General features: G+C 36.0%; 50 protein-coding genes (1 of these 50 running past the window's edge). 15 read left to right on the top strand and 35 right to left on the bottom strand.

All coding sequences use genetic code 11. The features are described from left to right. Window positions 1–422, bottom strand: the start of a protein-coding gene (gene glmM, locus H344_RS0110500) for a phosphoglucosamine mutase (protein ID WP_026810285.1). The gene continues 967 nt to the left of window position 1, outside the view; 422 of the gene's 1,389 nt are visible here — the first part of the coding sequence; it begins with the start codon at window positions 420–422; the stop codon falls past the left edge of the window. A gap of 96 nt (window positions 423–518) precedes the next feature. On the opposite strand from glmM, the gene H344_RS0110495 reads away from it, so the two are divergent. The 5 genes from H344_RS0110495 to H344_RS20050 all read left to right on the top strand — a co-directional run bounded on the left by H344_RS0110495 (window position 519) and on the right by H344_RS20050 (window position 5,673). Continuing rightward, window positions 519–1,112: an acyl carrier protein phosphodiesterase gene (locus H344_RS0110495; protein WP_026810284.1), complete on the top strand. Its 594-nt coding sequence runs from the start codon at window positions 519–521 to the stop codon at window positions 1,110–1,112. 34 nt (window positions 1,113–1,146) lie between these two features. Beyond that, window positions 1,147–2,835, top strand: a complete 1,689-nt coding sequence (ggt, locus tag H344_RS0110490; RefSeq protein WP_026810283.1) for a gamma-glutamyltransferase — start codon at window positions 1,147–1,149, stop codon at window positions 2,833–2,835. Window positions 2,836–2,844: 9 nt separating this feature from the next. Beyond that, window positions 2,845–3,564: a hypothetical protein gene (locus tag H344_RS0110485; RefSeq protein WP_026810282.1), complete on the top strand. Its 720-nt coding sequence runs from the start codon at window positions 2,845–2,847 to the stop codon at window positions 3,562–3,564. 98 nt (window positions 3,565–3,662) lie between these two features. Continuing rightward, complete coding sequence (locus H344_RS0110480; protein ID WP_026810281.1) at window positions 3,663–4,145, top strand: hypothetical protein; 483 nt, start codon at window positions 3,663–3,665, stop codon at window positions 4,143–4,145. Window positions 4,146–4,356: 211 nt separating this feature from the next. Further along, window positions 4,357–5,673 carry a serine hydrolase domain-containing protein gene (locus H344_RS20050; RefSeq protein WP_051254258.1) on the top strand — a complete coding sequence of 439 codons (1,317 nt, stop codon included), beginning with the start codon at window positions 4,357–4,359 and terminating at the stop codon, window positions 5,671–5,673. A 113-nt stretch (window positions 5,674–5,786) separates the two neighbouring features. Here H344_RS20050 and H344_RS0110470 read toward each other — a convergent pair whose 3' ends face one another. Further along, complete coding sequence (locus H344_RS0110470; RefSeq protein ID WP_026810280.1) at window positions 5,787–6,665, bottom strand: universal stress protein; 879 nt, start codon at window positions 6,663–6,665, stop codon at window positions 5,787–5,789. A 3-nt stretch (window positions 6,666–6,668) separates the two neighbouring features. Further along, window positions 6,669–8,339 (bottom strand): BCCT family transporter, encoded by a 1,671-nt coding sequence (locus H344_RS0110465; protein WP_026810279.1) that lies wholly within the window; start codon window positions 8,337–8,339, stop codon window positions 6,669–6,671. A 630-nt stretch (window positions 8,340–8,969) separates the two neighbouring features. Between H344_RS0110465 and H344_RS0110460 the strand changes: the two genes are divergently transcribed. The 3 genes from H344_RS0110460 (at window position 8,970) to H344_RS0110450 (ending at window position 11,725) form a co-directional block, all read left to right on the top strand. After that, window positions 8,970–10,097 (top strand): DmpA family aminopeptidase, encoded by a 1,128-nt coding sequence (locus tag H344_RS0110460; protein WP_026810278.1) that lies wholly within the window; start codon window positions 8,970–8,972, stop codon window positions 10,095–10,097. An 8-nt stretch (window positions 10,098–10,105) separates the two neighbouring features. Further along, window positions 10,106–10,954, top strand: a complete 849-nt coding sequence (gene rlmF, locus H344_RS0110455) for a 23S rRNA (adenine(1618)-N(6))-methyltransferase RlmF (protein WP_026810277.1) — start codon at window positions 10,106–10,108, stop codon at window positions 10,952–10,954. Between the two features lie 249 nt (window positions 10,955–11,203). Next, a complete protein-coding gene (locus H344_RS0110450) occupies window positions 11,204–11,725 on the top strand; it encodes a sigma-70 family RNA polymerase sigma factor (protein WP_026810276.1) in 522 nt (173 codons plus the stop codon). Between the two features lie 140 nt (window positions 11,726–11,865). On the opposite strand, the gene H344_RS0110445 is transcribed toward H344_RS0110450, so the two are convergent. The 3 genes from H344_RS0110445 to H344_RS0110435 all read right to left on the bottom strand — a co-directional run bounded on the left by H344_RS0110445 (window position 11,866) and on the right by H344_RS0110435 (window position 14,620). Next, complete coding sequence (locus tag H344_RS0110445) at window positions 11,866–12,378, bottom strand: nucleoside deaminase (protein WP_026810275.1); 513 nt, start codon at window positions 12,376–12,378, stop codon at window positions 11,866–11,868. Between the two features lie 86 nt (window positions 12,379–12,464). Further along, window positions 12,465–13,631: an MFS transporter gene (locus tag H344_RS0110440; RefSeq protein WP_026810274.1), complete on the bottom strand. Its 1,167-nt coding sequence runs from the start codon at window positions 13,629–13,631 to the stop codon at window positions 12,465–12,467. A 437-nt stretch (window positions 13,632–14,068) separates the two neighbouring features. After that, window positions 14,069–14,620, bottom strand: a complete 552-nt coding sequence (locus H344_RS0110435) for a DUF4494 domain-containing protein (RefSeq protein ID WP_026810273.1) — start codon at window positions 14,618–14,620, stop codon at window positions 14,069–14,071. A 428-nt stretch (window positions 14,621–15,048) separates the two neighbouring features. Here H344_RS0110435 and H344_RS0110430 point away from each other — a divergent pair, with 428 nt between their 5' ends. Beyond that, the gene (locus H344_RS0110430) at window positions 15,049–15,501 is read left to right on the top strand and encodes a response regulator (RefSeq protein WP_026810272.1); all 453 of its coding nucleotides are present in this window, start codon (window positions 15,049–15,051) and stop codon (window positions 15,499–15,501) included. 6 nt (window positions 15,502–15,507) lie between these two features. Beyond that, window positions 15,508–18,756: a PAS domain-containing sensor histidine kinase gene (locus H344_RS21040; protein ID WP_051254257.1), complete on the top strand. Its 3,249-nt coding sequence runs from the start codon at window positions 15,508–15,510 to the stop codon at window positions 18,754–18,756. 483 nt (window positions 18,757–19,239) lie between these two features. Here H344_RS21040 and H344_RS0110420 read toward each other — a convergent pair whose 3' ends face one another. Both H344_RS0110420 and H344_RS0110415 read right to left on the bottom strand, forming a co-directional pair. Continuing rightward, the gene (locus tag H344_RS0110420) at window positions 19,240–20,661 is read right to left on the bottom strand and encodes a nicotinate phosphoribosyltransferase (RefSeq protein WP_026810271.1); all 1,422 of its coding nucleotides are present in this window, start codon (window positions 20,659–20,661) and stop codon (window positions 19,240–19,242) included. Window positions 20,662–20,795: 134 nt separating this feature from the next. Further along, window positions 20,796–21,251: a copper resistance protein NlpE gene (locus H344_RS0110415; protein ID WP_026810270.1), complete on the bottom strand. Its 456-nt coding sequence runs from the start codon at window positions 21,249–21,251 to the stop codon at window positions 20,796–20,798. A gap of 135 nt (window positions 21,252–21,386) precedes the next feature. Here H344_RS0110415 and H344_RS0110410 point away from each other — a divergent pair, with 135 nt between their 5' ends. Further along, a complete protein-coding gene (locus H344_RS0110410; RefSeq protein ID WP_026810269.1) occupies window positions 21,387–22,298 on the top strand; it encodes an NAD(P)-dependent oxidoreductase in 912 nt (303 codons plus the stop codon). Here the strand turns inward: H344_RS0110410 and H344_RS0110405 are convergent. The 13 genes from H344_RS0110405 to H344_RS0110345 all read right to left on the bottom strand — a co-directional run bounded on the left by H344_RS0110405 (window position 22,285) and on the right by H344_RS0110345 (window position 33,390). Next, window positions 22,285–23,085, bottom strand: coding sequence for an aspartate dehydrogenase domain-containing protein (locus tag H344_RS0110405; protein WP_026810268.1), 801 nt, complete (start codon window positions 23,083–23,085; stop codon window positions 22,285–22,287). The two genes, H344_RS0110410 and H344_RS0110405, sit on opposite strands and share 14 nt — an antisense overlap. A gap of 135 nt (window positions 23,086–23,220) precedes the next feature. Then, a complete protein-coding gene (locus H344_RS0110400; protein WP_026810267.1) occupies window positions 23,221–23,832 on the bottom strand; it encodes an ABC transporter ATP-binding protein in 612 nt (203 codons plus the stop codon). After that, window positions 23,825–24,784, bottom strand: coding sequence for an oligopeptide/dipeptide ABC transporter ATP-binding protein (locus H344_RS0110395; protein WP_051254256.1), 960 nt, complete (start codon window positions 24,782–24,784; stop codon window positions 23,825–23,827). The genes H344_RS0110400 and H344_RS0110395 overlap by 8 nt, the downstream gene beginning before the upstream one ends. An 8-nt stretch (window positions 24,785–24,792) precedes the next feature. Beyond that, window positions 24,793–25,656: an ABC transporter permease gene (locus H344_RS0110390; RefSeq protein ID WP_026810265.1), complete on the bottom strand. Its 864-nt coding sequence runs from the start codon at window positions 25,654–25,656 to the stop codon at window positions 24,793–24,795. Further along, a complete protein-coding gene (locus H344_RS0110385; protein WP_026810264.1) occupies window positions 25,649–26,629 on the bottom strand; it encodes an ABC transporter permease in 981 nt (326 codons plus the stop codon). Before H344_RS0110385 ends, H344_RS0110390 begins: the two co-directional genes overlap by 8 nt. Beyond that, window positions 26,630–28,210, bottom strand: coding sequence for an ABC transporter substrate-binding protein (locus tag H344_RS0110380; protein ID WP_205667154.1), 1,581 nt, complete (start codon window positions 28,208–28,210; stop codon window positions 26,630–26,632). A 180-nt stretch (window positions 28,211–28,390) separates the two neighbouring features. Next, window positions 28,391–29,227, bottom strand: coding sequence for an urease accessory protein UreD (locus H344_RS0110375; RefSeq protein WP_026810262.1), 837 nt, complete (start codon window positions 29,225–29,227; stop codon window positions 28,391–28,393). After that, complete coding sequence (gene ureG / locus H344_RS0110370; protein ID WP_205667156.1) at window positions 29,214–29,843, bottom strand: urease accessory protein UreG; 630 nt, start codon at window positions 29,841–29,843, stop codon at window positions 29,214–29,216. Before ureG ends, H344_RS0110375 begins: the two co-directional genes overlap by 14 nt. Before the next feature lie 18 nt (window positions 29,844–29,861). Continuing rightward, on the bottom strand, window positions 29,862–30,548 hold the full coding sequence (locus H344_RS0110365; RefSeq protein WP_026810260.1) for an urease accessory protein UreF: 687 nt from the start codon (window positions 30,546–30,548) through the stop codon (window positions 29,862–29,864). Further along, the gene (gene ureE / locus H344_RS0110360) at window positions 30,541–31,002 is read right to left on the bottom strand and encodes an urease accessory protein UreE (RefSeq protein ID WP_026810259.1); all 462 of its coding nucleotides are present in this window, start codon (window positions 31,000–31,002) and stop codon (window positions 30,541–30,543) included. The genes H344_RS0110365 and ureE overlap by 8 nt, the downstream gene beginning before the upstream one ends. 23 nt (window positions 31,003–31,025) lie before the next feature. Then, complete coding sequence (gene ureC, locus H344_RS0110355) at window positions 31,026–32,744, bottom strand: urease subunit alpha (RefSeq protein WP_026810258.1); 1,719 nt, start codon at window positions 32,742–32,744, stop codon at window positions 31,026–31,028. A 5-nt stretch (window positions 32,745–32,749) separates the two neighbouring features. Further along, entirely contained in the window at window positions 32,750–33,064 is a 315-nt protein-coding gene (gene ureB / locus H344_RS0110350) for an urease subunit beta (RefSeq protein ID WP_026810257.1), read from the bottom strand. Window positions 33,065–33,087: 23 nt separating this feature from the next. Next, window positions 33,088–33,390, bottom strand: a complete 303-nt coding sequence (locus H344_RS0110345; RefSeq protein WP_026810256.1) for an urease subunit gamma — start codon at window positions 33,388–33,390, stop codon at window positions 33,088–33,090. Window positions 33,391–34,350: 960 nt separating this feature from the next. Between H344_RS0110345 and H344_RS0110340 the strand changes: the two genes are divergently transcribed. After that, window positions 34,351–35,841 carry an acyl-CoA dehydrogenase family protein gene (locus tag H344_RS0110340; RefSeq protein WP_026810255.1) on the top strand — a complete coding sequence of 497 codons (1,491 nt, stop codon included), beginning with the start codon at window positions 34,351–34,353 and terminating at the stop codon, window positions 35,839–35,841. Window positions 35,842–35,972: 131 nt separating this feature from the next. Here the strand turns inward: H344_RS0110340 and H344_RS0110335 are convergent, their stop codons facing one another. Then, the gene (locus H344_RS0110335; RefSeq protein ID WP_026810254.1) at window positions 35,973–36,386 is read right to left on the bottom strand and encodes a response regulator; all 414 of its coding nucleotides are present in this window, start codon (window positions 36,384–36,386) and stop codon (window positions 35,973–35,975) included. 410 nt (window positions 36,387–36,796) lie between these two features. On the opposite strand from H344_RS0110335, the gene H344_RS0110330 reads away from it, so the two are divergent. Both H344_RS0110330 and H344_RS20040 read left to right on the top strand, forming a co-directional pair. Continuing rightward, a complete protein-coding gene (locus tag H344_RS0110330) occupies window positions 36,797–39,103 on the top strand; it encodes a glycoside hydrolase family 65 protein (protein ID WP_026810253.1) in 2,307 nt (768 codons plus the stop codon). 91 nt (window positions 39,104–39,194) lie between these two features. Next, window positions 39,195–41,027: a glycoside hydrolase family 13 protein gene (locus tag H344_RS20040; protein ID WP_084148773.1), complete on the top strand. Its 1,833-nt coding sequence runs from the start codon at window positions 39,195–39,197 to the stop codon at window positions 41,025–41,027. 109 nt (window positions 41,028–41,136) lie between these two features. On the opposite strand, the gene H344_RS0110320 is transcribed toward H344_RS20040, so the two are convergent. From H344_RS0110320 to H344_RS0110265, 12 genes are all read right to left on the bottom strand, one after another. Then, a complete protein-coding gene (locus tag H344_RS0110320) occupies window positions 41,137–42,615 on the bottom strand; it encodes a potassium/proton antiporter (RefSeq protein ID WP_026810252.1) in 1,479 nt (492 codons plus the stop codon). Window positions 42,616–42,896: 281 nt separating this feature from the next. After that, the gene (locus tag H344_RS0110315) at window positions 42,897–44,171 is read right to left on the bottom strand and encodes a chloride channel protein (RefSeq protein WP_026810251.1); all 1,275 of its coding nucleotides are present in this window, start codon (window positions 44,169–44,171) and stop codon (window positions 42,897–42,899) included. A 48-nt stretch (window positions 44,172–44,219) separates the two neighbouring features. Next, window positions 44,220–45,314: a mechanosensitive ion channel family protein gene (locus tag H344_RS0110310; protein ID WP_026810250.1), complete on the bottom strand. Its 1,095-nt coding sequence runs from the start codon at window positions 45,312–45,314 to the stop codon at window positions 44,220–44,222. A gap of 42 nt (window positions 45,315–45,356) precedes the next feature. Beyond that, window positions 45,357–46,763, bottom strand: a complete 1,407-nt coding sequence (locus H344_RS0110305; protein ID WP_026810249.1) for an efflux transporter outer membrane subunit — start codon at window positions 46,761–46,763, stop codon at window positions 45,357–45,359. A 4-nt stretch (window positions 46,764–46,767) separates the two neighbouring features. Beyond that, window positions 46,768–49,911, bottom strand: coding sequence for an efflux RND transporter permease subunit (locus H344_RS0110300; protein WP_026810248.1), 3,144 nt, complete (start codon window positions 49,909–49,911; stop codon window positions 46,768–46,770). A 24-nt stretch (window positions 49,912–49,935) separates the two neighbouring features. Next, window positions 49,936–51,063, bottom strand: coding sequence for an efflux RND transporter periplasmic adaptor subunit (locus H344_RS0110295; protein WP_026810247.1), 1,128 nt, complete (start codon window positions 51,061–51,063; stop codon window positions 49,936–49,938). 88 nt (window positions 51,064–51,151) lie between these two features. Beyond that, complete coding sequence (locus tag H344_RS0110290; RefSeq protein ID WP_026810246.1) at window positions 51,152–51,640, bottom strand: GbsR/MarR family transcriptional regulator; 489 nt, start codon at window positions 51,638–51,640, stop codon at window positions 51,152–51,154. Between the two features lie 195 nt (window positions 51,641–51,835). After that, window positions 51,836–52,735, bottom strand: coding sequence for a DMT family transporter (locus tag H344_RS0110285; protein ID WP_026810245.1), 900 nt, complete (start codon window positions 52,733–52,735; stop codon window positions 51,836–51,838). Between the two features lie 114 nt (window positions 52,736–52,849). Beyond that, complete coding sequence (locus H344_RS0110280; protein WP_034256421.1) at window positions 52,850–53,677, bottom strand: META domain-containing protein; 828 nt, start codon at window positions 53,675–53,677, stop codon at window positions 52,850–52,852. Between the two features lie 343 nt (window positions 53,678–54,020). Continuing rightward, window positions 54,021–54,506 carry a GbsR/MarR family transcriptional regulator gene (locus H344_RS0110275; RefSeq protein WP_026810243.1) on the bottom strand — a complete coding sequence of 162 codons (486 nt, stop codon included), beginning with the start codon at window positions 54,504–54,506 and terminating at the stop codon, window positions 54,021–54,023. Between the two features lie 145 nt (window positions 54,507–54,651). Beyond that, window positions 54,652–55,152, bottom strand: coding sequence for a GreA/GreB family elongation factor (locus H344_RS0110270; RefSeq protein WP_026810242.1), 501 nt, complete (start codon window positions 55,150–55,152; stop codon window positions 54,652–54,654). Window positions 55,153–55,289: 137 nt separating this feature from the next. After that, entirely contained in the window at window positions 55,290–55,799 is a 510-nt protein-coding gene (locus H344_RS0110265; protein WP_026810241.1) for a YqhA family protein, read from the bottom strand. A gap of 377 nt (window positions 55,800–56,176) precedes the next feature. Here H344_RS0110265 and H344_RS0110260 point away from each other — a divergent pair, with 377 nt between their 5' ends. Next, on the top strand, window positions 56,177–56,395 hold the full coding sequence (locus tag H344_RS0110260; RefSeq protein WP_026810240.1) for a hypothetical protein: 219 nt from the start codon (window positions 56,177–56,179) through the stop codon (window positions 56,393–56,395). Window positions 56,396–56,482: 87 nt separating this feature from the next. Here the strand turns inward: H344_RS0110260 and H344_RS0110255 are convergent, their stop codons facing one another. Continuing rightward, on the bottom strand, window positions 56,483–57,322 hold the full coding sequence (locus tag H344_RS0110255; RefSeq protein WP_026810239.1) for a helix-turn-helix domain-containing protein: 840 nt from the start codon (window positions 57,320–57,322) through the stop codon (window positions 56,483–56,485). Window positions 57,323–57,671 lie beyond the last annotated feature (349 nt).

Below are 57,671 nucleotides of genomic sequence, written 5' to 3'. Positions count from 1 at the left end.
GCCTCTTCCTCAGCTATTTCTAATATCTTGGCACCTTGAGCAGCATCTAAAAACTCTCCTTTTTCATTTAAAAGTTTAAGAGCGTTCCATTGTTTAGGGTTATGGCTAGCAGTAAGAATAATTCCACCATCGGCATTTTCTAAGGGAACGGCAATCTCAACCGTAGGGGTAGTAGAGAGATCTAAATCTACTACGTCTATTCCTAGACCTACCAAGGTAGACACTACTAAATTTTGAATCATTTCACCAGATAGTCGGGCATCCCTTCCTATCACCACTTTTAGTTTTTCTTTTTTGGAATATTCTTTTAACCAAATTCCATAAGCGGCAGCAAATTTCACTGCATCTATAGGTGTTAAATTGTCTCCTGGTTTTCCTCCGATAGTTCCTCGGATTCCTGAAATGGATTTAATTAAAGTCATTTTTTAAATTATAAGTTTATACAAATATAACGGGTTAGGTTTAATTACTATGGCCTTAAGTTGTAAATTCGTCCTTAATATCCTTCTTTTGTCAGTATGAATTTTTTGGCACATATATTCCTTTCCGGCGATGATGATGAAATTACTATTGGGAATTTTATAGCAGACAGTATCAGGGGTAATAATTACACTCACCTGCCCGAAAAAGTACAGAAAGGAATTACACTTCACCGTGCCATTGATACTTTCACAGATGCTCACCCCACTTTTAGAAAGAGCACTAAGCGTCTACATCCCAATTATAGTCATTATAGTGGGGTTATAGTCGATGTTTATTACGATCACTTTCTAGCCAAAAACTGGTTAGATTATTCGGATACGCCCCTTAAAATATTTACAGAAAATTTCTATAGTCTTTTAGAAAAAAATTACGAAATACTTCCTCCAAGAACAAAAAGAATGATGCCGTTTATGATTAAAGACAACTGGTTATTTAATTATGCTAAATTAGAAGGTATTTCAGGAGTCCTTAGGGGTTTGAACCAACGTACGGGTAACAAATCTAAAATGAATTTAGCCATTGTAGATTTAAAGGAGCATTATACCGAATTTGAAAATGAGTTTTCAATTTTCTTTGAAGATCTTATGGTCCATACTCAGGAGAAGTTTATTGAATTAACTAAAGAATAAAACAAAATATTACAAACCTTAACAACTGTAAACTATGAAATTACAACAGTTTATTTTCGTTTTAGTGCTTATGGCATTTGTGTCTTGTAAGCAAACTGTTCCTGTCCCTACAGGTTTGGTAACAGAAAATGCTATGGTAGTATCTGCCCGCGAGGAAGCCTCCAAAATTGGATCGGATATCCTACAAAAGGGAGGAAACGCTTTTGATGCCATGGTAGCCACAGAGTTGGCACTTGCTGTAGCTTATCCCTTCGCAGGAAATGTTGGGGGTGGCGGATTTATGATCTATAGAAAGGCTGATGGTGATTTTGGTGGAATTGACTATCGTGAAAAAGCACCAATGGCTGCCCATAAAGATATGTATTTGGACTCCTTGGGGAATGTTATCCCGGGGATGAGTACTGTGGGTGCAACCGCTGTAGGAGTTCCTGGGACGGTAGCTGGTGTAATGGCAGTACACGAGAAATTTGGAACTATGCCATTAAAAGAATTGTTGGCTCCCGTAATTGCACTGGCAAAAAAGGGGGTGGTAGTTACCCAAAAACAGGAAGACAGATTAGCATCTTATAGGAGTCAATTTATTGAAGTTAATGGAGATAGCACGTTTTTTGCCCATCCTTACAAAAAAGGAGACACTATAAAATATAAGGCCTTAGCCAGAGTTATGAAAAAGATTGCCGAGGAAGGCAAAGACGGATTTTACAAGGGTGAAGTAGCCGAGAAATTAAGTGCGTTTATTCAGGAAATGGGGGGCTTTGTTTCTATTGAAGATTTGGCACAATACGAAGCGAAATGGCGTACCCCATTAAAATTCTCCTATAAAGATTTAGATATTATTTCTATGAGTCCGCCAAGTAGTGGTGGATTTACTATACAGCAAATTCTCAAGATGATAGAGCCCTACAAGGTATCTGAATTTGGACATAATTCGGCCAAGACCATTCAGTTATTTACAGAGGCAGCAAGAAGAGCCTATGCCGACCGTAATTATCATTTGGGCGACCCAGATTTTGTAGAAATTCCGATGAACGAATTGCTGAGCGATAGTTATATTCAAGATAGAATGGCCGATTTTAGTTTTGATAAGGCTACAAAGTCTAGCGCTGTTTCTCATGGTGATGTAACTATTGTAGAAAGTGATGAAACCACCCACTACTCTATTGTAGACAGTTATGGGAATGCCGTGTCTGCGACCACTACTATTAACGGTGGTTATGGATCAAAACTATTTTCAGAAGAATTAGGCTTTTTTCTAAACAATGAAATGGACGATTTTAGTGCCAAACCAGGTGTTCCTAATATGTTTGGGCTAATTGGTGCAGAGGCCAATAGTATTATGCCAGGAAAAAGAATGTTGAGTAGTATGACCCCTACTATTGTAGAAAGGAATGGAAAACTTTGGATGGTAGTGGGTACCCCTGGCGGATCTACTATCATTACAGCAGTGGCACAAACTATTTTGAATGGGTACGAATTTAACATGAGCATGCAAGAGGCCGTTAATGCACCACGTTTCCACCATCAATGGATGCCAGACAATGTGGTTTTTGAGCCTAATGGATTCTCTCCAGAATTAATGAATTCCTTAAAAGAAAAAGGATATATCATAAATGAGGAAAGAACTCCAATAATAGGAAAAGTGGATGCTATTATGGTATTACCCGATGGAAGATTGGAAGGTGGTGCAGACCACCGCGGAGATGATACAGCCGTAGGCTATTAATATTTTTATATGCTAAAGAAAATTGGGAAAATTCTAGTTGTTGCGGTATTACTACTATTAGGAATAGCAGGAATTCTATTTGCCATTATCCATGAATCGCGCCCAAAAAGCTCTCCAAGCAAGGAAGCAGATGCACTAGCAAACAAAATGCTAACTGCCCTTAATTATGAGGCCTATAAAAACACCCGATTCTTGGAATGGTCTTTTGCTAATAACCAGCATCATTATTTATGGGATAAAGAACAGCACCAAGTGGAAGTACGTTGGGATGCCTATACTGTTACCCTTAATTTAAATGACCATAGTAAAGGTAAAGCCTTAAAAAATGAAACCCTCCTGGAAGGAGAAGAAAAGAAAGAAATAATGCAAAAGGCCCGTACTCTTTTTAACAATGACTCTTTCTGGTTAGTAGCTCCTTATAAAGTATTCGATAAAGGAACTCAGCGGAGCTTGGTACCATATAATAACGGTTCTAATGGCCTTATGGTTACTTATACTAGCGGCGGAGACACCCCAGGAGATTCGTATTTATGGATTTTGGACGAGAAAGGAATTCCACAAAGTTTTAAAATGTGGGTGAAAATTATTCCCATTGGTGGCTTGGAGGCCAGCTGGGAAGGATGGCAGGTTATGAAAAGTGGAGCATTACTTCCTAATAGCCACCAATTGGGGCCTTTTAACTTTAGCATGGGAGATGTAAAGGGGTACAATACTGTTATAAAAAAATAAGCTAAAAGGCTACTTAAATTCTATTGGCAGTTATGAAAAACTTATTTTTTAGTTTAGTTTTGAGATTTTTCAGTAGAAAACGCTCATTTGAATAAAGCATGAACGAGAAAGTATCTAAATCTATTTTAAAGAGCCTAGTACTCCTTCCAATTGGACTTTCCTTATGGGTTTTAATTAATGGGGTTAATCTGGATTATTGGGGGATAACAATATTAGCAGGATTTGTAATATCGTTCGGAATCATATTTTGGAATATTTTCGATTATGAAAAGTTAGACAATATAGATATGAAAGACTTTCTGGAGTCTAGCCACAGTTTAACGTTGATAAATAAAGGTGATAATTGGGAGAGCATTAATGAGATGGTTAAAAATCAGTTCGTAAAGCTAGAAGTTCTAGAGAAATCGGAAAATCATATCAAGGTTCAAGTACACCAAAAAATTATAGATTCTATTCTCACTGTTAAAAAATCTGATCACGATATTGTAGTCGAAATCTATAAAAAACACATGAAATTTATGCCAGACAAAGCCCAAAACTATAAGATTCTGAAGAGGATTGAAAAGGGCCTATCGGTGTAATGCTATATAGAATAGAAAATAAAAAAATATCTTCAACTTATATTAAAATGCTTTATAAATCTGTGATGTACCAGCTAAAAAATAAGATATCTCTTCAATAATAAACAAATAACGATTGTCTACATAAGAAATGATGCATTTCATCCGTTAATAATGTAAAGCACCTAAATTTTAACCTAATCTATTTATATAAACCTACAAAATTATTCACATGCTGCGTAACAATATATTAGTAAGAACATCCATTTATATCCTTGTAATTATTGTTTTTACTTATATTGGTTTTTCAATAATTTCTTCTCAATCCGATACGGAGTCTAATAAGGCAGATTTCAGCTCTAACCTAGAGGAACCCTTAATTGACCCACTAGAAGTGGAACTCTATAAATTACAGCAACGCGACTTACAAATTGCGGTACAAGAATATTTTGAAAAGGCAATTGCAGCGGGAGATATTGTAGGAGCAGGAGTAAGTATTGTTAAAGGAGATTCCATAGTCATTTCTGATGGATTTGGTAAACGCGATATCAACCAAAACAATCCCATAGATGGAGAAACTGTATTTAGACTCGGCTCTCTATCTAAAGGATTCGCCGGTGTATTAGCGGCTAATTTAAAGAGTGAGGGTAAATTACATTGGGAAGATAAGGTAAGTGATTTTATTCCAACTTTTCGTTTAGGAGACAAGAATAATACTGAAAATATTACACTTGCTAATATCTTATCACATACTTCTGGCACCCCATACCATAGCTACACCAATCTTGTAGAGGCGGGATTACCACTTACCAAAATAGCTGAACGTTTTAAAGATGTAGTACCTATAAGCAAACCGGGAATGATGTACAGCTATCAAAACGCCATGTTTGCACTTTGCGAGGAGGTCATCTATAAGGCTACGGGGCAAAATATCAGTACCTCTTTAACCAATAGATTCTTTAAGCCATTGGGGATGAAAAACATCAATATGGATTATGAAGCTTTGGCTAGTGAAGATAATGTAGCATTGCCACATTCCCCCATTAAAAACGGCTGGAGAACTTTATCTCTGAATTCTAACTATTATAATGCTATTGCTGCAGGGGGTATAAATGCCAGTGCCTTAGATATGGCTAAATGGATGCGTTTCTTATTGGGCCACAACCCAGAGTTAATGAATAAAACTGCTTTATTAGAAACTTTTAATCCTTTTGTAGAGATAAAAGGGAGTAGCAAATACTACCAACGTTGGCCAGGACATTTAAAATCGCATTATGGTTTTGGATGGAGGATTCACACTTTTTTAGAAGACGAAAGCGATACGCCAAAAACCGTTTGGCATCATGGTGGAAGTGTTAATAATTATAGGAATGAAATAGCAGTATATCCAGACTCGGATTTAGGAATCTGTGTGCTATTAAACAGTAATTCAAAACTAGCAAGAACTGTAATACCAGACTTACACCAAATAATTAAAGAAGTATACAATACTCCTGCTCCTTCAACAGTTCACAACCATCTAAAGAATGCTGATAATCCTACTGGATAGTGAAAGGGAGTTTCAAATTACTTTTATAAAAGGGAGTTGATTTTTTCAAAAAAAAAATAAGCAACCTAAATCATATAAAAAGGGCTTTGCCAATTAGCAAAGCCCTTTCTTAATTATTTTACAACCAATAAAGGCATTGTTCGGTTCCTTAGCAATAGGTCGTTTGTAATACTACCTATAAAAAGTGAGGTAATATTATTTCCTCCCCTTGCAGACATTAAAATAATGTCGAATTCCCCTTTTTCTGCCTCTCGTTCTATTATGTCTACAACTGAATTTTCTTCGCGATCTATATGTAGAAACTTGATATCTGCTGACAGTCGATGTTTCTTTCGATACTGATCAAACCTTGCGTGTAGATGTGCTTTGGTCTTATCCTTTGCCTTTTGTGTATCTATATAGGGAAAATAGAAGGAAGGTATATTATACACGTGTAAGGCTTCTATTTCCTTATTATCATCACTACTTATACTATTTGCAACCGTAAAGGCTTTTGCAGAATTTGAACTAAAATCTACAGGAACCAACATTTTTCGCAAACTATGCCTTGCATCCTCGGGGACCAACAATAGATGTCTTTTCATCATACGAACGAGTTTCTGAGGCAATGCTCCTGTCCCTTGCAACTCGTCCTTTTTCCCCATTACCACGACATCAACATTGTATTCTTTAGCTAAATCTACAAGAATACTCTCGGTATAGTTATCCGAAGTAATTAAAACGGTATGCGAAGCTTTACCACTATAATTTTCTTTAATGCTACGCTCCAATTCGCGTTCTACTATATCTTCTATAGTAATGTCGTCCTTTAAAAAATCCTCATAGAGATTATAAAGTTTAGACTGCTTAATATTATGAGTGAAATAAAGGTGTTTTACCTTCCATACATCGCATAAATAACTAACATACTGCAGCAGAATAGGATCCATTCTTGTAAGGTCCAAGGCTACCATAAGAGTTAATTCGTTATCTAGACTTTTATTCTTTGTCATTTCCTATTTATTATCTGTTTCTGTTAATGTTGGTTCTTCTTTAGTTTCTTTTGCATTCTGACTTCTGGCCTGACGTTCTCTATCTACCAGTTGGAGGATATTTTTCCTATAGGATTCTCTTTCCAGTAGCTTCTGTTCTCGTTCCGCCTGTTCATAGTCTTCTTTCATTCCCGAATGGAGAGAGAAGCACATCATCACAAGAAGAATAGCAAATGGAAGTCCAGAAATGGTAACTGCTGTCTGTAAAGCATTTAAACCACCTCCATACATAAGAACTCCTGCAATTGTACCCGTTGCAACAGCCCAAATAACTCTTTGGAAGGGAGGTGTTTTTAGCTTACCTCCAGAAGTAATACTATCTACTACTAAAGCACCAGAGTCTGCCGAGGTAATAATAAAACTACTTATCAGCACTACCCCCAATACTTTAAGTAACATAGCTAATGGGAACTTATCAAAAAACACATACAATGCTGTAGAGATATTATCGTTTACTGCAGCTATCATAGCGGTATCACCTAAAAGAATATCACGCATAGTGATTCCACCAAAGGCACTAAACCAAAGGAAGGTTACTAAAGCAGGAAGGATTAATACACAGAGAATAAATTCTTTTACGGTTCTTCCCCTAGAAATTCTAGCGATAAAAGTACCTACAAATGGGGACCAAGAAATCCACCATCCCCAATACATTATGGTTCTAGTTTTCTGCCAATCGGTACCTCTCAAGGCCTCTGTCCACGTTGCCATATCCACAAAATTGATGACGTAATTCCCAATGTTTTGGATATAAGATTTAAAAATAAAGGTGGTAGGTCCTAAAAGAAGTACAATGATGAAAATTGCCGAAGCTACTCTAACATTAAGTTTACTCAGCATTTGCACCCCTTTGTTAACCCCACTAAATGCCGATAATGTTGCTGCAAGGGTAACCGCAAGAATTATAATTATTTGATAAAAAAGTGAGCTTGGAATACCGAAAACATGAGTTAGCCCGGAATTAATCTGTCCTACTCCAAATCCAATAGTGGTAGCCAATCCAAATAATGTGGTAATAACCGCCATAATATCAATCACATCTCCCATCCATCCATGAATTCTATTTCCCAAAAGCGGATAGAAAGCAGATCTTAGGGTAAGTGGCATTTTCCGATTATACGTAAAATAGGCTAAAGATAGTCCCACTACAGAATAAATGGCCCATCCGTGTATTCCATGGTGAAGAAACGAAAAACTAATAGCTTCTTGTGCTATAAGCGCTGGTTCTGCACCAGCTAAACGTGGGGGATTTAAGAAATCACGTACCGGGTCGGCAATACTAAACAGTACTAATCCGTTCCCTATTCCTGCACTGAATAACATGGCAAACCAAGCCCAAATACTAAATTCGGGTTTAGAGTTTTTCCCACCAATACGGACTTTTCCAAACTTACCAAAGGCCATGTAGAGACAAAATATAATAAACAGATTAACTGATAACGTATAAATCCATCCTCCATGAGCGGACACATAAGTTTGTGCAATTCCAAAATAATAATCGGCCTCCTCCTCAAAAATTAAAGTGAAGAGGATACTTGCTATTAGGATTAAGGTAGCGCTTAAGAAAACCGTCTTATTTACCACCAATCCTAAAATCTTGGATGATTTTTCTTTTCTAGTAACTTTTACTGGCATATTTCTTTTTTGGATTTATAATGTATACGATGTACTTCCATATAAAATATTGGAAGCTTAGAAATAAAATTTAATTTATACTTAAGCTAGAGTGGATATCGTGTATCATAGGAGTTATAATACCTGATATATCTCCTATCCCAAAAAAGCATAGGGAAAAGTAAATACGACATTAGAATAACTTCAGACAAGCTGAAGAGAATGCTTTTCATAAATATTTAATTTTCTGAATTAGTAAATTCTACAATCGGTCATTATAATAAAAATAGTCCTATTTTACAACTATTTCTAAGAATAGATAACTAGGATCATCAGTGGTATAGCACTACAACCCTAATATTTAATATTTCTTTTCCCTTTAAAAGCGAGTTATAAATTCCATTAACAAACTACAACTTATTGAATTTATTTTATTTATACCCGAATGCAACTCAATATATTAGATTGTGTTATTGCATTAATTTAAATCCTATTCCCCTTATAATCATCAGAAAATATAATAACACTGTTTTAAAATACAGAAAACTTAAATTTGTTGTATAATTGAAATGACAAAAAAATTAACCCTTTAGTAATTATAGCCAGCTGTTTGGCAGCTGCAATACCACCAACTAAACCTAAGACAACCTTATGAAGCTAGCTAGAATATTTGTTTTGGTATTTTCACTCATTACTATTCAAGCTTATTCCCAAAAAAAACGCGCTAGGGATTACGGCATAGAGATTGGAGTTTTAAAAACAGGTGAAAATAATGCTATTACAGATGTTTTCGGAGTCAAGGTTGGTCAAACTACCTTAATTGACGGGGATAGTGTTAGAACCGGTGTTACCGCTATACTCCCCCACTCCCACAACATTTTTCAAAATAAAGTACCAGCTGCGATCTATATTGGTAATGGCTTTGGGAAACTAGCCGGCTATAGTCAGGTTAAAGAGTTAGGGAATATAGAGACCCCCATAGTTTTAACCAATACATTAAGTGTCCCTATAGCTGCTGATGCATTAATCACTTATACTTTAGATCGCAATAAAAATGTGGGTTCCGTAAACGCTATAGTTGGGGAAACCAACGACGGCTGGTTAAATGATATCAGGGGAAGACATATTAAACAAGAACATATATTAAGTGCCATTGAAAATGCCAAGACTGGTACTGTTGCAGAAGGTAATGTAGGCGCTGGTACCGGGACGGTATGTTTTCAGTATAAAGGAGGTATCGGGACTTCTTCCCGCGTTATTCCTGAATCACAAGGAGGATATACTGTTGGTGTGTTAGTACAATCTAACTTTGGGGGAGTCTTAGAGATTAATGGGGTTCCTATAGCCAAGGAATTAAACACTATTCCTAATCAATACAATTACGATACGGATGGCTCCTGTATGATAGTAGTCTTCACGGACGCCCCCTTAGATTCTAGGAATTTAGAACGACTTGCAAAACGAGCTATGCTGGGATTAGGGAGAACCGGGGGAATTGCTTCAAATGGAAGTGGCGATTATATAATAGCGGTATCCACAGCAAAGGATAATGTAGTCCCCTATTCTAGTGATACCTTATTTAATGATGTTAAACTCTTAAGAAATGAGGCGATGACACCCTTATTCTTAGCGACAATAGAAGCCACTGAAGAAGCAATTTTAAACTCCTTGTTTGCTGCAGAAACTATGACAGGAAAGAATGGACGCAAAATAAAATCTATCCCCATAGATAAGGTGTTAAAAATAATGACCGAATACGGTAAAATAGGTGAAAAGTAATTCTATCCATGCATTTAAAAAACCCCTTTATTGAAGATTATGATTTTGATAGGTTGATTTTAAAACATCCCGAATTAAAAGACTTTGTTTTTGTAAATAAGTATGGGAATAAAACAATAAAATTTGGAAATAAGAATGCTGTAAAGGCATTGAATACCGCCATACTAAAACTGCATTACGGACTTAATTTTTGGGATATCCCTGAGGATAATCTTTGTCCTCCCATACCAGGGCGGCTTGACTATCTATTGTATGTTTCCGACTTAATTCCAAAAAGCAAGATTCGGTTATTAGACATTGGTACTGGTGCTAGTATGATATATCCTATTTTAGGTAGCCAACACTTTAATTGGCAGTGTACCGGAAGTGAAGTGAGTTTAGCTTCCCTGAAAAACGCCGAAATCATTATTGAGAATAATCAAGTTTTAGAAAAAATAGAATTACGCCACCAACGCTTTAAAAATAAAATATTAGAACATATTGTGCACCCTGATGATGTATTTGATGTTGTGGTATGTAATCCTCCATTTTTTAAGAATAAATCAGAAGCAGTACGCAGCAACAAGCGCAAGGTTCATAATCTTGGGCTAAAAGAAAAAGATTCTCAAAATTTTGGCGGACTCTCCAATGAACTATGGTACAATGGTGGAGAAACCGCATTTATAAAAAAAATGGCGACTGAAAGTCTGCAGTTTAAAGATCAAATACATTGGTTTACCTCCTTAGTGTCTCAAAAGGAAAATTTGAAAGATATAAAGCGCGCTATAAACAAAACCCATCCTACTTCAGTAAAGGTCATTAATATGGACCAAGGCAATAAAAAGAGTCGGTTTATTGCATGGACATTTAAAGGTTAACATTCCAAATTTAAAAAAAAGAGTGGATTATTTGTATCTTTTTAGAAGCTTCTCGGTCTACCTATATAGAACTTAAAGAATATAAATATGAATAATTGTAAATGTACCAATTGCGATTGCAAAAAATGTAATTGTGGAAACTGTTTAGAGAATCAATGTCCGTGTGATAAGTGTGAATGCAGCAAATGTGATTGTTGTTAATAAGGGGTTGGACGTGTGTCCAACCTTTTTAAAATTTTAAGATAAGAAATGGAAACTGCTACCATATGGAGTAAGTATAATGTTCAAATGTATTTTTTTATTCTTAAAAAAGTACATAACCAAGATGCTACTAATGATATATTGCAAAATACCTTTTTAAAAATCCACCAAAATATCCATCAATTAAAACAACAAGACAAGGCTAAGTCTTGGGCATTTCAGATTGTCCGTAATGAAATACATGATTATTTCAATAAGTCGAATAAAACAATCCAAGATTTAAACCCATCTCCAGTTGATCAACCCGAAAGCTATTCGGACTTCTGTTGTTTTGATCGTTTTTTGGAGAACCTACCAGAAGAATATAAATCGGTGATGACTATGGTTTATATAAAAGGGATGAAGCAGAAGGATGCAGCATCAGAATTAGGAATAAGCCTAGCTAACGTAAAAGCTCGGATTAGACGTGCGAAGAGTGTCCTTATCAAAAAATTTAATGAATGTTGTAAATATGAGTTAAATCTTGAAGGTAAATTAGTGGGAGAATCTGATTGTAGTCTCTGCAATTAACTCTGTTTGACTACTGCAACCTAATCTTACTACCTATTTCTGTCTATTCAGAATTAAAACATCAATTTATTTTTCAAATAAAAATGCTGCTCAATTCTAATTATCTTATAAAATAGGACAATTACATTCAATATTTTTCCTTAACCTAAATCAGCTTGCAAGTCATAGTACTTCTTATGCAAGGCTTTTATTCCTTCTAACAACTTCCCACTTGCGGGGCCCTTTACCTGGATATTAGGAATGATATCTTGAATGGGATAAAATTGAATAGGCGCTGCAGGAACTTTCATTTCCAACATCCACTCTTTTAATTGTTTAGCGGAGCTTAGGTAAACGATTCCTCCTAAACCTACCCATCCATGGGCTGCTGCACACATAGGACAATGTTCGCCACTAGTGTACATCACTGTTTTATTACGTTCTTCGGCCGATAAATTTTTTGCTGCCCAATGTGCCAATTCAATTTCTGGATGTGCTAAATTATTTAATTCGTTCACCCTATTTCGGGCCGATGCGATAACCTCATTTTTTTGATTAACAAGGAGAGATCCAAATGGCTTATCGCCAGCATTTACTGCTTCTTCCGCTAGCGATAGGCAATGTGCTAGATGTTGTAGATCAATTTCTGAAAGCGAATCTTTAGCATTATTCATAATTGTAATTATTTTAGTGTTACTACTTTTAAAAACATATTATAGGCTTAAAGCCCATAACCAAGCCTCGATATTATACCTAACGTTTAGGCGGTTGTTTTCTGTCTAGAAAATAAGTGAACTGCCAAGATACCTAGGGATAATATCCCTCCTAACACAGAAACCCCCGTCCACTTATAGTTTTCCCATACAAGTGCTCCTAAGGTAGTCCCCAAGGCTCCCCCGATAAAGAATGCAACCATATAAACGGTATTTACACGGTTTCTAGCTTCTGGATTTTTAGAAAAGATAATATGCTGATTAATGATATGCAAAGATTGCAATCCCAGGTCTATTAAAATCACCCCTATAATAAGTCCTACTAAAGAATAGGATGAGAACAGGAAAATGATCCATGAGAGGATAAGCAAAATACTAGAAAACAAAATAATCTTGTTGCTACTCACCCTATTACTCATTTTACCCACAACAGTTGCCGCTAAGGCACCTACAATTCCTAATAGACCAAAAATTCCTGTAACACCACTCCCATATCCAAAAGAATCTTCCATTAGAAAAACTAAGGTAGTCCAAAAAGCACTTAACCCTGCAAAGGCTAGGGCTCCTCTAATCGCTGCCAACCGTAAGGCGGGTTCTGTTTTAAAATAATACCAAAGCGACCTTATTAATTCCTTATAGGTTCCGTGATACTTAGGTGTTATTTTGGGTAATTTAAATTGAAGCAATATAAAAAGGACCAACATCATACCTGCAGCCACATAGTACATTACTCTCCATCCAAATTGCTCTCCTAGCAGGCCACTGATTACCCTACTTCCCAATATTCCTATTAAGAGTCCGCTCATAACAATTCCTATTGCGCGTCCCCTCCCCTCATCATCACTAAGTTGTGCTGCCATAGGCACAAACAATTGTGGCAATGAAGAACTTAAACCGATGAAAAAACTACTACTAATTAGTAAAAAAAGAGAAGAAGATATTGCACACGCTAATAGAGAAATAATCATTAATATAAAATTGTATAGTACAATTTTTTTATTGGACATCATATCTCCCAAAGGGTTAATAAAAAGTAATCCGGCTGCATAACCCAATTGTGTTGCTAGCGCCACGTTACTCACCGCAGATTCTGTGACTCCAAAAGATTCTGATATCAAATGTAGAAGCGGTTGGTTATAATAAAGATTAGCTACTATGAGTCCGGCTGATATACTCATCAGATACAAGGTAGCATTGGATAATTGGTTCTTCATTTATAGGAGAATTGTTTTTTTTTGCGTTAGGGATAGCAGTGAAAATCTCCCAGCCAACAGGATGGGAAATTGCAACGAATAGCCCGCCCGAACGCCCAAAATTAAAGAGCAAAATTAGAAAACAAAGGGATAATAACTATAAAAAGTGAAGTAATGAAAGCTGAAACTACCACAAAGTCTAAAAAGTTGAAACTTTCTATTAAAAAATTAATTATGGGATTGGGAATATAATCACCATTTCTTTGAGGAATCGTTTGAATACTAAGAATTAAAAGATAGGGTACTAACAGTAGTAATTCGATATGTTTAGGGCTAGCAAGTAATAAGGGGAACTAAAAAATAAATAATAATTCTAATAAAGCATCGGAGCATATTAATCTCAGATATAGGCAAATTTAAAAGGCCCCTGATTTCAATATCAGAGGCCTTTTAAATATTTAATTACTTTCTTGCTCTTCCAACTCTTCTAAAGCCCCTTCCGTCTCTGTTTCGACTTCAGATTCGGTTTCGGTTTCGGTTTTTGCAATGGCATTAAATTTTTCTAATTGTTCCTCTTCACCCGTAAAGTATGGAAACACATCCAATATAGGGGATTCAGTTATCGCAGGGATAGAATACTCTCCCATTGTCCCTTTCATAGCGGTTACGGTATTATCGTACGCCTCTTTTACGTCATTAGCTTGCACTAGCATATATAAATTAGTCTTCCGTTCTTTGCCACTTTCTTCATCAAAAGCGATAAGAGAAACTTTTGATTTAAACCAACGATCGGAATTTTCATAAGGATGGACTTCTGAAAAGTTTGCAACCTTAATATTAGTAATTAGAAATTCCTCACTGGTATAGGCCGCCATTTCTTCATTAATTCTCGTTTCTGCCTCCGTATAGGAAATAGCATCTAAGAGGTAGGTCTCCGTAGTTACTTTTTGTTCTCCTGTCTCGTGTGTTTTTCTGTATTTTACTTTGCACTCGTACCAAGTTACACTCATAATTATATTTTTAGGATGCCAAATATATATTTAATAAAAAGGATAGTAAATAAATCTCAGAATAGATATCCACAATCTATTTCCTCTTTATAATTACAACAACACATTAAGAAGCTTAAAGAGTTATCTATAAACAACTTACCCCCTAAAAAACAATTAGCGACAGGTTTGTGTTGAGCTTTTTTTAATCTAATAATGTTTATTCTAAATTTAATCATCATCTAATTTGAATTATTCAAGTAGATAGCCTTTGGACCAAAAAAAATTCTAGTGAAAACTTTTAAAGGGTTGGCCTTATAAGGATATAACTAAAAATTAAACATACATCTTTGCCTAACATCCGTTTTAATTATATTTTAGTTACATTTAAAACCAAGGAAAATATCTTTAATTACTTACCAATAGTTCTCATTAAATTAGCTTTTAGAATGAAAAATAACAAGATACATTTAATGCTCGCAGATGACGATGAGGACGATCGGATGTTTTTCCAAGATGCCTTAGAAGAACTATCATTATCCTTCTCATTAAAAACGATGAACAATGGGGTGGAGTTAATGAGGTATCTTGAGCATAACTTATCTAATCTACCACAAATGCTTTTCCTCGATTTAAATATGCCCCTTAAAACGGGGGTTGAGTGTTTAACAGAAATAAAGCAAAGTGAAAAGTTAAAAAAATTGCCAGTAGTTATCTATTCTACCTCATACAATCCAAAGGTGATTGATATGCTTTATGGCAATGGTGCTCATTATTATATTCGTAAACCCACGGATTATTCTCAACTTAAAATGGTAATTAAAAAAGCTATTTCTTTACTAACTTCAAGCAATGGTTTACAGCCTAAGAAGGAAACCTTCCTTATCCAACCCGAAAATTAACTCAATATGACTACAACTCCAAAAGCGGATGATTTTCCATTCCTCAATGGCGGAGGAGAAATGGGCGAACTTATAAGAAAAATAGCCTGGAATAAGACTACTCTGGGCGATATAACAGATTGGCCTACCAGTTTAAAAACTACACTTGGCATGATTTTACACTCGGCATTTCCCATGTGTTATTTTTGGGGGGCAGAGCATATTTGTTTTTATAATGATGCTTTTAGGAAAAACTTAGAAGGAGAAGATTATAATCCAGTAATTGGAAAAAAAGGTAGCGAAGCATGGCCTAATATGTGGGAGTTCTTAGACCCAGTAATTAATGAGGTCATCACTAGTGCTAAGCCCGTCTCTAGATATGATGAGGTATTGTCATTTAATAAAAGTAAAACCGCTCAAAACAGATATTGGACCTACTGCTGCAGTGCTGCCTTCAACGACATTGGGCAGATTAACGGAACCCTAATTACATTTACGGAGACTACAGATAATGTAATGGCTAAAAATGAACTGCAGGAGAGTGAACGTATGTTACGTTCTATGATAAGGCAAGCTCCTGTTTCTATAGCTATATTTAGAGGGCAGGAACACATTACAGAAATAGCAAATGCCAAGACACTGGCATTATGGGGAAGAACTGCAGAAGAAGTAGAAAACAAACCCGTATTTGATGTTTTACACGAACTAAAAACACAAGGAATAAAGGAAATTCTAGATCAGGTTTATAAAACTGGTGAAATTTTTTCTGCATCAGAATTCCAAGTGAAGCTATTAAGAAACGAACAATTAGAAACCATTTACCTCAGCTTTAGTTTTGAACCTTTATTAAACGCTAACGGAGCTATTGATGGTGTATTAGCACTAGGTGTAGAAGTTACCGATCATGTTGTTTCGCGCAAAGTAATTGAGGAAAGTGAGGCTAAATATAGAACACTTGTTAACGGTTTACCAGTAGCACTATATACTTGCGATGCCGAAGGGTATATTCAACTTTTTAATGAGGCAGCCGTAAAATTATGGGGGCACACACCAACTATTGGAAAAGATTTATGGTGTGGATCATGGAAAATTTATTCTATGGATGGTAATCCAGTTAAATCGGAAGACCTCCCTATGTCTAAAGCCTTAAAGGGAGAAAAAACAAAAAATCCAATATTAATAGTTGAAAGACCAAATGGTAGTAGACGTCATTTTATTCCACATCCAAAACCAATATACGGTAATGATGGTCAAATTACAGGAGCGATAAATACATTAATTGATATTACTGAGCAAATTAAAGGTCAAGAAAAAATAAAAGAAAATGCTATTCGTTTAGCTGCAATAGCAGATAATATACCAAATATGGCCTGGATGTCTCGTGCGGATGGATATGTATATTGGTATAATAAAAAATGGCAAGATTATACGGGAACCACCTTGGAAGAATTAGAAGGATGGAAATGGGATAAGGTAATTCACCCAAATGACTTACCAGAAGTGATGGCGAAATGGAACCGTTCTTTAAAAAAAGGAAAGCAATTTGAAATGGTGTTTTCTATTAAAGGTGCCGATAATAGCTATAGGCAATTTTTAACACGCGTTTTACCGGTATATAATGAGTTAGGTGAAATTTCGAAATGGTTTGGAAGTAATACAGATATTACAAAACACGTAGAAGCTCAAAAAAAACTGGAGGAAAATGAGCAAAAATTTAGGTTACTTGCTGATTCTATGCCACAGTTTATTTGGATTACGGATCCAGAAGGAAACATAACTTATTATAACCAATCTGTTTATAACTTTTCGGGACTAAGTAAAAAGCAGTTGCATGGAGAAGGATGGCTTCAAATGATACATCCAGATGATAAGGAGTTAAATATAAAAAAATGGAAAGAAGCTATACAATCAGGGAACGATTTTTTACTAGAGCATCGTTTTCGTCGTAATGACGGAGAATATCGTTGGCAATTAAGTAGAGCAAAACCTCAACTTAATGAAAAAGGAGAAATACGAATGTGGGTAGGTACTAGTACAGACATCCAGGACCAAAAAATGTTCACTAACCAGTTAGAAAAACAGGTTAAAGAACGTACCACAGAATTATTAAAGTTAAACGAGTCTTTAATAGAAAGTGAACAACGCTATCATCTAATGGTAGAAAAAGTACAAGACTACGCTATTTTATATCTAAACAAGGACGGAATTGTAGAGAACTGGAATGTTGGAGCAGAGAAGATTAAAGGATATAAAGCAGAAGAGTTTATTGGTAAAAATTTTTCAAATTTTTACACGGAAGAAGATCAAAAAAACGGAGTTCCTCAAAAATTATTACAACAGGCTTTAGATAAAGGTCAAGCTACACATGAAGGTTGGCGCGTAAGAAAAGACAAGTCCTTGTTTTGGGCAAGTGTTGTTATTACTGCAGTTTATGGGACTAATAATGAATTGGTAGGATTCTCTAAAGTTACTCGCGATAGAACGGCAAAAAAAGCGGCAGATGATGCTTTAAAAGAGAAAAAAATAGAACTACTACAAAAGAATAAAGAGCTTGTGAAAATGAACAAAGAGCTACAATCTTTTGCATATATCTCTAGTCACGACCTGCAAGAGCCACTAAGGAAAATTCAGATTTTTGCTTCGCGTATAGCCGAAAAAGAAGGCGATGCCTTATCGGAGTACGGTTTAGATCTCTTTAATAGAATGCAATCATCTGCAGCACGTATGCAGACACTTATTGAAGATTTGCTTGCCTATTCCCGCACGCATAATCTGGAGGGAGACTTTAAGAAAGTAGCTTTAAAAAATCTTATTGAACAAGTAAAAGATGATTTAGCTGAAGAATTATTTAAGAAAGGTACCTCTGTAACTATTGAGACCAACAGTGAGTTAAATATAATTCCTTTCCAAATTAAACAACTATTTCAAAATTTATTTACCAACTCCTTAAAATTCTCTAAGGCAGAAGAACCTTTACGTATCCATATAAGCACTACCAAGGTTAAGGGGAGCACCTTGGCAAATGAAAATCTACTTGAGAGTCAGACTTATTGTTGCATTTCCGTATCCGATAACGGAATTGGATTTGACCAACAGTATAGTGATAAGATATTTGAACTTTTTCAACGATTACATGGGAAGACCGAATATCCAGGAACGGGGATAGGCCTAGCCATAATAAAAAAGATAGTAGAAAACCATAATGGGACTATAGAGGCAGTTGGGGAATTGGGCGTTGGTGCTACCTTTAAAATTTATCTTCCTACTGAAGAATAATGAAGTATAACGGTAATACGCCCTTTCCCATTGGGGGTCTTCCTTAAATTGAGAACAACTATTAAAAAACGTTTTTATAATTAATTTATGCTACACCTATTCTATTAGTTGCAGTACAATAGGTGATTAGAATTTTGATAGTAATTAAAATTTATTTTTTTCAAAGTAAACTACCTCGGGGCAAGCCCACAAGGCATTAAAAGAAAAAAAAACGTATTGATTTCGAGGCCCGCCTGAAGGATTCGGGCAGGCCCGCCTGGAAGATTCGGGCAAGACAGCCTCGGAGCAACTTGCCTGACGGCAGTCAGGTTTATATCTCGATTATCGAGTAAAAAAGAATCCTAATATAATTAGTTACTTCTTTTTTATTTGGGCATTATCCATTTCTTATAACAAAACTGAAGCTGGTAATAATTCAGAGATTTCTCACCTACCTTAATCTTTGGTTAGGTTTTAGGAAGTTCTTTCTATTAAATTATACTTCTATTGTCTCTTCTTGATATCTGTTAACATCTTATCTCTTAATTTAATGAGAGAATCACTTAAGCCCACTTTATAAGTATGTGGAAATTCGAAACGTTTATGCTCTTCAGATAATTGGGAGACTCTATGTTTTCTGTATTCAGAAATTTCACTCACCTCTTTTTTAGGAACTAGAACCTCACCATTTTCAAAAACTTTGGAAACTAGCAGCTCACTTTTTAATCCACTTACGTCAGATTTCTTATCGGAGTATTGTGGATGGTAAATGGTATCTATATCAGCTACGTTTTCCTCTGCCATCACTATGGCATCAGCGTACAACTTATCTTCTCCATTATAGTATCTTACAATTTTTTTCTTCCCTGGGAGAGTTAGTTTATAAACATCCTCCGACAGTTTAATGGTGGCCCTCTGGTTAACTTGACTCAGTTTATAAACACCATCCAAGGCTCCATCTTTTCTACCAGTAATGAGACTGGTACCAACGCCAAAACCATCGATTTGTGCCCCCTGATCTATAAGGCTCTTAATTATGTATTCATCCAACTGATTAGATGCTATAATCTTAACATAATTTAATTCGGCATCATCCAACATTTTTCTCGCTTTCTTGGATAAATAAGCCAAGTCCCCACTATCTAGCCTAATGGCCGAAAGTCGACTTCCTTTTCTCTCCATTTCCTTAGCAACAATAATAGCATTAGGTACGCCACTGTTCAGGGTATGGTAAGTGTCTACCAGCAACACGCAATCCTTTGGCCTAGTCTCTGCATAAACTTTAAAAGCTGTAAGTTCATCATCAAAACTTTGTATCCAAGAATGGGCTTGGGTCCCAGAAGATTCTAATCCGTACAAATAGGAACTAAGCACATTAGATGTACTATCTACTCCGCCAATCACCGCTGCTCTACTGCCATGGATTACTGCCCATCCTTGTGCTCTACGCATCCCAAATTCCATTACGCCCTTATCTCCTGCAGCATATCTTAATCGATTTGCTTTTGTAGCGATAAGCGATTGAAAATTGATTGTATTCAACAACAAGGTTTCTAAAAGTTGAGCTTCAATTATATTTCCTTCTACCGTAATCGTAGGCTCATTAGGAAAGACGACTTCTCCCTCCTGTGGGGCATGTAAAGTTCCTTTAAACTGAAAGTCTTTTAGGTAGTCTAAGAAATTACTTTGAAAACCTCTTTTATGTAAGAAATCAATAGCATCCGAATCAAACTTAAAGTCCCCTATTAATTCAAAAAGATCTTGTAATCCTGCAAAAATGGTAAATCCACCTCCAAAGGGATTTTTCCTGAAAAAATAATCGAAATTTACTCTATCTTCTCCTCTATCGGCCAAAAAATACCCCTCTGCCATGGATAGTTGATATTGATCGGTGTACAATCCTGAAAACTTGTTTGTTGAATTCATGCTATCAGTATTAAAATATTTGTTCAGTTAAAAGGCAATATAAGAACCTATCATAACGAATATAAGATATAATGCTTTTTAACCATTACATCGTGGAATGATTTTCACAAAGGCCACAACTAAGAGAAGGAATACTACTGTTTGGATAATTTGTAAAAATCAGCTAGCTCTTCTGTATTTATTTCTCCATCCGAACTCAAGAGAATTATAGCATTCTCCACCACTTTAAACAGCTGTTTTTCCCCGCTTCCTTTATGAAGTGTAATAGTGTTTCCATCTGCATTCCATTCAAATTTGCCATTTTCTTTAAATACAACATCTTCTTCACCCAAATATTCCTCTTCCAAAACATAGCTCCCATCTGCTTTCAGAGATATCCTAGTTTTTATTCCCTCACAGCTGGCACAAGGCAGCGTACCCATGTAAACTCCCTCCCAATCTAATGAGATCTGTGAAGTGTGCATATCGGGTGTAACATTTTTATCTGTAGTTTTTTCAACTTCAGGGGTGTCTTCTTGTTTTTTTGTATTGTTTTTACAAGACAAGACTAACAAACCTAACATAGCTAATGCTAAAACTGCTTTTTTCATTTTCCTATTAAATTTAGAGGCTAAACTATAAATAAACTATCTACTTTAAGCGGTAATTACCAATATAATTATTTCAAAATTTGTATTTCCACAAAAGTTACCATATCATGCGTATTCTAAAAATACATTAGAGTAATGTTCCATAAACTTGTGGCTATAGAGCCGTTAAATTTAACACCATCAGCAGAAGAAGAACTTCATAATTATGCAAAAGAAGTAGTACTTTATAGAGACATCCCTACTGACGATGAAGAAATGGCAACACGAATTGGCGATGCGGATTCAGTTTTATTAAGTTATACCTCCAATCTTGGCCCGGCCGCATTAGAAAAGTGTCCTAACGTTAAATATATTGGCATGTGCTGCTCCTTATATTCTCCAGAAAGTGCCAATGTAGATATCACATACGCCAATGCACGTGGAATTACCGTTACGGGAATTCGAGATTATGGTGATGAAGGGGTGGTTGAATATATCATTAGTGAGCTAGTCCGTTGCTTGCACGGTTTTGGCACCAAGCCCAACGGTGAGCCAGAACAACCTTGGGATGGAGTCCCTAGAGAAATTACTGGATTAAAAGTGGGAATTGTTGGCTTGGGAGCCTCCGGAGGAATGGTAGCAGACGCACTTCATTTTTTAGGTGCCGAAATCGCCTATTTCTCACGTAGTGAAAAACCAAAAGCACGAGCAAAAGGTTATCAATTTTTACCATTAAGAACCCTACTCACAGAGAGTGAAGTAGTTATCACCTGCCTCAATAAAAATACTGTCCTCTTGTACGAAGAGGAGTTTTCCCATCTGGGAAACCGAAAAATACTTTTTAATACCGGACTTTCCCCTGCTTGGGACGAAGCACCTTTTGAGAAATGGATAAATGAGGATAATCGACTATATGCCGATACCCTAGGGGCGCTAGGTAGCGAAAAATTCTTACACCATCCTCATGTTTATTGCATGCAAGTTTCTGTAGGGAGAACGAGACAGGCATTTGACCGATTAAGCAAAAAGGTATTGGAAAATATTAACTGTTATCTTAAAAAACTATAGGTGAAGTAATATTGCGCAAAGTATTCACAACGCTCCAACCAGCAATTTGCGAGGTTTTGCTATATACATCTATTACCGCATCAATTTGCTCACTTTTAACTTCTATACGATGTCTATCACCTACATAGCCTGGTGTAGATGTAATTGAAACTTTCATGTCATCTGGACCTACTGTAGCAAGCGAAGCAGCAACCGCCACATTCACTTTGGAAGGGAAAAGAGCAATAGCTTCTTTAGCGTTTCCTTTCATAACCGTTTTCTTTTCGGTTTGAAGGGATTCCGCGTAAACAGGGGTGTCCTTAAGGGAATTGGGGCTTTTTTCTGTAGTGAAACTTGCAGAACAACTTTCCATTAGAGAAATGGTACGCATTACATCAAAACCACCAATAGCACCAGAAACCAAATGCACCCGGGTATCGTTTTCACTGGCAACTTTCTTTACCTCTTCATAGTAATCTATATCGGCAAGGGCACCAATAGATAGTGTAACTATAGAAGATCCGTTTTTTAATGCCGGTATGGCGAACTCGCGAAAAGCATCTGGTGATGCCGCTTCAACAATATAGTCGGGTTTAAGGGCTAGTAACTCGTCGATTGTTTTACAGGCATTGCACAATTCTTGGGGTTGGGACTTGGAGATCATATCCACAAGTAGTTCTGCCTTTTCAAAGGTGCGAGAATAAGCACCAACGAGTTGGTAATGGGGCAATAATCCAGAATTAATAGCTTCTACAACAATATGGGCAAGTTTGCCACAGCCGACAATTGCAAGTGTTTTAGTTTTCATGCGGTCTAAGATATGCTGTTTTCATGCTTTTTACAACTTAGTTAATTTAATTTATATAAAGTATGGGGTTAAGATTAAATAAGACCTAAAGAGTCTAAAACGCTTCCCTATTGTAAGCTTAACACCCTTGTGACCTTATTTATTTCCTGCAAGCTCCTCAAAATTAAGTATACGATTACAGATTTTTTTCAATAAAGGTAACTCATGACTAATAACCAACACCCCAAGTTCTTGCTTCTCTACAAGGCTCAAAACAGTTTGCCATATCTGTGCTTGGGTAATGGCATCGAGCATAGTAGTCATCTCGTCTGCTACTAAATATTTTGTTTTTGGTGCAATCGCTCTAGCAAGACAAAATCGTTGTAATTCTCCTCCAGAAAGTTGTGATGGATAACGATGCATCCATTCTTTACTTATTCCCAACTTTTCTAAAAACTCATCACTATATTCTCCAGACTCTTCTAAAACTTGCCTCATCTTCCAACGCGGATTAATAGCTTTTTCTGGATGTTGTCCTATTAATTGTACTGGATTTCGACCATTTTGTGAATATACCTTTCCATCTACAGTTATAGATCCTTTATCCGGTTTAAGGTAACCTGATATAATGTTCGCAAAGGTCGTTTTACCAATACCACTTTGCCCATATAATCCAACCACTTCTTTTGGATTTATTATAAGGTCAATTTGGTGAAACAACCATCGGTCCGATTGGTATCTGAAACTTATATTGTTTACTTTAAGCATAGAAACACCTTGTTATTCCATTATTAATCTTAGCCGACTTAGGTTTATTTGTTTTACAAAACTCAGTAGCAATTGGGCAACGTTTCTCAAACACACAGCCTATTAGAACCTCATCGGATTCTGGATGATTACCTTTTAAGGGTTTAAAATTATTTTCCGGTAATGCTAACCATAAGGCTTTAGTATAGGGGTGTCTTAAACGCTCTCCTTTTCCCGAGAAATCCTCTTTATTTGCAATTTCCAATGTTTCTCCCGCATAAAAGACCGCTATTTTATCAGCAATTTTTAAAGCAGCATGTATATCGTGAGTTATAAACATAATACCTCTATTGCTTTTGCTGAGTTGTTTTATATTAGTTAGCGTTTCCTCCCAAGTTAGCTCATCTAAACCAGGAGTAGGTTCATCTGCAATTATTAATTCCGACTCACTTACCATTGCTGTTGCAATTAAGACCCTCCTTGCCATGCCTCCGGAGAGTTCATGAGGATATTTATCTCCTGTTTCTGGAGGTAAGCCTAATTTTATAAAAGCTTCTTCCTGAATTCTTTTTTTTGCTTTCTTATCAGGAATAACACTTTGTACCTGCTTACTGGTTTTCATTAGTGGGTCTAAGGCTTTTACAGATTGAGGAATAAGAGAAATCGACTTTCCACGGAGTTGCTGTTGCCTTTTGGTTGATAAATGCTCGCCATTAAATAACAGCCTTCCCATAATCTCTGCATTGTCCGGTAATATTCCCAATATGGAATCGGCAAGTAGACTCTTTCCAGAGCCACTGGACCCAACCACTGCCACTATTTCACCAGGATAAATAGTTAATTCAAAATCCCTTATTACCTGAATATAAGATTCCTTTAACCCTTCTTTATACTGTGGAAATAAAAGAGAAAGGTTTTTTACTTCCAACAGCGGAATTTGATTTTTTGTATTGGAAAATGATTTCTTATTCATATTAATATTTAACCTTTTTGGCCTTTAAATGGGTCAAAAACCTTTCGCAAATTACGACCCAAGCTATCAAATACCGCCACCATTAACAACAGCATTAAACCTGGAAACAGAGCCAACCACCACATTCCTGAGGACAAATACCCCATGGCTTCAGACAGGATAACCCCAATAGCTGGTTTATCGGAGGATAACCCAAATCCTAAAAAGGTAATACTAGCTTCGTGTAAAATGGCGTGTGGGAACGTTAATATAAACCCAATAATTAGTTGCGGAATTAAGTGTGGCAAAATATGATGACGCGCTATCCAATACCAAGATTTCCCCATATTTCGGGAGACAGTGATATATTCTGTATTTTTTATCTGCATTATTTCTGCGCGTAATAAACGTGCCAATCGCGGCCAATGTGTTAATGCCAAAGCTATAACAACCCCTTTTAGTCCGCCCCCCAACATAAAAGAGATTAAGATTAAGGTTACAATATGAGGCAATGCTAGGAATAAATCTATAAGTCCAGTTACCAGTGAATCCAAGGTTTTATTTAATACCAATAACAAACTCAGTAAAAGTGCAATAAGAGCACTTATAAAGGCGGCAAGTAATCCCACCCAAAAACTCAACGTTAAGCCCTTTACAGTTCGGACAAACATATCGCGTCCCAACCAATCCGTACCAAAGGGATGCTGCAAAGAAGGTGCATTATTTGCAGCCTCAAAATTAACTACTAAACCATCTGTCCCTATAAAAAATCCGCTTATAACTAACGCCAATAATATCAGGGCTCCAATGATTGAGGTGGCTAACGCTCGTTTTCGTCGATTATATTTTTCGGAGCGTTTCAGTGGTAGATATTTAGAGATTAATTCAGTCATGCGTCTGTTTAATTTTCATCCTTGGATCGATGACCACATACAGTAGGTCTGCCATAAAATTTCCTACAAAAATAAAGACAACGCTAAACAATGTAATTCCTAACAGAAGTGGTACATCTCCACCTAAGCCGGCTTTTACTATGGCCTGACCCAAACCCGGGTATGAAAACACTTGTTCTGTTAAGACGGCACCACCGAAAAGTTCTCCAAAAGATGCGAAATGTAAGGATATGGCTGGCAAGGAGATATTACGCAATCCGTGACGCCAAAATAACTTTATTCCCCTTTCTCCTTTTGCTTTTGCAAAGCGAATAAATTCACTATTGAGAACCTCTATTATTTTTTCCCTAGTATGTAACGCTATACTCGCTACACCACCAATACTCAAGGTAGCCACTGGCAAAACCAAGTGTTTAAGTTTATCTATAAGACTAACTTCACCCGCTAAACTACCTGCGGGTGATGCCAATCCTACTGGAAACCAATTTAACCAAGCAGCAAAAACCATTAGCAACAATAGGCCAAACCAAAAGGCAGGGGTAGATGCCATTATAAAGCTATAACTTTTTATAAAGCGATCCAGAATTGACCCTTCATTCATACCTGCTAGAATCCCTAGTAAAAAGCCAAAAACCCCAGATAAAAGCCATGAAATACCCATTAGGACAATTGAGGCAGAAAACCGCTCCAAAATGATCTCGGAAACAGGCTTACGGTATATTAAAGATTCTCCCAAATTCCCTTGAAACACCGCTTTTACCCACAGTAGATATTGCTCTGGCTTAGATCGGTTTAACCCCCAATATTCTTCAATGTTCTTTCGCTGTTCTGGGCTTATTCTTGAAATTTCAGCACCGATATAAGACTGAACAGGGTCTTCAGGAGAATTACTAACTAGTATAAATGATAAAAGACTGATAGCTATTAGTAAACTAGCTAATTTACCAGTTTTTCTCAGGATAAATTTAATCATCTATTGTTCTTTACTACGCTTTTTATTTACCTCCCAATGCCAGTTTTCTATAAAATCTGTAATAGGCCAATCATGTTCGTGAGGTTGCAATTTTTGTGGACCAATTATCAGATTTTCCCGCACGAGGAATAAATGATCTATATTAACTAGCCAAACCCATGGTGCATCTCCTTTATTGGAAAAACCTGTCTTGCCATCCCATTGTGCTTTTTTCCAATATGTATTTGCTTGCTCCTGTGAGGTGGCACTAAGCGCTTTTTCAAAATAGGCATCTACAACCTCGTTGGCATAGTAGTTGGAATTATTATAGCCTTGACCCTTAACTTTACTGCTATAAGCATTATATAACTCAAGAGGATCATGACTTCCCAAACCAAATAAAACTGCACTAGAATGAAGCTCTTTTTCTATGCCTTTCCAATTTTTACCTTTGACTGTTACTTTTATACCTAAAGGTCTTATCATGTCTGCAAATGCTATAGATAAGGATTGTCGCGTACGATCATTTGAGGGGTATAAAAGTGTGAATTCTGCTTTAACTCCATTCTTCTCACGAATCCCATTTTTATTTTCTTGCCAACCTGAATCCTCTAGAATCTCTTTTGCTTTTTCTAAATCTCCGCCATTTTTAATTTCAGACTCCGGATTCCACCAAGGCAAATGGTCTGCTATTGAATAAGCTGGCGTTCCATATCCTTTTAAAATTCCGTTGACCAAAGCCTCTCGATCAACCCCAATATTCATAGCCTTCCTGATTGCTATATCCGAAGTAACATTATTCCCTATTGCACGGCCATTAACTGTTTTCCCTTCGTTTGGAACAAAAGGAAGTACCACTCCCCTATTATCTACACTTTTTAAGGATAATAACTTCATTCCTTCTACTTTTTCCTCAGCCAATGAAGGGGTTACCGACACCATATCTACCTGCCCAGCTTTTGCCGCGGCGAAAGCGGCGTCTTGAGATAAAAATAAAAATATTAACTTCTTAAAATATGGTTTTTTACCATAGTAATATGGATTGTCTTTTAAAATCAATTGCTGCCCTCTATCCCATTGAACTAAAATATATGGACCTGAACCTACTGGATTTTCATTATAAGAATTATCATAAGCATGTTCAGGAACCAGACCTAAACTAGTTAAATGATGTATAAAAGTAGAATTACGACTGTTTAATGTAAAAACCACTGTATAGCTATCAATGGCTTCAACCTCACTTAAATTAGTAAGGTCTACTATAGAAGCACTATTTTTAGCAGTTTTAAAAGTAAAAACTACATCATTAGCCGTAAGGGGTTCTCCATCAGAGAACTTAATATCGTCCCGTAATTGCACAGTCCATTTTAGTCCATCTTCACTTACCTTATAATCAACCGCTGCATCATTAACAATATTAAAATCCTGATCATACTTTAATAATGTACTTTGGAAAAGAGGAGATGCGTATTGCCCCCATCCGGTAGTGGGGTCAAACCCATTATCTGGTTCCCCTCCAATTGCTAAAATCAGTTGGTCTTTCTGCCCTTCTTTCCTATCACCTTTATTTTTATCCTGATTTACACAAGAAATTAGCAACACAGTTAACAAAAAACAAAAAGGGGGAATTAGTTTTCTCATCATCATTATAATTCACAAGAAATGGAAAAAAATAAATACTTAGTTAATAACCTTATTTGGACCCGTTGTAAAGTCCTCTGAATTTAAAATAAACCCAATACATATTAAACATCGAATAGTGTAAAAATTAATTTTGAATGCTCAATACTTTCTTAGAAAACTAGGTGTTTCATCAAACCATTCTTCACTGACAAGTTTATGACAGGCAGAAATAATCCGTACTATATCCTGGGTTAGTTTTGCTAAAATACGTATTGTAAAACCAGGAGTCGAAAGTAGAGAGATTCCAGCTTCAAATTCTCCAGGTTGTTCATGAATAACCTCATGCAAGCGTTTTATTAAATCATCATCTGTTTTATCACCGATAACAATAAACGTTCCTATATGGGTATAATCATCCATAAACCCCAGTGCGTTAATTTGCTGCACAGCTGGCTCTAGCTTTATATTATCATACACCACTAACTCGCCTTCCAAGTAGATATTGGTATTAAGTTGTAGCTTGTCATAGCTAAAGGAACTCCCTTCTGCAGACCAGCCAGGCGTTAATATATCCGAATAGAGAAGGGTTGCCCCCTTCTCCATATGTATAGTATCTACCTGTTTATATCTAGCGTTTTTATATCCGATAATTGGATCGGGTAAGTATACAAAATAGCTATCCTTTTCTAGAAATATTTCAGACTCTTGTGTTACTGGTTTGTTAGGCGTTTTATAAATCAATGTTGCTCCCAAGGTTGTTAGCATTAATTTAGCCTTTTCCCTTACCCGAATTTCAATGCGGTAAGTATCCCCATCCATATAGCCACCGCCCACATTGAGCAAATAATAACATGGCATTCCGGATTTTCCGTGATAAATTGGACGTTGTACCTTTAGTGCATTATAATAATAAATGCTTTTAGGAATGGATTTTCCTTCGCGGTTTTCTATTTCCATATTTAGAAAACCTGTCCATTTAGCACTAGTTAAGTTCATTCAATCCAGTTAAAAGAACATGTTCATCAATCCAGTTTACTACATCTTCTAAGCCGTCATTTGTTTTAAGGTTTGTAAAGTAAAAAGGTTTATCACCACGAAATACTTTAGTATCTGCTGCCATTATATCTAGGTTAGCATCTACATAAGGGGCCAAATCCGTTTTATTAATAATGAACAAATCGGCCTTTATCATCCCTTGGCCTCCTTTTCTAGGAATTTTTTCTCCTTGCGCTACATCAATGATATAAATGGAGAAGTCTACCAATTCTGGGCTAAAAGTTGCCGCAAGGTTATCGCCACCACTTTCAATAAAGATTAGCTCTACATTTGGATGTCTATCTATTAAAATATCCACAGTTTCAGCATTCATTGATATATCCTCTCTAATAGCAGCATGAGGACAGCCTCCTGTTTCAACACCAATGATACGGTCTGCTGGTAAGATTCCTGTTCTAATAAGTATTTTCGCATCTTCTTTGGTGTAAATGTCATTGGTAATTACACAGGTCTCTACCCTTCCATCTAAAGCACGTGTTATTTTTTCGATGAGTTGTGTTTTCCCTGCTCCAACGGGTCCACCTATTCCTATTTTTATTGGTTTCATATCTGTTATATTTTTTATTATCGAGTTTTAGGACATAAATATCCTAACGTTAACATATTCATGTTGCATCTGAGCCATTTCTATTCCGGGAGCTACTGTTCCGAAATCAGTTTTTTCTAACCGATTTACAGCTTCTACAGCATCCTTTAATATTGGTTGAAAGTCTGAGATTATCCGTTGTCCGTCTGTTTGACCCATTGGAATAGCACGTACGCCATTCTGGACGAGATTAACTATTGTAGAGTACAAATAATATAACATTGTTGTATCTCTAGAGATTTTTAAATGATACCCGGCCAATACAAATAAAACCGCTGGGTGACCAAAAGAATCTTTTTCTTTAATCCGCTTACTATACAAATTAATCAACTCAGAATCATAAATGGTCCCTGCTATTTTAACTAGTGACCTTCCCATGAATCGTGTTCCTTCACGCGTTTCGCGCGACATATTTTGGATAGTCAATAAGCGATCTATTCGCCATACCTCATCTAAGTCATTCTCTTCTAAAGCTTGGTATATTAATTTTATAGCAAGACCGTCAGAACTAACCATCTGCTCCTTTAAAAACAATGACAACCATTGAGAAAAGGTATCCCGATTATGGACTCTATTACGTTGAATAAAGGTCTCCAATCCAAAAGAGTGACTAAATCCTCCACTGGGGAAATTGGAGTCACATAATTGAAATAGTGCTAATAAACTACTATCCATGACTATGTGCTCCTGTCGTATGTCTAAATGCTTCTTTAAGTTTTCTATCTTCTCTTTTGAAAGGAATTCCCTTTTGCTGCAATAATTCTTCTACTAAATAATCATATTGAACGAGCATCTCATTGCCTTCAAACTTTGCAGGCATGTGTCTATTACCCAATTCGTGTGCTATTACACCCATTTCATTAATATTCCTTGGCTGTATAGCAAGTATATCATCGGTTTTCACATCTATAATAATCATGTTTTTATCATCCATAAAAAGAATATCACCATCCTTTAAATCTTCAGCATTTTTAAGGCGTATTCCCATATCACGGTTGTGATCGGTTTTAACCCGTTGAATCCTTTTGACCAAGTCGGCACTTTCTATCCTTACTTTTTCGATATGTCTTTCCCCTATTTCAGAGGTATTCATATTATGAATATTGCCTACAATTTTATCTATAATCATATTAAATATCTTTTTTCACTATTTTAAAACAAGAAGTAGCGTTGAGTTAAAGGAAGGTTTTTAGCAGGGTCACAAGACAATACTTCACCGTTTATTTTAACTTGATACGTTTGTGGATCTACCTCTATATTAGGCGTCTCACAATTAAGCTTTAAGTCTTGCTTGGTAAGTTTTCTAATTCCCTTTACTGGTAATATTAGTTTTTCTAGACCGAGTTCTCCTTTTATGTCATTATCATAGGCTATTTGAGAAACAAAGGTGGTACAACTTTGATAACGTGCTTTTCCTAGACTACCAAACATGCCACGGAGTTGAACAGGTTGTGGAGTTGGAATGGCCGCATTGGCATCCCCCATTTGCGCTCTAACTATTTCGCCATTTTTCAAAATCATTTCTGGTTTGGCGGCAAAGAATTTTGGGTCCCAAATAACAAGATCTGCCAATTTTCCTACTTCTACTGAACCAACATAATCACCTATACCATGTGCAATCGCAGGATTGATGGTGTATTTTGCTACATAACGTTTTGCACGGTTATTATCGTTGTATTTACTATCTCCTTTCAAAGATCCACGTTGATTCTTCATATGGTGAGCTACCTGCCAAGTTCTAAGTGCAAGTTCTCCAACTCGACCCATGGCTTGGGAATCGGAACTAACGATACTAAATACCCCCATATCATGTAGCACATCTTCAGCAGCAATAGTTTCTGCTCTAATCCGGGAGTCTGCAAAAGCCAAGTCCTCGGGAATAGAAGGATTTAAATTGTGGGCTACCATCACCATGTCTAAATGTTCTTCAACCGTATTTAAGGAATAAGGTAAGGTTGGATTGGTAGAAGCTGGTATAATATTGTTGTATCCAGCTGCTCTTATAAGATCTGGAGCATGACCACCTCCAGCTCCTTCAGTATGGTACATATGTAATAAACGACCATCAACGGCTTTCATGGTATCTTCAAAGAATCCACTTTCATTTAAAGTATCTGCATGTAAGGTAACCTGTACATCAAATTTATCGGCGCATTTTAAAGCTTGATTTATAACAGAAGGTGTTGCTCCCCAATCCTCATGCACTTTTAATCCGATAGCTCCAGCACGAATCTGTTCTTCTAATGGGCCCATTGTTGAAGCATGACCTTTACCGGTTAGTCCAATATTAATAGGCAGTTCTTCTACAGCTTTTAAAATGGTATGAATATGCCATTTTCCAGGTGTAGCAGTTGTCGCTCTAGATCCATCGGTAGGGCCAGCTCCCCCTCCAATTAACGTAGTTGTTCCATTATTTAATGCGACCACAATTTGTTCGGGGTTAATAAAATGCACGTGCGTATCAACTCCCCCAGCAGTGATAATTTTACCCTCGCCAGAGATTATATCTGTAGAGGCTCCTATATGAATGGTTACATTATCTTGAATATTGGAATTCCCTGCTTTTCCTATTCCAGAAATTTTACCATCACGAATTGCGATATCCGCTTTATAAATCCCTGTATAATCAAGAATTAAGGCATTGGTTATCACAGTGTCTGGTACGTCTTGATTTCCTTCACGTGTAATTTGAGAATCCTGTCCCATTCCATCGCGAATTACTTTTCCTCCTCCAAATACAACCTCGTCGCCATAGGTTGTATAATCTTTTTCTACTTGTATAAATATATCGGTATCGGCTAAGCGAACTGAATCTCCAGTAGTTGGACCGAACATTTGGGAGTATTGCTCCCTTGACATTTTAAAACTCATAATCCTTATTTTTTAGTTAATGGTCCGTCTACCTTATTATGAAAACCGTAAACCTCTCTTTTACCTTTATAATCGATGAGATTAATTTCTTTCTTATCTCCAGGCTCAAAACGTACAGACGAACCTGCAGGAAGATCTAAGCGTTTTCCATATGCCTCTTCACGGTTAAAATCAAGAGCATTATTTACCTCATAAAAATGATAATGAGAGCCCACCTGAATTGGACGATCCCCTTTATTAGTTACCATTAGACTTATTGCCTCTGATCCTTCATTACATAAAATATCTTCGTCTTTTAAAATATATTCTCCTGGTTTCATGCTCGTGTTTTTTAATATTTAAATTAACTAATAGGATGATGTACGGTTACTAATTTAGAGCCATCGGGAAAAGTAGGTTCTAATTGAATAACATCTAACATTTCCGGAACGCCTTCCATAACATCATCCCGAGTTAAGATCTGTGTACCGTAATGCATTAATTCTGCAACTGTCTTACCATCTCTAGCACCTTCCATTATTTCATAAGTAATAATTGCAACCGCTTCGGGATAATTTAATTTTAGCCCCCTTTCTCTTCTGCGACGTGCTAAATCGGCCACAACCACAATAAGCAACTTATCCTTCTCTCTTTCTGTTAATTTCATATCATTTACATTTATTTATTGGTGCCTTATTTTAATTAAATCTAAAAGACCTACTGATAATAAGGCTGATGAATGCAATGTTAGCGTAAGGTATATCTTGTGTTTATTACAAAATTCATTTATAATCCGATATAACTCAATAATCCTACTTCCTAATTAACCTAACCAATTAAAGAAATTAGCTCATACTTTATTGGAATCATCTACTTTGATGGCAAGTGTAAAACCGTTATCGCAAGCTATTGGAACCAAGATATTATGATATTTATTCATATAAAGCATCCGATTTAACAATGAAAAGCACTTAAATACATGACTCTCAACCATCTGCAATACACACTAACCTTTGGCAAATTATCTTTGATAAATTCCGCCATATTATTAATATCTTAAAAGTATTAATAAATATATAATGATTTGCATTTTATAACAAACATTATTTACAACACTCCTATTAATAATGCTAATTTTACAACATACCCATAATAACTTAAGATAAACAATTGGGCTTCTAAACTTGCCCATTACCGTTATAAGTGAGATCTATCCATATACAAGTTTTGCCTCCTATATGGTTAAAGGAGTTTAAGGTGGTTGTGCTTAACTTGTTTAATTTGATTTATTCTAAGAAATTAAAACTGATAAAAATCAGCATTAATTTGATTTGTATAGCCTAGTTTTGCTTATTTGAGGAACATTTTGTTAAATTGAGCACGTCTATTTTTTTAGCCTTGAATTTTAGGGCTAAAACAATTTTAAATTAGGTGTTTTTTCTAGTTCCTTAAAAGTTAAGAACAGTTTAGAGATAATGCTATTTAGCTTACGATTAAATTCCTACTGGAGTACGGATATTTAATTGATGGCTAATAATTTATTAAAAGGTCTTTATAGGTAGTATATTATTTAAATAAAATGTGCGAAAATTAAATCTACGATAATTAATCAATATTAAAATATAGGATGAATAAAAGTTTTCCCGAGTATATTAAGGAGTTCGAAAAAGTTTTAAAAAGCGTTTTTCACGAAAGATATAACATTGAGCAATTTAGCAAAGAACGAGGTATACCGCCTGTTGCACTCCGAGAAATTATGGAGAAATCCCCTTTATCTGTGGCTATTCCTGAGAAATTTGGAGGCCGAGGGTTAAAGGTTAAGGAGTGTTTGGGCATCTTATCTGCCGCTTCCTACGAATCGCTTTCCCTTTCCCTAACTTTTGGTATCAACATTGCCTTATTCTTAGAGCCTGTTGCCAAATATGCCAATGAAAATGTTAAAGCAAGCATTTTTGATCATCTTTTAAAGAAGCAAAATATGGGCGGACTAATGATTACCGAGCCCGATTATGGAAGTAATGCCTTAGGCATGGAAACTTATAATGAAAAAGTAGGTGACAGCTATAAGGTTAAAGGAACCAAGCATTGGCAAGGTTTAACAGGAATGGCCGATTATTGGTTAATTGCCTCCCGTGAAAAAAATGCTAAGGGGAACCTAAATAGAGATATTGATTTTTTTATCTGCGATGTTACTCAGCCTAACCAACAAATTGTGGTAGAAGAGTATTACAATAACCTAGGGCTATATATGATTCCTTATGGGAAGAATAAGGTAGACATCACCGTTCCTTCCCAATATAAACTAGAGCCTACCTCTTCTGGGGTGAAGATGATGCTAGATATACTTCATAGAAGTAGAATGCAGTTTCCAGGAATGGCACTTGGTTTTATCAAGCGGATGCTAGACGAATGTTTACGACATTGCGAAGAAAGAGTTGTTGGAAATAGCAAATTGATTGAACTAGATATGGTTCAATCACAAATTGCAGAAGTCCAATCTGCTTTTACGATCGCTTCTGCTATGTGTTTTAGAAGCAGCACAAATAGTGGTATAGAAAATAATCTTGCCGATGCAGGTGTAGAAGCTAATTCTATGAAGGCCTATATAACGGATCTAATGCAAGATGCGGCACAAACAGCAACGCAATTATACGGTTCCACCGGCTTTAAAATGGAAAATATTGCAGGCAGGGGAATAATGGATAGTAGGGCGTTTCAGATATTTGAAGGATCTAATGAAATGCTGTACACGCAGATTGCAGAAATAATTGTTAAGCAGATGAAGCGCAAAAACGACTATAACGTATATGCCTTTTTAAAAGAATTTAACTTAACAGACCGTTCTCATTCCTATTTTAAAAATGAATTAGACTTTTCTATCACTCCAGGATTAAAGCAAAGGAAATTAGTTGATCTGGGGAAAATATTTTCTAGAATTATTTCTTTGAATTTTGTGTTAGAAATGGAAGAAAAAGGATTTAGAAAAGATTTGGTTGCTAACTGTATAGAGGTTGTAAAAGCTGATGTCTCATCCTTGATCAATTCTTTTAATAGTAACAGCACAGTAATTCAGATTGCTGATTACCAAGAGAATAGCCATTGGTATGATTTTGTTTAAAATAAAGTAAGGTTCTAATATAACACTTTTGTGTTCGGAGTAATTAAGGCGCCTCTATTTCCTATATCTTAAGGAATAGAGGTGTTTTTTTTAAAAGAACTTAATAAAATAAAGAGAAACGTTATTAGACTTTATTTAGAAGATAGTTTTACAGAGTTTATATTTTGAATAATTGTCTTAGCATCTAATAGCGTAAGAGGCTTATTAAAATATCCTTTCACTAAAGGATGAACCTTTACTTTATCGCGATCTTTTGTATCCCCAAATGAAGATAGCACATAGATATCTGTGGGTATGTTGTTATTATGGAGTTTACTGAATTCCTCTAGAAATCCCCAACCATCCATAGCAGGCATTTCTAAATCTAAAAACAATATATCTGGAAGCTTTTTACCGTCTGTTAATTGGTCTATAATAGCTTTTAACCCCTCCTTGCCGCTATCAAAACTAATTAGAGAACACTCACCTATGGCCTGTTTCATCCTGTATTGAGTTGCGAATTGAGAAACCAAGTCGTCATCAATAATGTAAACCAGTGGAATCATTGTTGAAATTTAATTATAATGTTAGGTGGGGGTGATTGTTGTTAGTAAAAATACACAATAATTATTTTTAAAAGCATTGAATATCAGAAGAATATTCTCACTAAAATCAATTTATTTGTTAATCTTACTATAGTTTAGGACCAATGACCCGATAATAATCACTCCACTTTTATAACGCATATAGTGCCTTAACTTAAATAAATGCAGTTTTAAGAGGAAAAAATTTTATATTCATCTTTTTTGGGAAAAAGCGGTTAATAATTCTTTCAACCCTATAGAAAAACATGTTGAATATATTGATTACATATAAATGCTACAGTTTCTTAATTAACTTATGTAGGTGTTTTTGACAGTATATTGTATGTAATCACACCCAATTTTCCAGTTTCAATTTTTATACAACATTAACTATGAATCAAGATTATATTACGCCAAATGAATGGTCCATTATAGAAGAGGGATTTAATCCAGAAATGGTTAAATCCTCAGAGAGTCTATTTAGTATAGGTAATGGTGCTATGGGACAAAGGGCCAATTTTGAAGAACAATATTCTGGACCAACTTTTCAGGGGAGTTATATTGCAGGCGTCTACTACCCCGATAAAACTAAAGTTGGTTGGTGGAAAAAAGGATATCCAGAATATTTTGCAAAGGTCTTAAATGCTCCAAATTGGATTGGTATCCATATTACCATAGATGGCGAAGCCTTAGATTTATACAGCTGTAAATCGGTATCCGATTTTAAACGAGAGCTAAACATGAAAGAAGGTTGGCTGTCTAGAAGTTTTACCGCAACCTTGAAGAATGAAACTACTGTAAAAGTAGAAACGAAACGATTTTTAAGCTTAACCTTGGATGAGGTTGGGGCTATTTCCTATAATATAACTCTCCTATCTGGGAACGCTAAAATTACTTATAGCCCTTATTTGGATGCGGGAATTACTAATGAAGATAGCAATTGGGACGATAAATTTTGGGAAATAACCAATATTACCCAAGAAGACGATATGGCTTTTATAGAGGCGCATACCCTTAAAACAAATTTTAACACCTGTACTTTTATGCAATCTCAATGCTTTATTAATGGTACAGGTACTAAACTAAGTCCTACTGTTGCAAAATTAGAAAAAAAGATATCTTTCCAATATTCGGCAGAAATAAAACAGAACGAAATTTTCACCATTCATAAATATGGGGGATATACTTCGGATAGAAATCACGATAAGGATAATCTGATCCCTGCTGCAAAGAAAGTTTTATTCAAAGCAATGGATATGGGATTCGAAAATTTTCTGGAAGCTCAGAGAATTGCTTGGTCGCAAATATGGGAAACCTCAGATATTACCATTAAGGGTGATGTAAAAGCACAACAAGGTATTCGTTTCAATATTTTTCAATTGAATCAGACCTATTTAGGCACCGATTCTAGGCTAAATATTGGCCCTAAAGGCTTTACTGGAGAGAAATATGGGGGTAGTACTTATTGGGATACTGAGGCTTATTGTCTCCCCTTTTATATGGCTACAAAAAACCAACAGGTAGGTAGAAACCTTTTGGAATACAGATACAATCACTTAGAAAAAGCCATTGAGAATGGAGAAAAACTAGGCTTTACCGGTGGTGCTGCTCTATACCCTATGGTAACCATGAACGGAGAAGAGTGTCATAATGAATGGGAGATTACCTTTGAGGAGATACATAGAAATGGAGCTATAGCCTTCGCGATTTATAACTATTATCGCTATACGGGTGACTATTCCTATATTCCAGAGAAAGGCCTAGAGGTGTTAATCGCTATTGCTCGATTTTGGGAACAAAGAGCTACCTTCTCCACACATAAGAACAAATACGTTATTCTCGGGGTAACAGGTCCTAATGAATATGAGAATAACATTAATAATAACTGGTACACCAATTATATTGCTCAATGGTGCCTTAATTTCACTATGGAAACCTTAGATAAAATACAAGCGAACTATAGTGAGGATTATAAAAGAGTTATTAATAAGGTGGCACTTGATCCAAAAGAAATTGAAAAGTGGAAAATAGTAGCTAACAATCTCTATTTCCCATTCTCAGAAGAGCATAATGTATTCTTACAACAAGATGGATTCTTGGATAAGGAGCTTACTACCGTAGATAATTTAGAGAGATCACAACGCCCCATAAATCAGAAATGGTCTTGGGATAGAATTCTAAGATCACCTTATATAAAGCAAGCAGATACCTTACAGGGATTTTACTTTTTTGAAAACCAATTTAGCAGAGAAGAATTAGAGCGTCATTTTGATTTCTATGAACCTTTCACTGTTCATGAGAGCTCCTTGTCCCCATGCGTTCATAGTATCCTAGCCGCAAAATTGGATAGGATGGATCAGGCCTATAACTTCTATTTAAGAACCTCTAGATTAGATTTGGACGACTATAACAAGGAAGTAGAAGAAGGCTTACATATCACCTCCATGGCGGGTACCTGGATGAGCATTGTAGAAGGCTTTGGTGGAATGAGGGTTGTTAATAACACCTTAACCTTTCAACCAAAGATTCCAAAGCAGTGGGACTCCTATTCCTTTAATGTGATTTTTAGAAATCGTACCGTTAAAGTAACAGTTTCTCCAAAAGAAACTCAGTTCACTTTAATGCAAGGAGAAGAACTACAGGTTTCTGTAAACGGAAAATTAATCTCTATTACTAAAAACAATATAACAACTATATAAAAATTAAAAGGGATGGTAATATGGGAAGTATTATTACCTAGCTAGTAATGGTTACAATCTTTTATCGCTTAGAAAGAATTGAAGGGAAATTATGGATAGCATAGCAGTAGAAAATGAATCGGTACGTGTAGAACCTCCCAATTGGTGGATAGGTTTTAAAAGTACTGATTTACAATTAATGGTGAGGTCAGCCAACATTGCAAAAAGTGTCCCTGAAATTTCCCAAAAAGGGATTTCAATTAAAAAGGTCACTGAGGGGTGTAGTCCAAATTACCTGTTTATTGACTTAAAAATATCTAATACGATGGGCCCGTGCCATTTCCAAATTGAATTTAAATTTAAAAATGGGGATACAAAAACATATCGCTATGAATTAAAGGAAAGAGTAAAACCTGGTGAAGAATATATAGGGTTTAATAGTTCTGATGTTATTTACTTAATCACTCCTGATCGATTTGCAAATTCAGGAGCTATCAATAATACAGGCTCTCACCTAATAGATACTACCATAGACCGCAATAATGACTATGCACGTCATGGCGGTGATATTAAAGGGATAACCAAACACTTGGACTATATAGATGATATGGGATTTACAACCATTTGGCCTACCCCCGTATTAATTAACGATATGGAACAGGAGTCCTATCACGGCTATGCTATAACAGACTTCTACCAAGTGTATCCACGTTTTGGAACATTATCAGATTATAAGGAACTGGTAGATAAGGCAAAAGAACGCTATATTAAAGTGATTATGGACCAAGTGGCCAATCACTGTGGATTAAGACATTGGTGGATGAGAGACCTTCCTTTTAAGGACTGGATAAATTATCAGGAGAATTTTGAGCAAAAAAAGCCTATTCCTATCACCAATCATAGAAGAACTTCCAATCAAGATCCCTATGCCTCGGAAAAGGACAAGAAAGAAATGACCGATGGATGGTTTGTATATGCTATGCCCGACTTAAATCAGCGAAATCCGTTTATGGCTAAATACCTCATTCAAAATAGTATTTGGTGGATAGAGACTTTGGGGTTGGGAGGAATACGCCAAGACACCTATTCTTATTCGGACAAGGACTTTATGGCCCAATGGGCGGGAGCTATTATGAACGAGTATCCTAACTTTAGTATCGTTGGTGAGGAATGGAGTTATAATCCACTTTTAATCTCCTATTGGCAAGATGGTAATCAAAATAGAGATGGTTACAAATCTAATTTAAAATCTACCATGGATTTCTCCATGCAGAATATTATTACTGAAGCTTTAAAAGAAGAAGAGAATTGGGATACTGGATTAATAAAAATGTATGAGGGCCTAGCTAATGATTTTGCTTATGCTTCACCTAAAGATTTAATGGCGTTTTTAGATAATCATGATATGGATCGTGTATTTACGCTATTAAATAAAAACTTAGTAGACACACAAATGGCTGTGGGTTATTTATTACTATTACCTCGAACCCCTCAATTATATTATGGGACAGAGGTTTTAATGCATAATTCCGAAAAACCCGGCGATCACGGCTTAATTAGGTCTGATTTTCCTGGAGGATGGAAAGGGGATTCTGTAAATGCCTTTACTGGGGCAAACTTAACACAAGACCAAAAGGATATGCAGAATTTTATAAAACGGGTTTTAAATTATAGAAAAAGCAGCAAAGCTATCCACGAGGGAAAAACCATCCATTTTGTGCCTTTTAACGGAGTTTATGTATTATTCCGAAGTATTGAAGATGAAATAGTGGCTATTATTATCAATAAAAACAAAAAGCCTTATTCCCTAAACCTAACACCATTCTCCGAAATTGGATTGACAGGAATAACCATGAAAAATATAATATCTAATACCACACTTATTTGGAAAGATAATATCAGGCTTTCTTCTAAAGGGGTTACCATTTTAACCACTAGATTATAGAAGCCTTTAAATTGAAGTGTGTTAATATAATTTCCCTAATTCCTTAATTATATTTTTATACTACATAAAAGGGAGCTATATAAAAATAACAAAACTTAGGTTATGGTTTTTATGCGGGTTTCTTAATCGGCCTTCTTAAAACCTTATTCACCTCATCTATAATTTCATCTTTATCCGCAAGTACAAATAGCGTATCCTTATCCTCAATTCTGGTAGAACCATTTGGGGTTATAAATTCGCCGTCTCTTTTTATCATGGCAATAATAGCATGCTTGGGAAAGCCTAATTCCACTATTTGTTTATTCACCGCATAACAATCGGCTCCTACAGGGATTTCTTTAAGCAATGTTTTTGGATTCTCCATTAATAATAAATCGGTAGCGGTCATTCTTTTTTCCTGTGCAGGAAGGGCTACATTTAACCATTTAGCTACAATAGAAAGCGTAGTTCCTTGTATAAGTACAGAGGTTACGGAAATAAAGAACACAATATTAAAAATCATATCAGCCTTGTCTATACCCGCTAACAACGGATAAGTTGCAAATACAATAGGAACTGCACCCCGTAACCCTACCCATGAAATGTATACCCTTCTTCTAAACTTCATTTTAAAGAACATTAAGCTAAGGAGCACACTAACGGGTCTGGCAACTATAATTAAGAACAGAGATATAAGCAACCCTATTCCCATTACAGGAACAATTTCTGATGGAAAAACCAAAAGCCCCAAGGTTAGGAAGAGTACTATCTGCATTAACCAAGCCAGTCCATCAAACATTTTTAGAATAGACCTTTTATGTATTAGATCCTGATTCCCCAAATAAACTGCACAAATATAAATTGATAGGAAGCCGTTACCGCCTAAAAAATCAGTTGCGGAAAAGGTGATGAACATAAGGGCTATTACCAAAACCGGATAAAGCCCCTCAAAACTCAATTTAATTTTATTGATAACATATTTGCTTATCCTTCCAAAAGCAAAACCAGCTATGGCACCAACTGTCATTTGCTGTAAAAATTTAGGAATAACGGACCATATATTTTGATCTTGATGCACTACCAAGGTTAAAAAGGCAATGGTAAGGACATAAGCCATAGGGTCGTTACTACCACTTTCTAACTCTAAGGTAGGCCTTAAGTTCTTTTTAAGAGCTAGATTTTTGGAACGTAATATGGAAAATACTGCGGCTGCATCTGTAGAAGAAACAATAGATCCTAACAACATACTCTCGTAAATAGTAAAGTCTGTAATGTAATATACAAAGCCTCCTATACAACAAGCTGTAAGAAGTACTCCTACGGTAGAGAGCACAACACCTTCTCTTAGAATGGGTTTTATCTCTCCAAAGTTGGTATCTAGACCCCCTGAGAATAGAATAAAATTTAAGGAAACGATACCGATAAACTGAGCCATTTTAGGGTCATCAAACCTAATCCCCAAAATCCCATCAGACCCTGCAAGCATTCCAATGGCTAGGAAAAGTAATAAAGTAGGAACACCAAATTTATAAGAAGTTTTACCGGCAATTATACTAATAAAAAGGAGCAAAGATCCAACTAATAAAATGTTTTCAATGGTCAAGTTCATACGTTCCTCTTTATGGTTTTTGCAAAAATAACCCTTCTACATAAATAAGGTCAAAAAATGATCTTTAATTAAAATTAAAGGCGTTTTTATTATAAGGTCGATGAAGGTTATTCTAATGGATAATTATATAGTTCTAAATCCTTATCACAGATGATGAAAAAAGAAGTAATTGATTCATAATGACCATGAAATTCTCTTTAGTTCAATATTAAACTCCCCATAGAGCCTAAGCCACTTAAGATTTTTATAATAAAGATGTTACAAATGAATGATTAAATTAATTACGCTTTTTCACTCTCCCCCTGAGATCCTATAAAAGGAATTCTAGGAGCTAGAAAATACCCAGTTAGACTAGCGAACAAAATTGGGATAAAATAGGAGAATCCAGTTAAAGTTGCTAATAAGATAGTAGTACTCATAGGGGTACGGGTAACACAAGCATTTATAGCAGCCATACAACTAATAATAGCCAAGGTAACATTAGTTTCAGGGAAGATTTGATGAATTATAAGCCCTAGCGTTGTCCCCACAAAAAACAAAGGGATAATAAATCCTCCTCGCCACCCGGATGTTACTGTAATGGAAATTGCTAAAATTTTAAAAATTAATATTCCGATCAACAAAGTTAATGTGACGTTAGACTCCAATAGTTCATTAATTTCATGATGACCAAAATACCGAGTCAGAGGAAAATAATAAGAAATGACTCCTAAGAGGATTCCCCCTATTAAAGTTTTTATATAAATAGGCAGCGCTTTCTTTTCAAATACTATTTTAAAGAATTTAACACAATAGATAAATCCCCAACCTACGAATGTAGCTACCATAGCGAATAGTACCGCCAGACCAAAGTCGAACAACCCAGAATATTCGTATGATTTTAATTCCCAGGTGGCACCTAGTCCCAATTGAATAATTAGAGCAAAAATCACATAACTAAAGCTACTAGCTACTAAAGCTGGAATAATTGCCTTATAATATTCAACGGCATGTTTATGATGTAAGATTTCCAAAGAAAACAAACTACCTCCTAAAGGAGCTCCAAACAGAGCGGTAAATCCGGAAGCCATCCCAGCTATACTTAAAGACCGTAATTCCTCTCCTTTTAATCTGAAAATTTTCCCCAACCACGTTCCTGTAGATCCAGTAACTTGAACCAATGGAGCCTCTGGACCCAAACTACCACCCGATGCAACACATAGCAGGGAAGACAAGATCATGGAAGGATTGTTCTTAGGATCTAGTTTTCCTTTGTTAAACCTGATGTTATTTACAATTAGATGAATTTCTCCTGGATCTCCAATAAAATGAATAATGAGTCCCGCTAAAAGACCACATACGGCCATAATCGGAATAACAAGCCATCCTTCGAAAAATGAAATCTTAACCGTTAAAAATTCTAACACAATCCAATAAAGTCCAGCAATAACGCCACCAATTAACCCTAACAAAGCCCATAATAGGAAAGTACGACTAAAGACAAAGGGATTAAATCGTATAGGTTGATCTAAAATATTTAGATAGGTGACTAGTTTTCTTTTTTGTCTAAGCTTCAAAATATTATTCTTATGGTGAGGTCTATCTACAATTCTTGAAATACACTCTTAACTTTCTTTCTTAATGTTCTCTTTAATCACCAGAGTTCTATAGGGAAAAGGAATTTCGATACCTTCCTTATCAAAGCGCATTTTTACACTTTCCAAAATGTCACATCTTATACTAAAGGAGTCACTATAATTTCTTGCCCATGCCCAAGCCCTAATGGTTACAGAAGAGTCGTCTAATGAGATGAGTGCTGTCTTTACCATTGGCTGGCCGTCTTTTTTTTCAAGTTTGGATCGGTTATCATAAATTAAAGGATGTTTCTCACATTCTTCTTGCATAATTTTCTTTGCCAAAGTAATGTCACTATCATAGGAAATACCGATCTCTATACGTTCACAACATTTAGGATCCCCTAAGTTATAGTTGATTAATTTTTCCTTATTAATTATGGCATTGGGAATTACAATCATCTTATTCTCAAAATTTCGGATAATAGTATGACGCAAAGTAATATCTACTACAGTACCCACCATAGTATCTGAAACCTTTATTATATCCCCAATTTTAAAGGGTTTAAAACTAATGATGAAAATACCTCCTACTAGGTTAGCTAGCGCTTCTTGAGAAGCTACCCCTGCAATTAAAGCAATAACCCCTGCCCCACCTAGTGCCGCTTGTGTAACTCCCCTAAAAGCTGGGAAAGCAAGGAGTCCAAACAGCAGTCCAACCGTATATATAACAAACACCACAACATATCCCAAGAATTTAAGGCTCGTTGCATCGGCGTTTGTAGTTGCTTTCCGGTGAATTTCTCGTTTAAACCATAAATTAGCAAAGGCTGTTAACGCTATAGTAATTACCGCCACCGAGCCTAAATATAATATCAAAAGAAAATTATGCTTTAGAATAGCATATTTATTCTCAGCTACAAAAATAAAGCCTAGGGCAATTAGGCCAAGCACTATCCATAACGCATTAAGGATACGCTTTACCAAATTAATTGCCTTAGGCCTTTCCCCTGGGAATTTTTGACTTCCCTGTTTTAATAACCATCGGTTTAGCAAGTTAGTTAACCCGCGTAAAACCAATACTGTAATAATAACTAAGAGCGCATAAATTAAATGCGACCTGTATATTTCAAAAAAATCTGACATTTTTATTTTGGGTATCGATAATATGATTCCCAAAAATAAAACTTAATTCCATCCACCACCTAATGCTTCATATAAATCTACAACAGATTGCAACTGCCTATTTTTTGCGTTTGCAAGATCTAGACTAGAATTTAGTGCATTTTCCTGCGCACGTAACACCTCTAAATAATTTGCCAAACCATTGTTTAGCAATTCTTGAGAATATTCCGTTGCCAAGGCATAGGCTTCATGTTCATTTTGTTTTATCGCTATTTTTTCGGTTGCAGTTCCATAAGAATACATGGCATCTGCAACTTCCTTACTTGCTGTTAAAACAGACTGTTTAAAATTTAAACTAGCTATTTCCTGCTGTGCTTTAGAAACCTCGTATTGAGTACGAATTTTCCTTCCATTTAATATGGGTTGCGCAAGTCCGCCTACCAGATTAGCAAAAAGTGAGTTGGCATTAAATAATTGGTCAAAATCCATACTCTGGAAACCTCCTGTTGCTGAAAGCGTTAATGAAGGATAAAAACTACTTCTCGCCACATTAGTAAGCTCAAAGGCTTTTCGCAATTCCAACTCTGCCATCATAACATCTGGACGATTACTCAATAGCTGTGTTGGTACACCAACGACCAATTCTGTAGAAATCTCCTGATCAGCTAAAACCGTTCTATCCTTTGCATTTGGGGACTCTCCTAATAGCACAGACAAGGTATTTTCTAGCAGGTATGCCTGATTATTAAGATCTACTAAAATGGCCTCTGCGGTATAAAGCTGCGCCTCAGTCTGTTTTACGGCAACTTGAGTGATACTTCCTGCTTCCTTCAATACTTTAGAAGTTTCTAAACTATTTTTTCTCGTAGCGATGGTTTCTTTGGTAATAGCAACTTGTTCGTCTACGGTTAGCAGTTGATAATAGACCGATGCTATATTGGCGATTAGTCTAGATTTAACTGCGTGATGCGCGGCAACCGTTTGTAAATATGAAGCTTCTGAAGCTCTCATATTACTACGAATCTTCCCCCAAATATCTGCTTCCCATGCCAAACTTCCTGTTAGTTCATATTGGTCTTGGGAACTACCTACAAGAGCGCCCATAGGGCTATTTTTTGCCAACTCTTGATGCGTATATCGACCATTAGCTGAAAGGGTTGGGTAATACCCTGCCTTTCCTTGCTTAAGGTAAGCCTCTGCAGCAACTATTTGCTGCAAGGCTACCCTAATATCCATATTATTATCTAATCCTCGTTCTATATACTGAGTAAGGATAGGATCGGTAAAAAGCTCTCTCCAAGAAACCTCCGCAATGGTAAGGCTATCTTTTGAAAGTTGATCTGTCCTAAAGGCACTGTCATCTATAACCGCATGGTCTGACTGTACATAATCCTTTGCCGAAAAGCAGGATACTAAAAGTACCGGCATACTGGCAATAACTAAATATTTCGTTAATCGTGCTGAATTCATAGTATTATACTTCTTCTGAAATTTCTAAATTCTGTTTTTTTGGTTTTCTGCTCATTTTCTCATCTAACCACTGGAATAGAATGTAAAGGATAGGAATTACAAAAACTCCTAAAATAGTTCCAATCAATAGTCCACCAACGGCTCCTGTACCAATAGCACGGTTCCCTTCGGCACCTACACCAGAAGCTAAAACCAATGGTAATAGACCAAAGATAAAGGCAAAAGAGGTCATTAAAATAGGTCTCAATCTAGCCTTAGCCCCATCAATTGCAGCATTAAAGATAGTTTCTCCCCTTTTTCTTCTTTGGATAGCGAACTCCACTATCAGAATTGCATTCTTAGCTAGTAGCCCGATTAACATAATTAAAGCTATCTGGAAATAGATATTGTTTTCCAAGCCTGCGAATTTAGTGGATATAAAGGCACCAAAAATCCCTAGCGGTAATGAGAACAATACTGCAAAAGGCAATAAGTAACTCTCGTACTGTGCACTTAATAAGAAGTACACAAACACAATCACTAAAATTAATATAACAGTAGTTTGGTCTCCCGCATTTATTTCTTCTCTAGTAAGTCCAGAATAGGCCGTACTAAAGTTTGCAGGAAGCTCCGCAGAAACTTGTTCTACAGCCGTAATTGCATCCCCAGTACTATAACCAGGATTTACCGCTGCTGTAACTTTTGTTGAATTAAAAAGGTTAAAACGCGTAACCGATTGCGGTCCAAACACACGCTCTATACTAACAAATTGAGTAATAGGTGCCATTTCCCCACTCTTAGTCTTTACATATAGACTGTTTAAATCTTGCTTTTCGGCTCTACTTTCTGGTAAAGACTGGATATAAACCCTATACTGCTTACCAAATCTAGAGAAGTCGGCTGCATAAATACTACCAATATATCCTTGAAGTGTATTAAATATACTGTTAATATTCACTCCATAATCTTTTGCTAAAGGGACATTGATATCTAACTTGTACTGTGGGTATTCAGTACTAAAAGAAGACTGGGCATACATAAGCTCTGGCCTTTGCATAAGCTTCCCTATAAATTCCTTGTTCACCCGATCTAATTCACTAAAATCGCCTCCAGATTGATCTAATAGATTCACTTCTACTCCCGATGAGTTACCAAAACCTGGAATACTTGGAGGTGCAAAGAAAATAATATTAGCATCAGAAATAGTTGCTGCAATACCAAATAATTTCCCGGTAATTGCTTTTGTAGAAAGGTCATCGGTTTCACGGTCTTTCCAATCATCAAGTTTAATAAACCCTAAACCGTAGTTGTTTCCTGCTCCATTAATGATACTTATCCCATTAATAAGAGTAACACTATTTACCCCAGGTAAATCTTTAACTTTACTATATATTTCACGGTTTACTTCCGCCGTTCTATCAATAGATGCTCCAGGTGGCAATTCTACGTTTACAAAGACCAATCCTCTATCTTCATCAGGTACAAATCCTGATGGAGTGGTATTAGAAGCCCAAACAATTCCCGCAATAGAAACTATAAGGATAGCTCCAGTAATCCACTTATGACGGTACAAAAATCCTAATGATTTCCCATAACGTCTTACCGTTGCATTAAACCCTACGTTAAAAGCATGGAAAAAACGTTGTAAAAATGTTTTCTTCTTATCTTCCTCTGTATGAGGCTTTAACAGAATAGCACATAAAGCCGGACTTAAAGTAAGGGCGTTTACAGCAGAAATTAATATAGCTACAATAAGCGTTATCCCAAATTGCTCGTAGAAAACTCCAGTAGGACCTGTAATAAAAGTTACTGGTACAAACACCGCGGCCATTACCAAGGTAATTGAAATAATTGCTCCAGTAATCTCTTCCATTGCCTCAATAGTAGCTTTTTCCATATCCTTAGCTCCCTCGTCTATCTTGGCGTGGACAGCCTCTACTACTACAATGGCATCATCCACCACAATACCAATAGCCAGCAATAAGGCAAAAAGCGTTAATAGGTTAATAGAATATCCAAAAAGGTTTAAGAAAAAGAAAGTACCTATAATGGATACTGGCACGGCAATAGCTGGAATTAAGGTTGATCTAAAATCCTGTAAGAATATAAAGACCACTACAAAAACTAGTAAAAAAGCCTCTATAAACGTCTTCACCACCTTATTTACGGAAGCGTTCAAAAACTCATTAGTATCATAAGGGATTACATAGCTGATACCCTCTGGAAAGCCTTTTTCCAAACTACCCAGTTCAGTTTTAATCTCCTCAATAATTTTCTGAGCATCGGACCCTGGTGTCTGATAAATGGCCATGGCCACACTAGGGTTACCATCTGTTTTGGCACTACTGGCATACGATTGTGCATCCAATTCAATAGTAGCCACATCTTTTAATCGGAGATACTCCCCGTCTCCCAAGGCCTTGATTACAATATTTCCATATTGTTCCTCGGTACGGAAACGACCGTCATAGGTAATTACATAGGAAAACGCCTCTCCATGGTTTTCACCAATAGTTCCTGCTGCAGCTTCCTGACTCTGCTCATTGATGGCAGCTGTAACATCGGAAGGAGATAATCCATAAGCAGCCATTTTATTAGGCTGCAGCCATACCCTCATGGCATAGTCCTTACTACCAAATACATTCACATCTCCTACTCCTTCAACACGCTGAAAAGCAGGAACCACATTGATTTTCAGATAGTTCTGTAAAAAAACATCATTATAATCCTCAGAATCGGAGTAAAAACTAATAAACATTAAAGCACTTGTCTGCTGCTTTTGGGTAAGCACCCCTGTTTGCCGTACAGCCTGTGGTAGCATCGGGTTTGCCCTTGCAACACGGTTCTGTACGTTTACTGCTGCAATATCTGGATCTACGTCCTGTTTAAAATAAACAGTAATCGCTGCAGTACCATTATTCGTGGCTGTAGAGGTAAGATAAGTCATCCCCTCTACCCCATTTATCTGTTCCTCTATGGGAATTATTACACTTTCTAATATTGTTGCTGCTGACGCACCCGGGTAACTAGCCGTTACCTGTATGGTAGGGGGAGCTATATCTGGATATTGGGTTACGGATAGGGATTGCAACCCTAATATCCCCAAAATCACAATAATTATAGATATCACCGTAGATAGTACGGGACGCGTGATAAAAGTCTTAATCATGGTTTCTCTGTATTTCCTATATTATTATTGAAACTCAGTTTGTCTAAGTTGTGCCACATGTTCAAATTCTACCTTCTGTGGCGTAATGGGACTTCCATTTCTTAGTTTTCCAACCCCTTTGGCAACGATGGTCTCCCCTTCTTGTAAGCCAGACTCTAAAATGTACATGCTTTCAGCATTACCTATTATGTTAATAGCTTTGGAGGTTACCGTATTATCTTCAGAAAGAACATAAACAAAAGTCTTTTCCTGCTGTTCAAAAGTGGCCTCCTGTGGAACTACAAGAACATCCTCAAAGACAGAAGGTACTTTTATAGTACCGCTATTACCATTTGTCAACAGACTATTAGCATTATTGAATAACGCCCTAAAAGTAATGGTTCCTGTATTAGGGTTTACCTGGGAGTTGATAGTTTCTATTTTTCCCTTTTGATCAAATTCCTTTCCATTTGCTAATAGAAGTGTTACTTCGGGAAAGTTGGCAATCTTTTCTTCCTTGTTGGCTCCTTCTGCATTTTGTAAAAAGTCTAAATACGCCTTTTCATTCATGGAAAAATAAGCGTAAACTTTACTGATGTCTGAAACTGTAGTTAATGGAACTTGATTTGTAGGACTTACCAAGGCCCCTGCACGCATACGTATAGAACCTACATATCCATCTACCGGACTTACAATGGTACCGTAACCTATGTTAGCAGCAATACTATTATAGCCACTCTTTGCTTGTTGCAGCTTGGCTTTTGCAGTTTCTAATTGCACCTCACTAATAATATTCTTTTCTACCAATGGTCTAAGCTTATTAACCTCTACCTGAGCCGCTTCTACATTGGCCTTTGCAGCTGCTGCATCCTGAGTCATGGACTGAGTTTCCAATCTAAAAAGAGGCTGACCTTTTTTCACTCTTTCTCCTTCATCAACCAAAACTTCTGTTATATATCCAGTTATTTTAGCTCTTACTTCACTATTTATTATTCCTTCTATATTGGTGGGATAGGTGGTGTAGGAGGTTACTGTTCTAATAGGAACCTCAACTACTGGAAATGGAAGTGCAGGCCTAGCTTGCGCCATATTCTGACCCGATTTATCGCTCCCACAAGAAGCTAAAATTGTTAATAATAAAATGGGAATAGTGGTTTTAAAAATTGTTTTCATGTGCTGAGTAAATTATTCTTAGTTTAAAATGTGCATTTAATTGTAGTTCGAAATTTCTTCGGTAAAATCGAGTTAGTATGAAAGTAGATCAGGAAGATTTACGGTGTAAGTCATTAAGATCCTGTAACCTTTGATTAATAGATTCGAGCTGCTCTTCCAAGTATTCTTGATATAGCAATCCCTCTATCTTATCACTATAATATTTTTCAGGATTATTTAATTTATTGAAGTCCCTTACTTTATTAATGACTTCCAACTCTTTTTTTAGTAAACCACCATAGTGATTCATCGCATTTTTTACAAAGTTTGGAGAGGTTTTAAAGTAACGCTTTCTGTCTCCGGTTTTTGTATAAAATTCTACATAGTCTAGTTGCAATAAAACATTTAAATTACTAGAAACTGAACTTTTACAAGCCTCCGTTATTTCTATAATCTCATCAAAGGTTAAGCCTGCATTAGAGGAAAGTATTAATGTGGCATATATACGTGCCGCTAATGGGGCTAGGCCCGCTCTTTCCTCCAAAGTAAGACCTATCTCTTCAATAAGCACTTTCTTCTCTTGGAATATATCTGACATACCATCTTAATTTTGAGGCAAAAATACACTTAGTTCGCAACCTTACGAACTAATAGAACATAATTTTTTGTTAATACTTTAACTAACAAAAAAACATAAGCCAGAAAAGCTATAGGTAAGCAACTACAAAGAAGGAAGCAAACTAGTGTATACCGCTATTAAAAGAGTACAGAAATCCCTTAAAATATTGACGATTTAATTTGAGGTAGGAATTGTAGATTTCTTACTTTTTCCAATTAAATAGATACCAACTAGGATTAGGATCCCACCTAGCATATACCATATGGTGAAACGTTCCCCATCCAATAAACCCCAAATTACAGCCACCAAGGGCAGTAGATAGGTTACGGTACTAGCAAAAACAGGGGAAGTATTCTGTATGAGTTTATAATATAAAATCATGGCTACAGCAGTCCCCATTATTGTTAAAATCCCAAGGTATCCCAAAGCTTCGTAAGTTTGGGGATTGGTTTCAAAGTTCTGAAAAAAGCCAGATATAACTAGAATAATAAATGACGGAACCATCCATATTGAGAATACAGCACTCGATAATTGCATAGAAGGAATATCTTGTAATTTTTCTTTAATGATAAGAGCACTAATAGCGTAACATGCAGTAGCCAAAACCACTAAAAAGGCATAGAATAATTGAGAATCCTCTGTGTTAGTTTCCGAAAAGTACATAAGACTTCCCGCCCCAATAAAACCGATTATTGCCCCAATAAATTGAATCCATCTACTACGGATTCCAAAAAACAAAAATCCGAATACCAGAACAAAAACGGGAACTAATGAATCTAAAATTCCTGCAAGGGAACTACTAACCTGAGTTTGTGCCAATGGAAATAGAAACATAGGAAAAAAGTTCCCAAAAAATCCCGCTAGCACTACCCAAAACAATACTTTCTTACTCATCTTCAGCAATGAAGGAATTCCAATATATGCCATTAACAAGCCAGAAACACCTACTCGGATTGCACCAATTTCATATGGCGTAAACACTAATAAGGATTTTTTGATCAGAATAAAAGAACTACCCCAGGTCAATGCAATAATGAGGAGGAGAAACCATTTGTTTTCAATTATTTTTCCCATAAGTCTGTAAAGTTAAAAAGCAATTGCGTTGTGCAATTGCTTTTTAATAAATATTATACTTTAATTATTTTATATGGAATTTAACCTCTTGTTTATAAGTAGTATAGTATTACCTTAGTCTAGATAAACTGCCTCAAAAACTGCTAAAGGAGCTCTTCGACCCACATTAAGCATTAAGGTATCTCCATCAATAGTATAGTTATCGGTAAGTTCAAAAACTTTTAAAAATGCTGCTTCATCAACATCGACATCTGGACAAGCTTTAAGTGTTGAAAATACTTGAGTGAATTTAATGCGATTCCCTTCTTCAAGAGTATATCCTCCTCCAAATGTATTACAACCAGCAAATCCAGTAAGACTATTTTCATTTGTCTTAAGAATAAAATAAATCTCACCCTCTTGATTATCGGCCATTTCTACCTCCTTACCGTCCAAGGTCTTCAATTTCCAATATTTTTCAGTAATTAGTTCTTTTTGTATTTCCGCTTTTTTAAATACAGCTAAAGGAGCCCTTCTCCCCACATTTAACCTAAGCGTGTTCCCATCTAAAGTATAGTTATCAGCAATATTAAACACTTCTAATATCTCAGATTCATTTATAGACGCATCAGGACAAGCCATACGGGTTACCCCCATTTCACTAAACCGAATTCTATTTCCTTCTTCTAATGTAAAATTTCCAAAACCAGAATTACAACCAAAGAAACCGTTAAAAGTATTATCCTCGCCATTTAGTGTAAATCGCACATTTTTATCTTGGGCTTGATCAAACTCTATTTTCTCACCTTCCAGTTCTGTAAGAATCCATTTTGTATTAGTTATTCCCGAGTACTCTTCCATTTCAATTTCCTTATTTGGAACTGTTTCCGAATCTACTTTTTGAGTCTTACAACTTACTGCGCTAATGGCAATTAGCATTATAGGGATTAATTTTATTTTCATATTATTCATGGTTTATGTTTTATTAGAGTACAAATGTATCATTTGGTTCGTAACAATTAGAACCTTTCTAGATAAGGTTTTGTTAAATTTAAATAGTAGTGCATTACCTAAGGGATTACACATGAGGAATAGAACTGTTGTTTAGAACAACAATTCCACCTTAAACTGAAAGGCAAGTACGAAAACAGTACGATCGGCAAGCCAGTCTAAATGGCACAAATATCCCCGCTTGAATAATACGTTCAGGCCCGCCCATGCAGATCGGGCAAGCCCGCCTTTACAGTACGGGAAGGCTAGTGTTGGTTTATTTTTATCTCACTTAATGAGTAGAAAAATGATATTATTAATCTTGACCCTCTAAGAAAGCGGTCATTTTTTTCAATGTAGTTTCCACTAGCTTATGCTGTGCCTTGATGTATTCTTCCATTAAGGTACCCATAGACTTTTCATTAACAAACTTCTCTGGGTAATGCTCTAGATTGTAATAGTTTATTTTGGAAATAAGTTCCGCTTCACTATTTAAAGTCTGTGCATATTGCATTAAATACTTCTTCTGAAAAGATTTAGATACTTTAAAATATCGTTTGCGGTCTCCCGGTCTTGTATAATATTCAACAAAATTAAGCTGAGTGAGTACGTTAAGGTTAATTGAAGTTGAACTCTTACTAGAACCCAATGCTTCCCGCACCTCCTCAAAAGTAAGTCCATCATAAGAGGATAGGGTTAAGAGTCCATAAATTCTAGCAGCAAGGGGCGATACCCCCATGCGATCACCAAAACCGATACCTATTTGTTCTATAAGCTGTTTTTTCTCTTCTGAAATATTCAAGCTAATCGTAATTTTAAAAATTTAGACTAAGATAAGGAACTTATAACTCTAAGTATTGAGATTTCATGAAATGACAAAATTTATCCGACGTTTGTATCCGTATAACTGAGAAAATTAAAACACAAAAAATACTAATACCGTCTAATTAATAGCTAATATCTGATATTTTAAATACTCTATCTTCTTTTGCCAATTTCAAAATGGCCTTCTCACCTATTTTCTTTTCGATTAAAATTTTTGCTAAAGGAGAGATAAAAGCAATCTTTCCTTTTGTAATATCGGCCTCATCAACTCCTACAATTTGAAACTTTTGAGTTTTGTTGGTAGCCATGATTTTTAAGGTAACTGTTGCTCCAAACCTAACTTCATCTTGTGGCTGATCTTCTAAATGAATTACTTTGGCAGTTAAGATCCTATTATTGAGCAATTGCAATTTTGCATTGATATGGTTTATAGCAATCCTACTTTCTTTCTCATTGGACCTGTCTACATTATCTATTTCTTGTATTAACACTTCTTTCTCTGTCAGTAAAGCGTCTAATCCTATTTGTGTGACATAATTAGCAACCCCATCTGGCAGATCTGCCCTAGGAGGTACTATTGGAATTTCTTCCTGGTCTTCTTCTCTTACAAATCCTCTACTCATAATAATGTTCTTAAAATAAAACGCATGCTTATCACTACCCCTTTCAACAGATAGCTATATACAGTTTATTAAATATCATCTATACTACCAAATAAAACGAATTATTCATCATAAAATCCTTCGATAGAAACGCATCCTTAGTCCTTTTCTCCTTCTACTTTGTTAAGTTTCAATATTTTAAGACCCACTGCCATCAATACAATGGAAATTGGTAGGATTAACAATTCCCATTTCAAGTTTCCAATATTGACAAATACAACCTCCAAGAACTTTACAAATAGAATAATAATTATCACTTCGGCCAAGATATTCTTTAGATGGCCAATATTTGGAGTTTTAATCCAACTTAGCACCCCTGAATTCCCCTTTATATTGGTATTGGAAATAAACAAGGTATACACTCCGCGTGCAAAAATAAACAGCACTAAAGCTATTAAGAAGGTATCCAAAGATTTAATAAGATAAGTGATACCAATATCTACGCTGTGCAAATGGACTTTGTCCTTTGGAATATACCCCAAAAAGAACACCCGAAACGCATTTAGTGTTTTTAATGCTCCCATAATAAATAGAAGCAAAGAACCCAAAAGGGAGAATAATATTGCTATCCAACTGATAAAACGAAAGGCGTAAAAAGGTTTATTCATTATTATTATTTAAAATTCATGGTTTAGGTGTCAATTAATTATAAAAGCAACAATATTTGGTTAACTGGCGAAGATCGTCTAATAATTAATCAGTATCACTTAGCTAATCTTCCTACCCATGTGTTCACTTTTAATGTCAGTACAAAGGTAGGTTACGCTATTAGTTTCCTATTTATTGTTATGGCCCAAACACTTATGAAATCAGGTCAATATAAGAAGTGTTGAATATTAGCAGTTTTCATTAACAATCAACTAACTAATTATCTGCATGTTACATAAAGATGCTTTTCATTTAAAGTATTTAACGAGCTAAATTTGAATGGATTAAATGGGTAGGCTTAGGTCAGCTTCGTCCACTAATTTTAACAGGTCCCTTAATGAAACATCTATTAGGTTTTGATGTCGCCCATGTAGATTGGCAACTTAACACTGCATTTCATTACGTAATATCAAATACATCTCATTTTATAGGCGTAGAGTTCAATAAAGAAAGAATGAGTGCATGGGAATTTGGAAATGACAATACGTCCTCAGGCCAAATAACAGATAGATCACGTCCTTGGGTTGGGAATCGTTACGGGATTCCCGTTAACTAAAAGTGATGAAAAATTCAGTTCGTTTTTTAGATTGATTTACGAATTATAATCCCTTTCGCTCCTAAAGAAAAAACGAATAAATTAGTTTTAATTCTTAAGGTCTGTAGGACTAAATCCAAACTTATTTTTAAAGGCAGTACTGAAATTGGAAAGATTGTTATAACCTATCTCTAGGTAGATATCTGAAGGAGTTAAATTACCTTCTTGCAGCAGGTCTTTCGCTTTTTGAAGTCGTTTATCCTGAAGCCATTTCCCAGGCGCCACATTATATTCAGAGTTAAAATGACGCTTAAAAGTAGATAAGCTCATGTTACAGAGAAAGGCTATTTCTTCTAATTTTAAATTGGAATGCACATTACTCTCCACCACACTTTTAAAGGGGGAGATTTCTTTACTTATCAATGAATGCAAATAATATTCAAATTTTGATCCGTACTTATTAAGGAGGTAAAGCATTATTTCTTCAAACTTTAAATTAAGTAATGCCTCCTCAGGAGTATTATAAGATTTACATACAATAGACAACGTACTTATGTAGGATGCGATATACTGATCATTTTCAATAACAAAATAAGGGACTTCCTCCTTATAGGGTTGTACATCATTTGTGTATTTACTTAAAAATTCTCGAAGCTTTGTTTCCGAAAAAAAGAATAACTTACAATAATAAATGGCCTCCGTATCCAATAGTTCTGTCCATAACCAATTTCCTTTTTTCAGCAATAAAGATTGCTCTTTATTAACGGCAACCGAGGTATCGGCAAAATGGACCTGCTTTTTACCTACTTGTAAAAAACTAAACATATTCATACTTAGATTAACCTTGCTTTTTACAACATCATTAGTCATTTTAAAATCGTGAACAAAAAGGTCTGTAGTAGCTTTCGGATCGCTAAGATATATTTCTGGGATATTTTCTATTGACATTAGATGCTTACATTAATTATAAAAGTACTTTAACCCGCATTATTCACCAAGAGTTTTTTCTTCAAGGAATTTGAGGATAAATTTTGCATTCCCTGGATTAAGGTAATTTTCCGGGATAGTTTTCCAGCTGTTAGATGAACCTTCTGTAAATTTTAGTGCAGATATGACTATTTTTAGTCCTGATATTGTTGAAATTTCCCGATAAGGCATAGGTATCCCAAGACTGATAAACAGTGAGATGAGTAACTTTTAGCCAGAGAGCAATTCCTGGAATAGATGCTGGTACACAAAGGCTTTGGAGAACCGGTAATAAATTCTTCTTTTGGTTATTTTAATGGTAGCACCTATT

Origin of the sequence: Arenibacter latericius DSM 15913, from assembly GCF_000424985.1 — a bacterium.
Lineage (GTDB): Bacteria > Bacteroidota > Bacteroidia > Flavobacteriales > Flavobacteriaceae > Arenibacter > Arenibacter latericius.
The sequence above is the reverse complement of the archived record's forward strand: the minus strand, read 5'-3'. Positions and strand labels throughout refer to the sequence as shown.

Excerpts from the sequence above, each read along its gene's own strand:
- H344_RS0110390 (WP_026810265.1), bottom strand. The coding sequence starts at position 25,656 with ATGACTGAATTAATCTCTAAATATCTACCACTGAAACGCTCCGAAAAA.
- H344_RS0110340 (WP_026810255.1), top strand. The coding sequence starts at position 34,351 with ATGAATAAAAGTTTTCCCGAGTATATTAAGGAGTTCGAAAAAGTTTTA.
- ureB (WP_026810257.1), bottom strand. The coding sequence starts at position 33,064 with ATGAAACCAGGAGAATATATTTTAAAAGACGAAGATATTTTATGTAAT.
- H344_RS0110430 (WP_026810272.1), top strand. The coding sequence starts at position 15,049 with ATGAAAAATAACAAGATACATTTAATGCTCGCAGATGACGATGAGGAC.
- rlmF (WP_026810277.1), top strand. The coding sequence starts at position 10,106 with ATGCATTTAAAAAACCCCTTTATTGAAGATTATGATTTTGATAGGTTG.
- H344_RS0110400 (WP_026810267.1), bottom strand. The coding sequence starts at position 23,832 with ATGCTTAAAGTAAACAATATAAGTTTCAGATACCAATCGGACCGATGG.
- H344_RS0110335 (WP_026810254.1), bottom strand. The coding sequence starts at position 36,386 with ATGATTCCACTGGTTTACATTATTGATGACGACTTGGTTTCTCAATTC.
- H344_RS0110415 (WP_026810270.1), bottom strand. The coding sequence starts at position 21,251 with ATGAAAAAAGCAGTTTTAGCATTAGCTATGTTAGGTTTGTTAGTCTTG.
- ureE (WP_026810259.1), bottom strand. The coding sequence starts at position 31,002 with ATGATTATAGATAAAATTGTAGGCAATATTCATAATATGAATACCTCT.
- H344_RS0110310 (WP_026810250.1), bottom strand. The coding sequence starts at position 45,314 with ATGTCAGATTTTTTTGAAATATACAGGTCGCATTTAATTTATGCGCTC.
- H344_RS0110295 (WP_026810247.1), bottom strand. The coding sequence starts at position 51,063 with ATGAAAACAATTTTTAAAACCACTATTCCCATTTTATTATTAACAATT.
- H344_RS0110395 (WP_051254256.1), bottom strand. The coding sequence starts at position 24,784 with ATGAATAAGAAATCATTTTCCAATACAAAAAATCAAATTCCGCTGTTG.
- H344_RS0110440 (WP_026810274.1), bottom strand. The coding sequence starts at position 13,631 with ATGAAGAACCAATTATCCAATGCTACCTTGTATCTGATGAGTATATCA.
- H344_RS0110445 (WP_026810275.1), bottom strand. The coding sequence starts at position 12,378 with ATGAATAATGCTAAAGATTCGCTTTCAGAAATTGATCTACAACATCTA.
- H344_RS0110365 (WP_026810260.1), bottom strand. The coding sequence starts at position 30,548 with ATGGATAGTAGTTTATTAGCACTATTTCAATTATGTGACTCCAATTTC.
- H344_RS0110495 (WP_026810284.1), top strand. The coding sequence starts at position 519 with ATGAATTTTTTGGCACATATATTCCTTTCCGGCGATGATGATGAAATT.
- H344_RS0110280 (WP_034256421.1), bottom strand. The coding sequence starts at position 53,677 with ATGAAAATAAAATTAATCCCTATAATGCTAATTGCCATTAGCGCAGTA.
- H344_RS0110420 (WP_026810271.1), bottom strand. The coding sequence starts at position 20,661 with ATGAATTCAACAAACAAGTTTTCAGGATTGTACACCGATCAATATCAA.
- H344_RS0110485 (WP_026810282.1), top strand. The coding sequence starts at position 2,845 with ATGCTAAAGAAAATTGGGAAAATTCTAGTTGTTGCGGTATTACTACTA.
- H344_RS0110460 (WP_026810278.1), top strand. The coding sequence starts at position 8,970 with ATGAAGCTAGCTAGAATATTTGTTTTGGTATTTTCACTCATTACTATT.
- H344_RS20040 (WP_084148773.1), top strand. The coding sequence starts at position 39,195 with ATGGATAGCATAGCAGTAGAAAATGAATCGGTACGTGTAGAACCTCCC.
- H344_RS0110320 (WP_026810252.1), bottom strand. The coding sequence starts at position 42,615 with ATGAACTTGACCATTGAAAACATTTTATTAGTTGGATCTTTGCTCCTT.
- H344_RS0110470 (WP_026810280.1), bottom strand. The coding sequence starts at position 6,665 with ATGACAAAGAATAAAAGTCTAGATAACGAATTAACTCTTATGGTAGCC.
- H344_RS0110300 (WP_026810248.1), bottom strand. The coding sequence starts at position 49,911 with ATGATTAAGACTTTTATCACGCGTCCCGTACTATCTACGGTGATATCT.
- H344_RS0110450 (WP_026810276.1), top strand. The coding sequence starts at position 11,204 with ATGGAAACTGCTACCATATGGAGTAAGTATAATGTTCAAATGTATTTT.
- H344_RS0110305 (WP_026810249.1), bottom strand. The coding sequence starts at position 46,763 with ATGAATTCAGCACGATTAACGAAATATTTAGTTATTGCCAGTATGCCG.
- H344_RS0110265 (WP_026810241.1), bottom strand. The coding sequence starts at position 55,799 with ATGAATAAACCTTTTTACGCCTTTCGTTTTATCAGTTGGATAGCAATA.
- H344_RS0110290 (WP_026810246.1), bottom strand. The coding sequence starts at position 51,640 with ATGTCAGATATATTCCAAGAGAAGAAAGTGCTTATTGAAGAGATAGGT.
- H344_RS0110330 (WP_026810253.1), top strand. The coding sequence starts at position 36,797 with ATGAATCAAGATTATATTACGCCAAATGAATGGTCCATTATAGAAGAG.
- H344_RS0110255 (WP_026810239.1), bottom strand. The coding sequence starts at position 57,322 with ATGTCAATAGAAAATATCCCAGAAATATATCTTAGCGATCCGAAAGCT.
- ureC (WP_026810258.1), bottom strand. The coding sequence starts at position 32,744 with ATGAGTTTTAAAATGTCAAGGGAGCAATACTCCCAAATGTTCGGTCCA.
- H344_RS0110405 (WP_026810268.1), bottom strand. The coding sequence starts at position 23,085 with ATGAAAACTAAAACACTTGCAATTGTCGGCTGTGGCAAACTTGCCCAT.
- H344_RS0110285 (WP_026810245.1), bottom strand. The coding sequence starts at position 52,735 with ATGGGAAAAATAATTGAAAACAAATGGTTTCTCCTCCTCATTATTGCA.
- H344_RS0110375 (WP_026810262.1), bottom strand. The coding sequence starts at position 29,227 with ATGAACTTAACTAGTGCTAAATGGACAGGTTTTCTAAATATGGAAATA.
- H344_RS0110465 (WP_026810279.1), bottom strand. The coding sequence starts at position 8,339 with ATGCCAGTAAAAGTTACTAGAAAAGAAAAATCATCCAAGATTTTAGGA.
- ggt (WP_026810283.1), top strand. The coding sequence starts at position 1,147 with ATGAAATTACAACAGTTTATTTTCGTTTTAGTGCTTATGGCATTTGTG.
- H344_RS0110345 (WP_026810256.1), bottom strand. The coding sequence starts at position 33,390 with ATGAAATTAACAGAAAGAGAGAAGGATAAGTTGCTTATTGTGGTTGTG.
- H344_RS0110385 (WP_026810264.1), bottom strand. The coding sequence starts at position 26,629 with ATGATTAAATTTATCCTGAGAAAAACTGGTAAATTAGCTAGTTTACTA.
- H344_RS0110270 (WP_026810242.1), bottom strand. The coding sequence starts at position 55,152 with ATGAGTAGAGGATTTGTAAGAGAAGAAGACCAGGAAGAAATTCCAATA.
- H344_RS0110410 (WP_026810269.1), top strand. The coding sequence starts at position 21,387 with ATGTTCCATAAACTTGTGGCTATAGAGCCGTTAAATTTAACACCATCA.
- H344_RS21040 (WP_051254257.1), top strand. The coding sequence starts at position 15,508 with ATGACTACAACTCCAAAAGCGGATGATTTTCCATTCCTCAATGGCGGA.
- H344_RS0110435 (WP_026810273.1), bottom strand. The coding sequence starts at position 14,620 with ATGAGTGTAACTTGGTACGAGTGCAAAGTAAAATACAGAAAAACACAC.
- H344_RS0110260 (WP_026810240.1), top strand. The coding sequence starts at position 56,177 with ATGAAACATCTATTAGGTTTTGATGTCGCCCATGTAGATTGGCAACTT.
- H344_RS20050 (WP_051254258.1), top strand. The coding sequence starts at position 4,357 with ATGCTGCGTAACAATATATTAGTAAGAACATCCATTTATATCCTTGTA.
- H344_RS0110480 (WP_026810281.1), top strand. The coding sequence starts at position 3,663 with ATGAACGAGAAAGTATCTAAATCTATTTTAAAGAGCCTAGTACTCCTT.